Below are 57,226 nucleotides of genomic sequence, written 5' to 3'. Positions count from 1 at the left end.
GCCTCGCCGTCGCCCGCCTCTACCACATGACCGATGACAAGGGCGTTCGGGACCTGCTCTCCTTCCTGCTGGCCCGCGACACCATGCACCAGAACATGTGGACCGCTGCTGCGAAGGAACTGCAGGAAGAGGGCTACGAGCTCCTGCCGGTCCCGAGCAACTTCCCGATCAAGAAGGAAGAGCGCGAAGTGTCCTACCAGTACCTGAACTTCTCCGACGGCAAGCACGCCTCCGAGGGCTCCTGGGCTTCCGGCCCCACCCCGGACGGCAAGGGCGAGTTCAGCTACCACGAGGGCCCGACGACGACGGCCCCCATGCCGGACGTCACCCGCCCGGATGCGCGCTACTACGGCACCACTGACATCCCCAACGTGGTGGAGAAGGTTGCCGGCACGGTCCAGGACAAGCTCCACCGCGAGTAAGCCTGTGAACCGGGAGTAACTGCCCGCAACAGAGAGGCCCGGATGCCGGGCGTGGAATCCACGCCGGTGTCCGGGCCTTTCTGCGTCGGCGCCGGTCAGCCCGGGGCATCGGATCCTTAGCGTCCGCATGGCTCCACCATGTTCTCCGTAGATTCGGTTGCCAGCTCTTACAGTTTCCGTGAGGGCGAGAGAGCGAAGGGTAACTCCGTGCTGACGGCGTCGCCGCTGGGTGACTGGCCACAGATAATTCGTCTGCTTTCTTGTGCGACGATACGGATGCGGACTTTCTGCAAATACAGGCGTGCAGCACGGTTGGTATCGCAGGTGGAGTGGCCACTGCCTAATAGGTACCGGTTTTTGAAAGAGGACATCATATGACAATCGAACACGAAGCGGTCGTACCGGTCTGGACACTCGCTACCCAAGAAACAAGCGTTGCCAATCTGCTGGGCGAAGAGGGAATGACTCCTGAGCGGTTAGTCGAATTGAGAACAGTCTTGGCTGCGCTTGCGGACTCGCCTGTTGCCACGCTTGAAATGCATCCGATGCCTGCCAAATACGATCGAAAGGGCGGAATTCCACTTCACGCGGCCAGTCCTCTTGCTCAGCAGTTGTCGCGTCTCGTCGCCGACACAGCAAAGTCTGCCCCCTCAAAACTAAATGTTGGATCTTCCAGTGAGATGCTCTACAGGATGGTGGTTCCAGCCAAAGTGGCCACGCAGGTTGGAAGCGGCCTCGTTAAGCCGATGGCTTCCAAGGTGGCGTCGGGCGGCGTATACAGCGGGCTGCGTGACTCGGCTGGCATTGTGGCGCAGGCAACCTTCGTGCCCGTTGCGGGTAAAGCCGCTGCTGCCGGAGCGGCGACCGGTTCAGCCGCGACGGCAGGCATGGCCGTGGCCGGGGCCGGCGCAATAACTGTCGCTGCCCCTCTCGTACTGATGGCCGTAGCAATTGGGGTTAGCGCCCACGTGGAAGATCAACGGCAGAAAGCGATTGAGCGGATTACTGATCTCCTGGAGCAGCTGCACGAGGATAACCTCGACGCAGACAGAAACGAGTTAGACGGTTGCGGTGACGCGATCGATAAGGCCACCTCGATTCTGCTGGACCAGGGGCGAATTGGTCCGTCCTTAGGCTTGGACTCAGCATCGCATGCAACGAGTACGGCAATTTCGGCAGCACAAAGGCGCCTGAGAAAATGGCAGGGAGCAGTTGTCGGCTTGCCAGACGGTCCCGTTGAACTAGGGGCGATAACAAAAGCTTTTCCCGGTATCGGTGAAGAAGGCGGAACCTTTCGCGCGCACCTAGAGTTGGCACGTCTGGCTATTGCGCTCAAGCGGCGGATACTTGTTCTGCAAGCAGTCGAACATGCCCAGCAGGACACCAGCAATCCGTTCAAGGGATTCCTTACTGCCCTGCGTGATACAGAGCGTCGCGTCGATGAGTTGGAGTCAGGAATTGATTCGCTCCTGTTGCGCCTCTCTACCCTTGAATTGAAGCGCACAGGCGGTCTTCGAAGTCCCCTATTCACTCCTGGTCAGGTCGACAGCCTTCTCAAAACCGCTTATCGGCTTCGTGCTTTTGGTGATGAGGTGCATGCGGGAACCGGGCAGTCCGATGTCGCAATCGAGATTGAACGGAGCAGGGACGGATCGCTTGTAGTATTTCCCGCGGTTGCTATCAGGTGACCTAGATGCCCGTCCAGATAGGACAACGACTAATACGACGAAACCGCCCACACCCTGTGATGGGCGAGGTCCGTTCAGTTCAGATGGTGGGCGCCGATGCGCTCAGGTCCGGGTGGGAAGAGGGGGGCACCACCGGATGATGCTCCTTGCTGCGAGGCTTCTCTCCTGCCAATTTTTGGCAAAGCGAGAAGGCCGCGGTTCCCTTGATTTACAAGGGAACCGCGGCCTTCTCATGTGGCGGTGACGGTGGGATTTGAACCCACGTTGGCTTTTACACCAAACAACATTTCGAGTGTTGCACCTTCGGCCGCTCGGACACGTCACCAACGCGTCAACCTTACCGGGTTAGAGGCCCAACACCCAAAAGCGGCCCTGCCGCCGCCGCCGAAAGCCGCCGGAACTAGAGGTCGACGACGTCGTTCTTTCCGATGTTGGGCGTCCCGCCGGTCACCGCAGCCTTGCCGATCTTGAACATGCTGGCGATCTTCGGTTCGTCAGAGGCCCAGTACTCGGCCGTGTGGGAATCCACCTTCAGCAGTGCCACCGCCGGATCCTCGCGGCCCTTTTCGAACCAGCCCTCCACCGAGGTCTTCCAGAGTTCGTCGATCTTCTCCACGTCCTTGGTGATGGTGGCGGTTCCGCTGATGGACAGGAAGCCCTTGGAATCCTGGATGGCCACGTTCACATGCGGATTCGCCCGGACTTCGTCAGCCTTGGGGGAGGGGTCCGGGGTGAAGAACCACAGGTTCCCGTCCTTGTCCGCCTCCTGCAGCTGCAGCGGCCGGCTGACCAGGTTTCCCTGCAGGTCCACGGTGGTCACCGTGGCGATCTTGGCCTTCTCGAGGATGCTGACAACAATGTCTCGTCCGTCCTGCTCTGATGCCATTGCGGAAACTCCTTTACTTGTCGCGTTCCGGATTTAGTAAGCCTACGTATAAACGCAGGCAGACGGAACGGCGGCTCAGACGTTTCGCTTGGAGCCGAAGAAGTCCCGCAGCAACCGCGCCGCTTCCTCCTCGCGGACGCCCGGGAAGACCTCCACCCAGTGATTCAGGCGACGTTCGCGCAGGATGTCGAACACGGAACCGGACGCCCCCGCCTTCTCATCCCAGGCCCCGAAGACCACCTTCGGCACCCGGGCCAGGACAATCGCCCCGGCGCACATGGCACACGGCTCAAGGGTCACCACCAGGGTGCAGCCGGCCAGCCGCCACTCGCCCACCTTCGCCGCGGCGTCGCGGATGGCCAGGACCTCCGCGTGCGCCGTCGGGTCCCCGGTCGCCTCGCGTTCGTTGCGCCCGGTGCCCAGCACCTCGCCGTCCGGCCCCAGTACGACGGCGCCGATCGGCACGTCCGAAGTGTCCAGTGCCAGCCGGGCCTGGTCCAGGGCAAGATCCATCCAGGCCTCGTGCCTGCGGGAAAGGGACTCCATGCTCCCATCGTCCCGCATCCGCGCACCTGCGGGCGAACGCGGTAAGGGCAACGCGGTAAGGGCAGGGCCGGAATGGTAGTTTTGAAGTATGCGCGTACTTGTAGTGGATCACCCCCTCGTTGCCCACAAACTCACCGTTCTCCGCGACAAGGACACCCCGTCACCGATCTTCCGTCAGCTGACCGAAGAACTGGTCACCCTGCTGGCCTATGAAGCCACCCGGACCGTCCGCGTGGAGCCGGTCCCCATCGAGACCCCTGTCACCTCCGCCATCGGCACCGGACTGGTTAAGCCCACCCCGCTGGTGGTGCCGATCCTGCGTGCCGGACTGGGCATGCTCGAAGGCATGACCCGCCTGGTGCCCACCGCCGAGGTTGGTTTCCTCGGCATGGCCCGCAACGAAGAGACCCTCGAAGCCATCACGTACGCCGAGCGGCTGCCGGATGACCTCACCGGCCGCCAGGTCTACGTGCTGGATCCGATGCTGGCCACCGGCGGCACCCTGCGCGAGGCGATCAAGTTCATGTTCAACCGCGGTGCCGCAGAAGTGATCTGCATCTGCCTGCTGGCCGCCCCGGAGGGCCTCTCCGTGCTTCAGGAGGAACTCCAGGACGCCAACGTCACCGTGGTGCTGGCCTCCATCGATGAGCGACTCGATGAGAAGGCCTACATTGTTCCCGGCCTGGGCGACGCCGGCGACCGCCTCTACGGCGTCGTCTAACCTGCCGTCCCGGGTTCTCCGGGACGGGACGGCCGCTCCTGGCCGGCCCTGCAATCTCCGTCCATTATGTGGACAAACACTTTCAGTTTGATGGCGCCTGCTCCCTGACCTACGGTTCGGGGGCGGGCGCTTTTTTGCTCCTCCATGTTGAAACTAGTCATCGGTCTTATCGTCTACGTGCGGAATCCGCTTAGGTCTTATGCATATTTATGCATAGCTATTCATTGTGTCTTTATGTGAAGTGCGTCACAAAACTACGCAATCTGTCCACTATGTGAGACAAGAGTGGCATTGTTACTTGCGCGCTACCCTTTGTTACATGCAATAATCCGAAGCGTGAACACCAACACGGCAGCACCAGTCGCAGTCTTCCCCGGTGGCGCCCGCGCCACGCAGGAGACGTGCTGTTGTCGAATGCATACCTCTGGAACCACCCCCATCCTCAGGTAAGACTCAGGCCCAAGCATTGGGCATAATAGCCGCCATCTCGACCGGGCACACCCCCCGCTTTCGAGCCGTGATGACGGCGATTCACGATGAGTAGGTCCCACATGTCAGTAGCATCCGGTTACGTCCACATCTCCCTGCGCGCCGCGCAGAACCGCGCCGGATCAGGTTCCCAGCGCCCCGCCTCCGGCGGTTTCCCCCGCTCCTACGGTGCACAGCCGTTCGGGAACCAGTCCTACGGTGTCCAGCCGTCCAGCAGTGCCGCAGCGCGTCCGCTGCGCGCCGTCACCGGCCAGGACGCCAACCCCGTCACCGCCCCCACCCCGGTGGTCACTCCCAACGGCATTCCCGGACCCCAGGCGGTCAGCAATGACACCACGGCCCGCGGATTCGTTATCTATGTTGGCCTCGATGAGGAAACCGCCGCAGCCAACGGCACCTCGCTGAGCAAGCTGGCCGCCGAAATCCGGTCACACGTCCAGACCCTGGTGCCCGGCGCACAGAGCCACGCCGCCGTCGCCCTCGCACCGGCCGGTGCCACCGGCACGGACATCGAGGTTGTCCGCCAGGCACTGGGAGACCCCACGGTCGCCCGCCGCCAGCCCGTCCAGCAGCCCACCCCGGCGCCGCCGGTTCCGGCAGCGACCCGGCCCTCCGGCGTCCTGATCGACCTGTCCCGCCGTGAGGTGCACCTGGACGGCGACACCCTGAACCTGACGTTCAAGGAATTCGAGCTGCTGAACTACCTGGTGGAAAACGCCAGCCGGACCGTGGGTCGCGAAGAGCTGCTGGCCGGACTGTGGCGCAACGCCGAAGAGGTGCCCAACGAGCGCACCATCGATGTCCATATCCGCCGCCTGCGCTCCAAACTGGGCCGCCTGGCCAACACCGTGCGCACCGTGCGCGGACAGGGGTACCGCTTCTACGAGCACCCCGAGGTTGTTGTCTGGGCCGCACCGGAATACAGCATCTAGCCAGCGGCGGGCCCGCAGCCCCGAAGTGACAACCGCAGCCGCGGACGGAACGCGTTCATTCCGTCCGCGGCTAAGCTGAATTAATGACCGGCCACCACCTCAAGAAACTCCAGCTCCTGCGCCACGCCAAGGCCGACTGGCCCCGCGACGTCGCAGACCACGAGCGTCCGCTCTCCGGCCGGGGGCACCGGGACGCACCGCTGGCCGGCGTGTGGATGCGCGAGCACGGCAGCATCCCGGACTTCATTCTCTGCTCCTCCGCACTGCGGGCACGGCAGACCTGCACCTGGGTGTGCAAGGAACTCGGGGACAAGGCACCCACCGCAAAACTCGAGGACCGGCTCTATGACGCCAGCCCCGGGCGGATCCTCAGCCTGATCAACCACGTGCCGGAAACGGTGACCAGCCTGCTGGTAATCGCCCACCTGCCCGGCGTCCAGGACCTGGCCATGCGCCTTGCCTCGGCCGACTCGGATGAAGAGGCCGTCATGGAGATGGCCACCCGCTATCCGACGTCGGGCCTCACCGTGATGGAAACCGCGCTGCCCTGGGCGGAGCTGGACGGTCGAGACGCGCGGATCACCGACTTTGTGGTGCCGCGCGCCTGAGGCAGCACGCGGCACCGAAGTGCCTGCGAGGCTAGATGTCGATTTCCGGCTGCAGCGTCTTCAGCGTCCACAGCCGGTGCTTGCGCGCCGCCAGCAGGGACAGCAGGAGCCCGACGGCGGTGTAGGCCAGCAGCCCCGCCGCCACCGAGGTGACCTGGGCCAGTTCCCCGCCGTACAGCAGCTGACGCAGGCCGTTCACCATGTAACCCATCGGCAGCAGGTCGTGGGCCACGTGCAGCGGGGCGGGAATGGTCTGCCACGGGAAGGTGCCGCCGGAGGAGACCAGCTGCAGCACCAGCAGGATCAGCACCACGAACTTGCCCACTGAACCCAGCAGCGCCACGATGCCCTGGATCAGGGCCGAGAATGCCATGGCGGCCATCAGCAGCAGTACCCACGCCAGGACCGGGTGCGCCGGGTCCAGTCCGAGGCCGAACCGCACCACCGCGTACAGCAGGGTGGCCTGGACCAGGGAGACCACCAGGAACGGCAGCCAGCCGCCCAAGGCTATCTTCCACGCCGGAGCGTTGGATGCCAGGGCGCGGCGGCTGATGGGCCGCATGGCCTGGGCGAGCATAAAGATGCCCACCCACATGGCCAGGGTCAGGAAGTACGGGGCGAGGCCGGCGCCGTAGGTGCCCGCTTCGGCCTGGTCCACGGTGCTGACCGTTAGCGGATCGGCAATCACCGAGGAAGCGTTGGCGCGCTCCTCGTCACTGGGGTTGGGCACATTTCCGGCGCCCTCATCGAGCTGCTGGGCCAGCTCCGCGGAGCCGTCCTTCAGCTGGGTGAGCCCGTCCTTCAGGGTGCCGGCGCCTGCGGCAGCGGAGTCCGCGCCGTCGGCCAGCTGCCGGGAACCGTCCAGGGCCTGCTGTTCGCCGGCTCCCAGGTCACCGGCACCCGCAGCGAGCTTGTCCGCACCGGCGGCCAGATCCGACGCTCCGGTGGAAAGCTTGGCGGCGCCGGTGTTGGCGGCGCTGATGCCGTCGGTCAGCGGCTGCGCGCTGGCGGCCAGTTGCTCTGCGCCGGCAGCGACGTTCTCAGCGCCCGTGGCCAGCGTCTGCAGCTCTGCCAGCTGGTCTTGGCCGGCGGTTCCGGTCTGCGCGCCGGCCAGCTCCTGCTGGAGTGCGGCGGCCTGCGCGGGAGTGAGCACGCCGCTGGCCACCAGCCGGGTCACGCTGTCCGTGACGTTCTGCTGGGCGGCCTGCGTGGCTGCGGTGATTTTGCTGTTCAAGCCGGCCGTTGCATCTGCAACCTGCCTTGCCCCGTCAGCCAGCTGCCGGGTCTGCTGCGGCAGCGCAGCCGTGGAGGAGGAGAGCTGGCCCAGGCCGCCGGACAGCTGCCCCGCCCCCGTGGACAGCTCCTTGGCTCCGCCGGAAAGCTGGGTGGCGCCTGTGGCCAGGCTGTTGGCGCCGGTCACCAGCTGCTCCTGGCCGGACACCAGCGAATGCGCCCCGGTAGAGAGAGTGTCCAAGCCGGACTTCAGCTCCGCCGCGCCGGAATCCGCCGAGCCCGCGCCGTCGGCCAGCTGCCCCGCGCCGTCGGCGGCCTTCTCCAGCTGCGTGTGCACGGTGCTGAACCCGGTGAGCAGCTGGTTGGCCGTCTCCTCGCCCACTTCGGCCGCCACGCTGTCGTGCACGGAGCCCGTGAGTTTGTCCACGATGCTGCTGAGCAGGTAGTTGTTCGCGTCATTGGTGGTCACATGCAGGCTGGCCTGGCGGGCGTTCCCGAGATCCGACGCAGAGGCAAGGTTCGCGGAAAAATCCTCCGGGATGGTCAGCGCAAATTCGTAGGTGCCGTCCCGGACCCCGGTCTCGGCGGCGTCGGCACTGTCCACGATCTCCCAGTCGAAGGTGCCGTCCTCCAGCAGGTTCTCCTGCACGGTGGCACCGACCTCCAAGCGCCCGTCAGCGGTGTCGGCACCGTCGTCGTCCACCACCAGGGCGGCCTTGATGCCGTCCAGGTTCCCGTACGGGTCCCAGTTCGCATAGAGGTAAATGGCGCCGTACAGCAGGGGCACCAGGGACAGGGCGAGGATGGCCAGCTTCGGCAGGATGCCGCCGGTCATGCGTTTAAGTTCGCTCAGGGCGAGGCGGAAGACGGTCACGCGGACACCTCCTCGGCGGCGGCGCCGGCCGATACGCCGGCGGAAGCTGCCGGTCCGGTCCACTCTGCAGGGACCTGCGCCACGACAGCGACGGCGGAAACCAGCCGTTCAGCGGACGCCACACTGTCCGTGAGGATGGGCAGCCAAACGTCCGGATCCGCCAGGTGGCGGTCAGGGGAATCAAAAACCAGCAGTTCGACGGCGAAGTCCGCCAGCGCCAGCCGGACCAGCAGGTCCAGCCGGGCCGCCGGTTCCAGTTCCTCGATCCACAGCGGGCCCAGCTCCGCGAGGCCTTCGGCCGCAAGCCAGGCCCCGGCGTCGGCGTGCGGCCGGCTGCGGCGCGGAATCAGGGCCAGGTCCTCAGCCACCAGGTCGCGCACGCGGAAATGCCGCTCCGGTTCGTTTACCTCCGGCGAATCCACCAGGGCCGCGTGCCGGCGCAGGTTTTCCAGCCGGTCGCTGCGGCCCCAGGCCACGATGCCGGAGGTGGGACGCATCCTGCCGGAGAGCGCCAGGGCCAGTGCGGTGCGGGTGGACTGGTCATCCCCCTGGATCAGCAGCAAACCCCCGGCTTCCAGGCGCAGGGACGTCGGCGGCAGGAGCGCACTATGGCGCCCCTTAATAAATAGGTCTTCCGCACTGAGCATGGTGTCTTCGCCTCTTTGTCCTGGGATGTAGCGAGATGTCGCGCGCCTGGCACGCAGAGAGGCGCATCTGCCAACCTAGGTGAAACTGACTAGTCAGTGCAAATGACGGCGGCGAGAGGTTTGCCACACCGGCGGGGCCGAAGCCATCCGGGTCAGAGGCCGTACTTTTCCAGCAGCCGGAGCCACACCTCGCTGATGGTCGGGTAGGCGGGGACGGCATGCCACAGCCGGTCCACCGGCACTTCCCCGACAATGGCGATGGTGGCCGAATGCAGCAGTTCCGAAACGCCCGGACCCGCGAAGGTCACTCCCACCAGCACCTTGCGGTCCTCGTCCACCACCATCTGCGCCCAGCCCTTGTAATCGTCGGCAAAGAGGGATGAACCGGCGACGGCGATCTCCAGCGATGTCTCCGAGGCGTTGATGCCGTCGGCCCGGGCCTGCTCCAGGGTCCGGCCCGCCATGGCCACCTCCGGATCGGTGAACACCACCTGCGGGACGGCGTACTTATCCGCCGTGGCCGTAAAGCGGCTCCACGGTGCCGGGTTCACGGCATCCGTTCCCGCCCGGGCCACAATGGCATCACCGGTGGCGCGGGCCTCGTACTTGCCCTGATGGGTCAGCAGCACCTTCCCGGCCGCGTCGCCGACGGCGTACAGCCAGCCGCCGTCGACGCCGGTGGCCCGGCCGGTATCGTCGGTGTCCAGTTTCCGCGGATCCAGGCCCAGTTCTTCCAGTCCCAGCCCCGCCAGGTTGGGGTGGCGTCCGGTGGAAACGAGCAGCCTGTCTCCGCTGACCGTGCCGCCGTCCTCCAGCGTCACCTCCACGCCGCCGTCGTCGGAATTCCGGACCGAGGCAGGGGAGGTGGAGGTGCGGACATCCACGCCGGCCGAGCGCAGGCCCTCTTCCACCAGGGCGCGTGCGGGTTCGGGAAAGGACTTCAGCAGCGGCCCGCGGGCGAGCAGCGTAACGGTGGAGCCCAGCCGGGCGTAGGCCTGCGACAGTTCGACGCCGGCGACCCCGCCGCCGATAACCACCAGCCGGCCGGGAATTTCCTGTGCGGAGGTGGCTTCCCGGGTGCCCCAATAGTCGACCGCGTCGAGGCCGTCGAGCGGGGGAGCGGTGGGCGTGGATCCGGTGGCCAGGACGACGGCGTGCCGGGCGGTGATCTGCAGGGTCCGGCCGTCAGTGGCGGCCACTTCCACTTCGCGCGGCCCGGTTAGGCGGGCGCGGCCCCGCACCAGCTCGATTCCGGCACTGTGCACCCACTCGACCTGGCCCTCGTCGTTCCAGTGCGAGGTGAAGGAATCCCGGCGGGCCAGTACGGCAGCGGCATCAAGGGTGCCGGTGACGGCTTCCCGTGAACCGGCCAGGGAACGGGCCTCGTTCAATGCGGTGCCCGGGCGCAGCAGCGCCTTGGATGGCATGCAGGCCCAATAGGAACACTCCCCGCCCACCAGATCCGCCTCAACGAGGACGGCGGACAGCCCGCCTTGAACAACGCGGCCGGCCGCGTTTTCGCCCACGGCGCCGGCGCCGATGACAACTACGTCTGTATGCATGGTCTCAGTCATGGATTGAGCCTTGCATCACGTGCCGGGAGGGGCAACCCGGCGGCGGTATGGGGAGGCGCCGTGATTCGCACCGGGAAAACAAAAGACCCGGTCTGATCAAGTTTCCTTGATCAGACCGGGTCTGAGTGGTGCGCGCGAAGGGATTCGAACCCCCAACCTTCTGATCCGTAGTCAGATGCTCTATCCGTTGAGCTACGCACGCATAAGAACTACTCTATCAAACCTCTGGAGCCGATTTTCACCGGTGATTCTTCAGTTCTTCAAGACTCTTTCAAGTTCTTTCGTGGCTGTTTGGCCGTAGATAACTATAGCGGGCTTTCCGGGGCAACGCCAATTCGAGGAGGTGTCAGCTGCGTCACTAGACCGGTCTATGTGACGTTAGTCACACTGAAGTAGGGTGTGAACCACATTTCTCTTGGATTTCAGGGTCCGTCTCTTCCGGCGGCGGTAAAGGTGAGATCTTTGCCGCCGGAGCGGTCGGTACGGCGCACTTAGCATCAAAACACACCACTGACCCAACGAAGGGAAGAGTCATGGGCGATGACGCGCGTCAGCTAGTTCTCGATGAGAGCGGCGAAAACGCTGCCAGCCAGCCGCTGGACACAAAGGGTGGGGCAGCCGCCCCAACCACCCACCAGGCCCTCCTAGCGTGGGTGAACGAAGTTGCCGAGCTGACGCAGCCGGACCGCGTGTACTGGGTAACCGGTTCCGAGGAGGAAAACCGGTCCCTGACCGATGAACTGGTGGACGCAGGCACCCTGGTCCGGCTCAACCCTGAGACCTTCCCGAACTCGTTCGCCGCGTTCTCGGACCCGAAGGACGTGGCACGGGTGGAGGAGCAGACCTTTATCTGCTCCGAAAAGCGGAAAGACGCCGGCTTCACCAACAACTGGATGGATCCGGGCGAAATGCGGACCAAGCTGGACGGGCTCTTCGCCGGGTCCATGCGCGGTCGCACCATGTACGTGGTCCCCTTCGTGATGGGCCACCTGGACGCCGAGGACCCCAAGTTCGGCGTCGAAGTCACCGACAGCGCCTACGTGGTGGCCTCCATGCGGATTATGGCGCGCATCGGCACCGACGTGCTGCGCAAGATGGAGGAACTGGACGCTTTCTTTGTCCCGGCCCTGCATTCGGTGGGCTACCCGCTGGCCGAGGGCGAGCAGGACGTGCCGTGGCCGTGCAGCGACGAGAAGTGGATTGTGCACTTCCCCGAAGACCGTTCCATCTGGTCCTACGGATCCGGGTACGGCGGCAACGCGCTGCTGGGCAAGAAATGCTATGCCCTGCGCATCGCCTCGATCATGGCCCGGGACGAGGGCTGGCTGGCCGAGCACATGCTCATCCTCAAGCTCACTAGCCCGGAGCAGAAGGACTACTTCGTTTCCGCGGCGTTCCCCTCGGCCTGCGGCAAGACCAACCTGGCCCTCCTGGATCCCACGATCGAGGGCTGGAAGGTCGAAACCCTGGGCGATGACATCACCTGGATGCGGTTCGGCAAGGAAGGCGAACTGCGGGCCGTGAACCCGGAGTCCGGCCTGTTCGGTGTTGCCCCCGGCACCGGCTGGAGCACCAACCCCAACGCCATGCGCGCCATCGCCAAGGGCAACTCCATTTTCACCAACGTCGCCCTGACCGACGACGGCGGTGTGTGGTGGGAAGGCATGACGGATGAGGCACCGGCGCACCTGACCGACTGGCTGGGCAACGAGTGGACCCCGGATGCCGGGCACCCCGCCGCGCACCCGAATTCGCGTTTCTGCACCCCGATTGACCAGATCGACATGCTTGCGGACGAGTACCACTCGCCCAACGGCGTGCCCGTTTCCGCCATTCTCTTCGGCGGCCGGCGCAAGACCACCGTCCCCCTGGTCACCGAGGCCCGCGACTGGGCCAGCGGCATCTTCATGGGATCCACGCTCTCCTCGGAAACCACGGCGGCCGCGGCCGGCGCGGTGGGTGTGGTCCGGCGCGACCCCATGGCCATGCTGCCTTTCATGGGGTACGACGCCGGGGATTACCTGCGGCACTGGATTGAGCTCAGCGGCAAGGCCAACCAGGAGAAGCTGCCCAAGATCTTCCTGGTGAACTGGTTCCGCCGCACCGCCGACGGAGGGTTCGCCTGGCCCGGCTTCGGCGACAACGCCCGGGTGCTGAAGTGGGTCATTGAACGGCTCGAAGGCACCGCCGGCGCCGTCGAAACCCCCATCGGCTATGTGCCCACCGGGGACTCGATTGACCTCACCGGCCTGGACATGACCCCTGAGGACGTGGAGCAGGCCGTTCGGGTGGACCCGCAGGAATGGGCCACCGAACTGGACGGTATTGACGAGTGGTACGCCCGCTTCGGTGCCACCCTGCCGCAGGAACTGCAGGACCGTCTCGCCGAGCTCAAGGAGCGCTTCGCCGCAGCCTGAGACCGGTCAGCAGTACCAAAAACAAAAGGGTGGCCCCGCCGGAACCGGCGGGGCCACCCTTTTGTTTTGCTGTTTTGCTGCTTTGACCCGGCGTGATCCGGATCCGTTACTAGGCTTCGGGAGCCCAGACAATCCGGTCGCCGGATTCCCAGGTGGGCTCATTGAAGGTCCACTCGTCGCCGTCGTTGGAGTAGGTCTGGATGGCCGAAATGCATACACCTTCGGAGTGCTCGGTCACCACGTGGATGGCGTCCGTGTTTTCCTCCGGCAGGTGGATGTCGGAGAACACGGCCACGGCACGGTTCTCACCCTTCTGCTCGGTGAGCACCGTGTAGAGGTCATCGATCATGGCATCGGCGTCGAGGTCTTCGTCGCTTTCTTCCGGTGCGACGGCGATCATGCGCAGCTCGCCGTCGTTCTGGACCACCAGTGCGGCGGGCAGGAAGGCGCCCTGCGCCTCGAGCTGCTCCTGGGTGACGCCCAGCGCGGTGCCGAGCAGGGAGTTCAGGTCCTCCTGGACCTGTGCGGACGGTTCGCTGCCGTTCAGTTCAACATCAGCCATGTTCTTATTTCCTCACTAGTTCAAGTACGTGGTCGCGGACGCGCTCCATGGTGGGCAGGTCCTCTGCTTCAGCGTTCAGCCGCAGGAAGGGTTCGGTGTTGGAGGCGCGCAGGTTGAACCACCAGGCGCCGTCATCGGAAGTGAAGGTCAGCCCGTCCATGGCATCAACCGTGACGCCTTCGCGCTCGTATTCGGCGCGGACGCGGGCGACGGCGGCCGGAACGTCTTCGACCCGGGAGTTCACCTCGCCGGAGGAGAAGTACGGCTCATATTCGCGGGCCAGGTCCGAAAGGACGCGGGTCTGCTCGCCCAGGGCGGCCAGGACGTGCATGGCAGCCAGCATGCCGGTGTCCGCATTGTAGAAGTCGCGGAAGTAGTAGTGCGCGGAGTGCTCCCCGCCGAAGACCGCCCCTTCGCTGGCCATCACGGCCTTGATGAAGGAATGGCCCACCCGGGTGCGGACGGCGCGGCCGCCGTCGTGCGCCACCAGCTCCGGAACGGCGCGGGAGGTGATCAGGTTGTGGATGATCACCGGGGTTTCTTCGCCGGACGCCTTGGCGCGGGCGATTTCCCGGCGGGCCACCAGGGCGGTGACGGCGGAGGGGCTGACCGGCTCGCCCTTCTCATCAATCACGAAGCAGCGGTCGGCGTCGCCGTCGAAGGCCAGCCCAATGTCTGCGCCGTGTTCGACGACGGCGGCCTGCAGGTCGCGCAGGTTTTCCGGCTCGAGCGGGTTGGCCGGGTGGTTGGGGAAGGACCCGTCCAGTTCAAAGTACAGGGGGATGATGTCCAGGGGGAGGCCCGGGAGGATGGTGCTGCCCAGCACGGCGGGGGTGGTCATGCCGGCCATGCCGTTGCCGGCGTCCACCACTACTTTCAGCGGGCGGATGCCGGAGAGATCCACCAGGTTGCGCAGGTAGCCGGCGTAGTCGGCCAGCACGTCGCGGACCGAGATCTGCCCGGTCTGCGCCCCGGCGGGAATGGCGCCGTCATTCAGGTACTTCTCGGCGAGCGCCTGGATGTCCTTCAGCCCGGTTTCCGAGGAGATGGGTACCGCTCCGGCCTTGGCCATCTTGATGCCGTTGTACTGGGCCGGGTTGTGGCTGGCCGTGAAGGTCACGCCGGCGGCGTTCAGCACACCGCAGGCGTAGTACAGCTCATCGGTGGAGATGAGGTCCAGCAGCAGCACATTGGCGCCGCGCGCGGTGGCCCCGCGGGCAAAGTCGCGGATGAACTCCGGCGACGACGGACGCATGTCACCGCCTACCAGGACCGTCTGCCCGGCCAGGCCCTGAACGTCAACAAACGCGGCCCCTACGGCCTCGACGATCTGTTCAGTGATGGTCTCGCCTACGACGCCGCGGACGTCGTAGGCCTTGAAGGACGCGGAGAGGTCGAATGCATTGTTCACGTGGGCCAGTCTATAGGGGCGCCCAACGCGGCGGTCTTGCCCACAAGCCGATTCCTGTGCAGAAAACAGTCAGACGGGGCTGGGATAGTGGAAGGTATGGAACGCACGGATACGCACGGCACCCCCTTCAAGTCGGAACAGAATACGGCACAGGACTCGATGCAGGACGGGGCGCAGGACCGTGCCCCGGAATCCTCCGCACTGCACGCGGAGGCCGTGGAGTTGCTGCGCGCGCTGGTGGGCAATGATTCCGCGCAGTTCCACCAGGACCAGTTCGAAGCCATCGAAGCGCTGGTGTCCGGCGGCCGTCGGGCCCTGGTGGTCCAGCGCACCGGCTGGGGCAAATCCGCCGTTTACTTTGTGGCCAGCCTGCTGCTGCGCGCCCGCGGGGCCGGACCAACGCTGATTGTGTCCCCGCTGCTGGCCCTGATGCGGGACCAGGTGGCAGCCGCGGCCCGTGCCGGGGTGCGCGCCGAGGCCATCAACTCCGCGAACCAGCTGGAGTGGCAGGACATTTCCGCCAAGCTGGAAGCAGATCAGGTGGATGTGCTGCTGGTCTCCCCGGAGCGGCTGAACAACCCCGGGTTCCGGGAACAGCACCTGCCCGAACTGATCCGCCGCTCGGGGCTGCTGGTGATCGACGAAGCTCACTGCATTTCCGACTGGGGCCACGACTTCCGCCCGGACTACCGCCGGATCCGCAGCCTGATTGAGCAGCTGCCCTCCTCCGTGCCGGTCCTGGCCACCACGGCCACCGCCAACAGCCGCGTGGTGAAGGACATCGAGGAGCAGCTGGCCTCCGGCGGCGAAGACGTGTTCACCATCCGCGGTCCGCTGGCGCGGAAAAGCCTGCGGCTGGGGGTACTGCGGCTGCCCAATGCCCGCTCCCGGCTGGCCTGGCTGCTCACCCACATTGACGACTTGCCTGGCAGCGGCATCATCTACGCCCTGACCGTCTCCGCCGCTGAAGACACCGCCAGGCTGCTGCAGAAGGCCGGGCACCCGGTCCTGGCCTACACCGGGCGGACCGATCCGGCGGACCGGGAGGAAGCCGAAGCGGCCCTGAAGGAGAACCGGGTCAAGGCGCTGGTGGCCACCAGTGCGCTGGGCATGGGCTTTGACAAGCCGGACCTGGGGTTTGTCCTGCACCTGGGCGCCCCGTCCTCCCCGGTGGCCTACTACCAGCAGGTAGGACGTGCCGGCCGCGGCACCCCCAATGCCGACGTGCTGCTGCTGCCCGGTGCTGAGGACCGCGACATCTGGCAGTACTTCGCCACCTCCTCCATGCCCGCGGAAGGACCCGCCAGCGCGGTGCTCGCAGAGCTGGCCGGCGGCACGGTGCTTTCCACCGGTGTGCTGGAGACCCGGGTGAACCTTAAGCGCTCGCCGCTGGAGCTGCTGCTGAAGGTCCTGGCCGTGGACGGCGCCGTGGAGAAGGTGTCCGGCGGCTGGCGGGGCACCGGCCAGCCCTGGCATTACGACCGCGAACGCTACGAACGCATTGCCGCCGCCCGGGTACGCGAGCAGCAGGCCATGCTCGATTATGAAAGCACCACCGGCTGCCGCATGCAGTTCCTCTCCGAACAGCTGGACGATCCGGCCGCGGCGCCGTGCGGGCGCTGCGACAACTGCGCCGGGCGCTGGTTCGCCGACGACGTCGCTGCCGAGGCCACCGAGAACGCCGGCAGTGCGCTGAGCAAAGTGGGCGTGGAAGTGGATCCGCGCGGCATGTACCCCTCCGGCATGGACCGGCTGGGGGTGCCGGTCAAGGGCAAGATCAAACCCGGACAGGCGGTGTCCTCCGGCCGCGCGCTGGCCCGCCTCACGGATCTGGGCTGGGGCGGACGGCTGCGGGAGATCTTCGCTCCCGGCGTCGAGGATGCCCCGGCCGATCCCGCCCTGGTCAACGGCTGCGTGCAGGTGCTGGCGCAGTGGGGCTGGGAGCAGCGGCCCGTGGCCATAGTCAGTGTTCCGTCCCGGTCCCACCCGCAGCTGGTGGACTCCCTGGCCCGCGGCCTGTCCGAGCTGGGCCGGATCCCGTATCTGGGCGCGCTGCTGGCCCCGCACGGCGGGCCCACGGGCGGCCCCGGCGGCAACAGTGCCTTCCGGCTGGCCGCGGTCTGGGACCAGTTTGCTGTTTCGCCCGAGGGCGCAGCCTGGTTCGCGGCCAACCCGGGACCGGTGCTGCTGGTGGACGATTTTGCGGACAGCCGCTGGACCCTGACCGAAGCGGGCCGGGTGCTCCGCGAGGCCGGGGCTGAATCCGTGCTGCCCTTTGTGCTGGCGCTGAAGGCCTAGGCGGGTTGCGGGAATCGGCTAGGGCTGCGCCGCGTAGGACAGATCCAGGTCCCACTGCGTGGCTTCATCCCCGTCCAGCTGCCATACGTACTCGTTCTTGAGCTTGCGCCCGTCGGCGGTGAAGGGGCCGGTCCGGAAGTCGTAGAAGGCCACCGTGGGCAGGGATGAAGCGGGGGAGGTGCGGATGGCGTTGTTGAAGTCCCCGTTCATCCGGCGCAGCTCGGCGAGCACGTGCGGACGGAACCGCTCCGTGTCGAGCGCCCCGGATGCGGTTGCCTGTTCGGTCAGCTGCAGCGCAATGTGCAGCTGGCGGTTGCCGCCGTCGTCCTCATAACTGATGAGCCGGTGGTTTTCCACGGCGTCGAGCAGCGCCGGCTCGTTGTAGATGACGTCCCGCAGGGCATCAGGGGCCACCACGGCCCCGTTGAAGTCCACCGACAGGTCAGAACGGCCGTAGTGGAAAAGCAGTGGCAGGTCCAGCAGCTGCTCGCGCAGCACGTCGTGGAGGCCGTACTCGCGCAGCACCGGCAACAGGTCCCGCACCCGCATCACATGGCCGCGGTCATGGATGTTGTAGCGGATCCGGGGGTTGATGTTCTCCCGCCGGACAATCGTCACCAGCAGTTCCCCGGCGTCGTTGGTCTCGATCAAATAGCCGTACGGGTTGAACTGGAAGATCATCGGCAGGACGCCGTACTCGTGCTGCTTGGTGATGCGCGCGGCCAGTTCCGGATGCCGGGCCACGGCCTGGCGCAGCGCCACGGAAAAGTCCGTTTCAATGGCCAGGTTGATCTCCAGGTCGGACGCCCCGTAGGAACCAAAGGCACCGTGCGTGTAGCGGTTAATGTGGGCGCGCATGTTCTCGCTGATGCCTTCACCGCCAAAGGCGGCAACTATGTCGTAGTCCTGCCAGTCCAGCCGGGGGTCCTCGAAGAGGGCCTTCAGGAAGGGCGGGTAACTGAGGATGATGTAGGTGAAACCCGGGCCGAACTCCCGCATGGTCTGAATGATCTTGTCCTTGTCCGGACCGATCGACTTGATCATAGTGACGTCGGTCAGCGACGAGGTGACGTTCATGCCGGTGGCCCACGCACCCAGGGAGAACGCATTGAGCACAAAGGGCTGCTTGTCCAGCTCGGCGGCGGTCCGGGCAAAGCCCAGCTGCAGCAGCTGCCGGGTGGCCTCGCGCTCGTCGGGACCCCGGACCCAGCTGGTGGGCACCCCTGAGCTGCCCGAGGATTCATCAACCACCACGCCGCGGCGGGGGAGTTTGCCGCCGATGCAGCGCTCGGCGGTGGTCCACGGGCGGATGTAGCTGTCCTTATCCATTTCCGGGATCTGCGCGAACTCGTCGCAGACCTTGCCGTTGCCGGTGAGCCGGCCCGGGAAGTCCTGCTTGGCCAGGAACTCCCGGTAAGCGGGAACCTTGCGGGCCGCCAGTTCAAAGGTGCGCCACGCTCGCCAGCGGCCCATGGTCCAGCGGAACGATTCGATTCCGGGCAGCAGGAGCAGCTTGTGGGTGGCAACCCGAGGCATAAAGAGGCGCACAAAGCGTTCCTGCACGGCAACAAAGGCGAAGATCAACAGCTTTTTCACGGATGCAGCTCCTGGACGGGGTCAACGATCATGGCAGAAGCAGGGCGCCGGTGCGCCGGGGGTGGCGGGGTGCTGTGGCCAAACCGGAAGAGCATCCAGGCCATCCGCCCGTTACCCTCGGTTGCTCCTGCAGCTTGTACGAACTCGGTGTGCGAGCGAGGGTTGGTGATAACGGTGCCGAACGGATGCAGGTATACATTCCGGCGGGTGAAACCCAGCCAGATCTGCATAAACGTGCGCCCCGCCGCCACGTAGTCGGCGGGTCCGTTGAAGGGCCCCTCCAACCAGCCCAGCTGGCGCACGCCCCGCATGGTGTTCAGATAGATCCGGCGGATGAGCGCCCCGATCACCGGTGCTTCCCACAGGCCCCGGTGGTGCATGGCGAAACGCAGCACCGGCCCGGGCATCAGCATGGTTTCCGCACTGAGGCCGTCACCGCTCTCCCGGGCTTCGGCGCGGGAGAAGCGCAGCCACGTGAGGATTTCGCGGTGCACGGCGTCTTTGCGCAGATCGTCGAACAGGGTGGCTTGGTTGATGTGCACCACCTTGCGGATGAGGGCGGCGTCGCTGGTGCTGCGGAATTCCTGCCCGTGCCGGCGTGCCGTGGCCTCGGCCTCCTCGACAGCGGCGGGTGCCACCATGGTGTTGTCATACGGCCGGCGGGAGGTCTGCCGTGCCTGGAAGGCCTCGAAGGAGGCCACATCCTCCGCGTCGGGAGGCCGCGGCACCAGGGTGAGGTCACCGATGAGGTGAAGCCGGTCCGCGGCCCCGAAGTCCATGTCATGGTGGTGGAGGTCTTCACGGACGTCATATCCGCGGACCCGCGCGCACACACGGACAGATTCCAGGAAAACCCCTGCGCATACATGGCCGAACGGTATGCCAAAGGACTCCGCGGGCAGCCCCAGGTCCAGGTCGTAGTAGACCGTGGCCTCGGTCGGGCTGCGCAGCTGGATCTTCATCGGCTGTGAGTTGTGCGGTGACGGATATCGGTGGGCGTCCTCAATGATGGCCCCCCATGCATCGGATGCGAACATGCCCACACCATACTGTGAGCTGCCCCATGCCGTGCTTTATTCGGTGGGCGGTTCGGCCAAAACAGCGGCAGCGGGCCGCACACGCGTCCCGCTGCCGCTGCCGGTCAGAGCCGGATTTGGCGCGGCGCTACTTGCCGGCGAAGCCCAGCAGCGCCTCGTTGACCTCGGCAGCGTGGGTCCACAGCAGGCCGTGCGGCGCGCCGTCGATCTCCACGTAGTCCGCTTCCGGCACCAGCTTGCGGAACCGGCGGGCAGTGGCGTCGATCGGCAGGATGTTGTCCGCCGTGCCGTGCAGGATCAGCACGGGCTTGCCGCTCTCGCGGACGGCGTCGACGTCGGCGCGGAAGTCTTCGATCCAGGTGGGCACTACCGCGTAGGCGGCAACCGGTGCGCTGCGGGTGGCCACGTTCCAGCTGGCGGTGACGGCCTCCTGGCTGATCCGGCTGCCCAGGTTCTCCTCCAGGTTGTAGAAGTCGGAGAAGAAGTTGGTGTACCAAGCGAAGCGGTCTGCCCGGGCGGCTGCTTCAATCCCGTCGAAGACTTCCTGCGGGACACCTTCGGAATTGTCCTCCCGGGCCACCAGGAACGGTTCGAGGGAGGCGAGGAAGGCAAGCTTGGCGATGCGCTCGGAACCGTGCCGGGAGACATAGCGCGCGAGTTCGCCGGTGCCCATGGAGAACCCGACAAGGATCACGTTGTGCAGGTCCAGGGTTTCCAGCACGGTATTCAGATCTGCTGCGAACGTGTCGTAGTCGTAGCCCGAGCCGGCCTTGCTGGACTGGCCGAAGCCACGGCGGTCGTAGGTGATGACACGGTAGCCGGCGGCGAGCAGTTCGCGGGTCTGGCGCTCCCAGCTGGAGCCGTCCAGCGGGTAACCGTGGATCAGCACAACCGGCTGGCCTGTGCCCTGGTCTTCGTAGTAGAGGTGGGTGGTGGTGCTGTTCTCGGTGCCTGCGGCGATGTAACCCATGATGGACTCCTCTTTTCGGTCCCGCGAGAACGATCGTTCTCACGGTGTGAACTAGACAATAGAGAACGTTCGTTCTCGCGTCAAGTAGACTGGAGATATGACGAACGAAGACATTGCGGAGCGCGTCCTTTCGGCAGCCGATGACCTGTACTACCGCAAGGGATTCGCTGCCGTCGGGATGGACGAGCTGCGTACTGCCGCGGGCGTTTCACTACGGCGGCTGTACTCCCTGTATCCGTCGAAGGACGACATTATTTCCGCAGTGCTCCGGCGTAAACACGAGGAATGGGAATCAGCGGTTGAGGCACGCGTAGCCGTGGCAGGGGAGGCCCCGCGAGAGCGGCTGCTGGCCGTCTACGACTACCTGCAGGACTGGTTCTGTACCGGGAATTTCCGCGGCTGCGCGTTCATCAACGCCTTCGGTGAACTGGGCGGGACCAATCCTGCAGTGGCCGCCCTCGCACGGGAACACAAGCAATCCTTCCAGCGGTACATGGCCGGCCTGGCCCGGGACCTCGGCGCCACGGAAACCCTGGGGGCACAGCTGGCGATCCTGGCCGAAGGGGCCCAGAGCACGGCTGCCATAGCGGGGGATTCCGCGGCCGCGGTGCAGGCCCGTGCCGCCGCGGAAGTCCTGATCGACGCCGCCCTGCGGCCTGCCGCCTGACTGTTCCGCTCTACGGCCGGGGTTCCGGCGGGGCACCAGGCCGGGGCATGCTAGATTTCCCGGAACCCCGGTATCCAACCGGGCCGCAGACCGGGGGACGGCATGGCCGCAGCATCTAACACGCGCATCGTCACGGCAGGCACAGCGGATGCTCGTCCGGCGGACCGACGGGCGGGCCGGTACCTGTCCGCAGCGACCGGAATAGGCGCGCTGCTGGGCACGGCCTGGCAGCTTGCCGGGGCCCGCAGGCTGCCCTTCCTCCCGCAGAACTGGGCCGGTACTCAGCTGATGAGTTTCGGCGCCGGTATCCTGGCCGCGGCACTGCTTCTCGCCGCCTGGTTCCTCACCGCCCGGGCGGAAACCCGGCAGGGCATCCGGGTCCAGCGTGGAGCCATGGCCGCACTGGCTGCACTGGCCGTCCTGTGCATTCCCTTTACGCCGGACCTGGTCTTCAGCCCGGTGTTCGGCGGAGCGCTGATTCTCCTGGCCCTGCGTACGCGGGAGGCACTGACCGCCGCGCTCGGCCTGACGGCACTGGCTGCCGCCGTGGTCCTGGCATTTTGCCCGTCCCTGACCGGCGCGGCACTCATCCCGGCCCTCACCGCGGCGGCCGCCGTCGCCGTCGTTGTGCGGCTAGGAATCACCCGTGACGAGCCGCGCCGGGACCGTGCCGGCTACTCCCCGCGGTAGACCGGCGGGCGGCGCTCAGCGAACGCGGCGGTGGCCTCACCGAAGTCGCGGCTGGCCAGGAACGCGGTGTTCCAGACCTGGACATAGTCCAGGCCGTCCTGCACCGGTCCCTGCGTCCGCCGGTTCATCACCTGTTTGACGCCCTGCACTACCAGCGGGGGATTGGCCGCCACTGCGGCGGCCAGTTCACGGCCGCGTGCGACGACGTCGTCCGCCAGTTCCGTGACCAGCCCCAGTGCATAGGCGCGGGCGGCGTCAAAGTCCTCGCCGGTCAGGGCCAGGTGCCGGGTGGCTCCCTCGCCGATGATGGCCGGCAGCCGCTGCAGGGAGCCCAGATCCGCAACAATGGCCACTTTGACCTCCCGTACGCTGAACCGTGCGGCAGGGGAGGAAATGCGGATGTCCGCTGCCGCAATCACGTCAATGGCGCCGCCAATGCACCAGCCGTCCACTGCGGCAATGACGGGCTTGGCGCAGCGGGCCAGCGAGCTCACCGAGTCCTGGAGGGCCTTGATCCGGCGGCGGAAATCCTCGCGCAGTTTCGCGTCCATCCCGCCGGCAGCCAGCATCGGGGCGAAGACCGGGGCCATGGCCGGGAGGTCCAGGCCGTAACTGAACGTGCCGCCGGAACCGTAGAGCAGCACGGACCGGACGCCGTCGTTGGTGCTCAGCGCATCAAACACCTCGGGCAGTTCGGTCCAGAAGTCCGGCCCCATGGCGTTTCCCTTGGACGGGCCGATCAGCTGCACTTCCGCCACCTCGTCCCGGATGTCGACTCGGAGGGACCGTAACTGGGTGGTGGTGCTGGCTGTCATGGCATCTCCGTTGATAGGCCGTGGCTGTGGTGAACGTCAATATACCGGCCGTTTTAAGGCGCGGAGAAAGCGAAGCTAGGATCGAGGTATGGAGCTCGTGGTGATTCTTCTCTTTGTCCTCTCAATAGCAGTTGTCAGCGCGCTGGTGGGCAGGATCCAGAAGCGCCGGGCAGCTGAAGCTCCGGACGGCGACGGGGACAGTACCGGCAAGACCCGGCCTGCAGCGCAGCGTCCCGCCCGGCCCCGTTCCACGGCGGAAACCGGCACCTCCCCCCAGGCGGCCAAGGAAGCGGCGTCGCTGCTGAACGCGGCCCAGCACCAGCAGGTGTACGCCGCGCTGGCGCAGGGCCAGCCCGTGAAGGCACTGAAGCTTTACGCACAGTTCACCGGTGCCGGCATCCGCGCCTCGGGGGCCGCCATCCAGAACATGGCCGCCCACCCGCAGCCGTACGTGCGGCCGATCCCGGAGACCGACGGGAAGCCTGCACCGAGCGCCGAAAACCCGACGCCGGCGGCGAAGCCGGATGAGCTGCAGGAAGAAGAAATCAGCAAGTGGGCGCAGCAGCTGCGCCCCGAGGACTTCCTCAAACCCTGAGGTTCAGCGGTTTTTAGCGGCCGCCCTCGAGTAGCCGGGCGCGCTGGTTCAACCCGTCCGGGCCGTACGGATAGTTGCCCACCTGCGGCATGCTCAGCTCGGTCAGCCGCTGGGTTTCCTCCTGCGTGAGCGTCAGGAAAGCCGCGCCCAGATTGTCGGCCAGCTGGTCCGTGGTGCGGGCGCCCAGAATCACGGACGTCACCCCTGGGCGGTCCGCCAGCCAGGCCAGCGCCACCTGTGCCGGCGTCGCCTGGTGCACCTGGGCGACGGCGCGCAGCTCGTCGATAATCCGCCAGGTCCGCTCGTTGTGGCTGCGCAGGTCCCAGCCCTGGAACTGCCGGGTAGGGTTGTCGCCCACCCGGGTGTTGCCGGCGGGCACCGTTTCGCGGTCATACTTGCCGGTCAGCCAGCCGCCTGCCAGAGGTGACCAGGGCAGGAGGCCCAGGCCGGCGTCGAGCGCTGCCGGAACAATTTCGGACTCGATTTCCCGCTCCAGCAGGTTGTACTGCGGCTGCAGCGTAACCGGCAGCGCCCAGCCGTGCTCCCGGGCCGTGTAAACCGCCTTGGTGAGCTGCCAGCCGGTGAAGTTGGACAACCCGTAGTAACTGATTTTCCCGGCCGTTACCGCGTCCTGGAGGAAACCCAGGGTTTCCTCCAGCGGCGTGTAGGGGTCCCACGCGTGCAGTTGGTAGAGGTCCACATGGTCCACCCCCAGCCGGGTCAGGGAATCCTCCAGCGCGCGGCGCAGGTGCCGGCGGGACGTGCCGAGGTCATTGGCGCCGGCCCCCATCGGGAACCGGCCCTTGGTGGCGAGTACGACGTCGGCGGCGGCGCGGGGATTGGCATGCAGCCAGCGGCCGATGATTTCTTCGGAGGCGCCGGAGGTGTACACATCAGCGGTGTCCACGAAGTTGCCGCCGGCGTTGACGTAGTCGTTGAGGATGGCGTGTGAAGCCCGTTCGTCAGACTCGTTGCCGAAGGTCATGGTGCCCAGCGCATAGTTGCTGACTGCGGTGCCGCTGCGGCCCAGAAGACGCATTTCCATGGAAACTTCCTTCACGGTAGGGGAGATGGCTGCCAGCCTATCCGCGGGGCCGGTCCGAGAGCAGTGCGGCGAACAACAACGAATCACGCCGTGTCCCGTTGACTTTCTTATGCGCCCGCAGCCTGCCCTCGAAGACAAAGCCGTTCTTCTCCAGCACACGCACCGAACCTGTGTTTTCCGGATGGCAGGTGGCTTCCACCCGCTCCAACCCCATGGGTCCGAATGCGTGGGCCAGCAGCAGGCCGGCGGTTTCGGTGCCGATGCCCCGGCCCCACATGTCCTGGTGCAGGGTGTAGCCGAGCTCGCCGGTGCTGTCGGCGGCACTTTTTACCCAAACACCGGCGGTGCCGACCACCCGCTCCGCGACCAGTACGGCGAGGGTAAACAGGGTCCGCCCGGGCCGGCCGGCTTCAGCGGCGGCTGCGGCGATAAAGGCGCGGGTTTCGGCAAGCGTGTTCGGTCCCCAGGTGGACCACTGGGTGACCGTAGGGTCGGACGTGAAGGCGTGCACGGCGTCGAGGTCGCCCGGCTCAATATCCCGCAGGGTGACGCGCGGTCCGGTGAGCTGGATGCTGTTGGTGGTCACAGAGGCGAATCTACCCGACCGCGGCGGTGTCATTTGTCCGGAAGCGGTGGGGGATAAAAACGGAGTTTGGGGGGATAGACGCAAAAAGTCCCCCGGAAAACCGGGGGACTAGTGGCGGAGACGGGGAGATTTGAACTCCCGGTGGGCTTTAGGCCCACACTTCATTAGCAGTGAAGCCCATTCGGCCGCTCTGGCACGTCTCCAACATGCGTCAAACCTGCAGATTTAACCTGCATATCCAGCATGGCCCGCAGCTTCCGCTGCCAGCCTGACAAGACTACCGGCAACTTGCCGGTTAGGGCAAAACGCCTCAGCCAAGGCCGCCGGTGAGCGCTTCCCAGAGGAATTCGTAGGACCTGGCGTGCATCCGGGCGGACTGCCGGTTGTCCGCCGCACCGGCGTGGCCGCCCTCCAGCGACTCGTGGAACCAGACGTTGTCCACGCCCAGCGCCTTCATCCGGGCGGCCATTTTGCGGGCCTGCACCGGCCCCACCCGGTCATCGCTGGTGGCGGTCCAGATCAGGGCGGGAGGGTAGTCAGCATCTTCCTTCAGCAGGTGGTAGGGCGAGAACGTCTTCACAAAGTCCCACTGCTCGGGATCGTCCGGATCGCCGTATTCGGCAATCCAGGAGTATCCGGCGGAAAGCTTGGTGTAGCGGCGCATGTCCAGCAGCGGCACGCCGCAGGAGACGGCCCCGAAGAGGTGCGGATAGGTGGTGAGCATGTTGCCCACCAGCAGGCCGCCATTGCTGCGGCCCGTGCAGCCCAGGTGCTCCCGTGACGTCACGCCGCGGGCCACGAGGTCCTGCGCGACGGCGGCGAAGTCCTCGTACGCCCGGTGCCGGTTTTCCTGCAGGGCGGCACGGTGCCAGGCCGGACCGTATTCCCCGCCCCCGCGGATGTTCGCCAGCACGTACACGCCCCGGCGTTCGGCTCCGCCGGCATCCGTGGTGCGCCGCTCCAGCCACCCGCGGCCCACTACGCCGCTGTAGGCCGGGGTGAGCGAAGCTTCGAACCCGCCGTACCCGTTGAGCAAGGTGGGGTTGCCGCCGTCGAGCACCAGGTCCTCCGGGCCCACCTGGAAGTACGGCACGCGGGTGCCGTCTGCGGACACGGCAAAGTGCTGCTCCACGGTGAGCCCGCTGGTGTCGAAGAACGCCGGCGAGGATTTCACGGCAACCGCCTCAGAGCCGGCCTCCCCTCCGACCGGCAGGGTGCCGCGGGAGACGGTGGACGGGGTCAGGAACCCGGTGCTGACCAGCCAGTAGTCATTGCCGGTTTCCTCGTCTTCATCGTCCACCGCAAAGGCGTCCACGGCGTGCAGCGGCGGGCAGGCATCCAGGATTTCCGCGGTCCACCCGTCAGCCGGGTTCAGCACCAGGATCTCGGAGCTGACGTCGCGCAGCAGGTTCAGCAGCAGCCGGTCCCGGGTCCAGCTCCAGGATTGCAGTGCGGCGGCGGCGTCCGGGGTGAAGATCCGGTGCACCCGCCGGGTTCCGCCGGTGAAGTCCGCCAGCGACGCGGCCAGCAGGGACCCGGCCGGGTGGGTCTCGCCGTCGAGCTCCCAGTCATTGCGCGGGCGCAGCAGCAGCCACTGCCGGTGCACGTCCACAGTGACATCCAGGGGCACGTCCAGCTGCACCCACTCGCCGCCTTCGCGCAGGAAGGTGCGGCTGTTGTAGAAATCGATGATGTCCACGGCAATGTCGCGCTCGAAACCGGGTGTCTGGTCACGCTGCACCACCGCCATCATGTGGTCTTCGGGGACCTCGAAGTACGGTTCGGCGTCCTGCAGCTCCTGCCCCCGGCGCAGGACCCGGCTGGTGCGGGGGTAGGACGAGGTGGTCATGGAACCCGGGCCGAAGTCCGTGCCCACGTACAGACTGTCCTCACCGGCCCAGCTGATGCGGCTTTTGGCTGCGGGAATGTCGAAGCCGCCGGGCACAAAGGCCTTCGCGACGACGTCGAACTCCCGGTACCGGGAGGCGTCACCGCCGTCGGGGGAGAGGACCACCAAGGCACGGCGGTAGGAGGTGCCGTCCGCGGGACGCAGGAACCGGGCGCCGGCCCACACCCATTCGGTGCCCTCGGCGGCGCTGAGCGCGTCCAGGTCCAGCAGCACCTCCCACTCGGTGTCCGCAGCGGTGTAGCTCTCCCACGTGGTGCGGCGCCAGAGGCCCTTGGGGTGCCCGGCGTCACGCCAGAAGTTGTAGTAGTACCCACCCCGCTTGGACACCATGGGAATGCGGTCCGTGGAGTCCAGGACTTCCAGCAGCCGCTCCTGCGTCCGCTCGAAACCGGTGCGGGAGAGGAGGTCCTCGGTGATGCTGTTCTCGGACCGCACCCAGTCCAGCTGCTTGTCTCCGTAGATGTCCTCCAGCCAAAGGAACTCGTCGGTCTCTGCGGAATCCACGTTGCGGTTTGCCGGTGTCATGGGCCCCATCCTAGTTCCCGGCCGGCCCCGGCCAGCCCCGGCTGGCTCAGCCGGGGCATAGAGGGACTCTCCCTGCCGATACCCTAGATGCATGGATCACACGCAGAGTTTCCGGGTAGCTGTTATCGGCGCAGGCCCGCGCGGACTCTCCGTGGTGGACCGCCTGCTCAGCCGCCGCCGTGCCGCTGGGACGCCGGGACCGCTGACTATTGAGCTGATTGATCCGTTTAATCCCGGCCCCGGGCATGTGTGGCGGACCGGGCAGTCCCGGCTGTTCCTGATGAACACGCCGGCGCTGTTCCCCACCGTGGTGCCGGCCGGAGACACTGTTCGGGACCTGCTGCCCTCCCCGGCGGGGCTGTCCTTTAACCAGTGGCGTGAACTGATGTCCGCCGGCACCCGCGCCGCCGCCGGCCTTCCGGCCGGTGACCGTGCCGAGCTGGCGTCCCTGGGCCCGGCGGATTTTCCCAGCAGGGCACTATACGGACGGTACCTGGAGTGGACCTACGGGCAGCTGCAGGAAACGGCCGCTGCGGACGGAGTGGAACTGACCCACCGGCGAACCGAAGCCCTGGGCGTAACCCGGGCGGCGGACGGACGACTGGTGGTGGAAGTGGAGGGCCGGGAGGTTCTGGCCGCTGACGCCGTCGTCCTGGCCGTGGGCCACCTGCCGGCGCTGCTGTCCGCAGAGCAGGCCCGGCTGCAGGACGCCGCCGAGCGGCACGGCCTTACCTACCTGCCGCCTGCGGTTCCCGCCGACGTCGACTTCTCCCGCCTGCCCGCCGGTGAGCCGGTGCTGATCCGCGGACTCGGCCTGAACTTCTTCGACGTGATGGCGGCGGTGACACTGGGCCGCGGCGGCCGGTTCGTGCCCACCGGCCTGCCCGCCAGGCGCGCGCTGAGGTATGAGCCCTCAGGCCGGGAACCGAAGCTGGTAGCCGCCTCCCGACGCGGCACGCCCTACCGCGCCAAGGCCCGGCTGGAGTCCTACATTCCCCACAGCATCCGGCTGCGTTGGTTCACCCGCGAAACCGCGCTCGCGTTCCGTGCGGACGGACTGTTGCCGGGCTTCGACCACGACCTGTGGCCGCTGCTGCACCGCGATGCCGTGTGGGCGTACTACTCCACGCTGGCCCGGGTGGCCGGCACGGAGCTCCGGGGGGAGCCCTCAGCCTTCCTGGGCGACCTGGAAGCAGCGCTGTACCTGCCGGGTCCGGAGTGGGACGCGGCGAAGGAAGCCGTGTTGGACCGCTACGTGCCCGCGGACCGGCGGACCAACCTCGAAGCACTGGCCCAGCCGCTGGGACGGCGTCCGTTCGCGGGCGCCCAGGACCTCGACGACGCCGTCCTCGCATACCTTGAAGAGGACGCCGCCGGTTCCGCCGCCGGTGAGGACGATCCGCTGAAGATGGCCATCGGTGCCCTGAACGCCGGGCGGACCCTGCTCAAGTCGGTAGTGGCCGACGGCGGGCTTGCCGAAGCATCATGGCTTGCGGAACTGCGCGGCTGGTTCGAGCCGCTGGTGGAAGGCCTCGCAAGCGGCCCGCCGCCGGAACGGATTGAGCAGCTGGCCGCCCTGACCCGCGCAGGAGTGGTGCATTTTGTGGGCCCGGATCCGCGGTTCGACGTGGACGAGGCAAGGGGTGTGTTCACCGCATCCTCGCCCTGGGTCGGTACCGAGTACGCCGGACGCACGCTCATGGAGGCCATGATGCCGCCCAACCGGGTAGACCGCAGCGTTTCGCCATTGCTGGCCGGGCTCATCCGGGACGGCCTGGCCCGGCCAAAGGTCATGATGTCCGCGGACGGCACCCCCGTGCTAACCCCCGGCCTGGACGTCACTATGCCGCCCTACCGGACAGTGGGCGTCAGCGGCGAACCGGTGGAGAACCTCTTTGTGCTGGGCCTGCAGTTGTCCTCGGTGCAGTGGGGCACGGCCATCGCGGCCGAAGCGGGGTCATCCGCCGCGGAAGGCTCGCGCACGCTGCAGGATGCAGACGACATTGCTGCCGCAGTGCTGGCAGCCGCATCCGGTGTGCGGCGGGAGGGGGCTGGACGGGACGACGCCGGGCGTGCCGCCGTGCCGGTAGTCAGTCCCCAGCAGGTCCTGGGGAAACCATTCTGAAAGCTTCCCATGCATGGGGAAGCGCCAGCCGATCCAGCGTTAACGACGGCGGCCCGCACCAAATGGTGCGGGCCGCCGTCGTTCTGTTCCTAGCCGTTGTAGGTCAGCGAGAGCATCATTTCCTTGAGCTGCCGGTACATGTCGGTCTGCATCCAGGCCCGCGCTGCGGCGTCGTCGGCGAAGGCGCCCGGCTCGATGAGGGCGTTGAATGTCGCTGCGCCATCGCCCATGTAGACGGTGCCGTACTGTGGGCCTGCGTCGTTCCCCTCTGCATCCGGCAGTCCGGTTTCGAGCTGGACGTGGTAGGTGCGCCCGCCACCGTGGACCGGGCGGGATTCAAACTGGAAGTAGACCGGCCGCCGATGCATGTCCTTGTAGACAGGAATTTCCGTGGCGTCGTAGAGGACATGGCCGGGGCTGGGGGTGGCCGCCCCGTCCGTGCAGATGCCGCTGTAAAACTCAGACACCGGGTTTCCGGTCGAGTCCAAGATCGTGAAAGCTGCCGGCGAGACGTATGGAGCGCAGCTTGGATGCACCCATAGCGGTTCGGTCGGAACGGCCGACCAGCCGGCGGGCAGGGTGAAGCTGTGCAGGCCGTTGGGTGTGGTGACGACGGTGGGTGCTGCCGGAGCGGGCGCCTCCGTGGGCACCGGGGCCGCTGTCGGCGTCGCCGAAGGCGCCGGCGCAGACGGCGAAGCCGATGATGTCGCTGAAGCGGACGGCGTGGCCGTTACGCTCTTCGACGGCGAGGCTTCGGAAGCCTTGTCGGTACCGCAGGCGGTCAGCAAAACAACGGATGCAAGAACCACGGAAAACACCCGGGTACGGCGCACAAATGAAGCGGTCAATCCAATCAATTCCCCCAGTAGTTCGGCACGGAGTGTCCGGGCCGGTGAGAGGGACACTAACAGGACAACGGACACGCCGGGCGTGTCGCGGTGAAGCGTAGCCAAGACGTAATACGACGGCGGCCCGCGCCCAATAAGGTGCGGACCGCCGTCGTCGCTCTACCGGTGGCGAAGGGCTACCGGAGGGCGTGCATTGACCGGATTAGAACGGGTACTCGCGCGGAGCGTGCTGGACGCTGATGGAGTGGTCGGTGGTGAACTCGTCAATGGCCCACTCGCCGTTGAACCGGCCGAGGCCGGAGTTCTTCTCGCCGCCGAAGGCAATGTGCGCCTCGTCCTGGACCGGGAAATCGTTGACGTGGGTCATGCCGGCCTTGATGCGGCGGGCGAAGCTAACACCCGTCTCCAGGTTGGAGGTGAACACGGCGCTGGACAGGCCCAGATCCGTGTCGTTGGCCAGAGCCAGCGCATCCTCGGCGTCCGTGGCGCGCATGATGCCCGCAATGGGACCGAAGATTTCCTCGCGTGCCAGTTCCATGTCCTTGGTGACGTCGGCGAAGACGGTCGGGGACAGCACCTGGCCGCGAACCTGGCCTTCGAGCACCAGGCGGGCGCCTTCGGACTTGGCGGTCTCAATCTTGGTCTTCAGGCCGTCAAGCTGCTTGGCGTTGATGATCGGGCCCACCACGTTCTTCGGGTCGGTCGGATCGCCGGCGTTCAGCGTCTTCACGTGTGCGGTGAACTTCTCCACGAACTCGTCGTAGACGGCGTCTTCAACGATGATCCGGTTCACTGCCATGCAGATCTGTCCCTGGTGCAGGAACTTGCCCATGGCGGCGGCACGGACTGCCTGGTCCACGTCGGCGTCGGCGAGGACAACAAACGGGCTGTTGCCGCCGAGCTCCAGCGCCGTGTACTTCAGGGTGGCGCCGGTGGCGGCCAGAGCGCCGATGTTCTTGCCCACCGGGGTGGAACCGGTGAAGGAGATCATGCGCGGGGTGGGGTGCTCCACAAACGCGTCGCCGATTTCGGAGCCGGCGCCGACGACGGCGCTCAGCACGCCGGCGGGCAGGCCCGCCTCTTCGAAGATCTTGGCAATGATCAGTGCACCGGTGACAGGGGTGTCACTGGCCGGCTTCAGCACCACGGCGTTGCCCAGGGCCAGCGCCGGGGCCACGGAGCGCTGGGAAAGGTGCAGCGGGAAGTTCCAGGGGCTGATCACGCCGACGACGCCGAGGGGGCCGCGGTAGACCCGCAGCTCCTTGTTGGGGGTGTTGGAGTCCATGATCTTGCCCGAGACACGGTGCGGGAAGGTGGACGCCTCACGGGTGATTGCAGCCGCGGAAGCAACTTCAATGTTGGCCTTAATCATGGTGCTGCCGGACTCGGCGTTGAGCCAGGCAACGATTTCATCGCGGCGCTCGTCGAAGATTTCGGCAGCGCGGGCAATCACGGCGCGGCGCTCATTGGGGGTCCGGGCCGCCCAGTCCTTCTGCGCTTCCTCGGCGGCGGCGTACGCGTCGTCGAGGTCCTCGCGGGAGGCCTGCTGCATGGTCAGCAGCTGGGATCCGTCGAAGGGGTTGGTGTCGGTGAGTACCTTTTCAGAGCGTCCGTCCCGCCACTGGCCGCCAATGAACTGCTTGGCGGGAATCCAATCGGTGAGGGCCGGGGAGGTTGCTTCGAGCTGCGTTGTCATGATTTCTCCTTGATTAATCTTGACGTGTGTTGGTGATGGTAACGCCGGTATATGCCCGTTCCATTCCCGAACCCGGGGGCTCCGCCAGGTCAAGACAAAAATTTAGTAAGCAGTCTGTCTTTTCTGGCTGCAGACGCTTACCGTAGCCATACCGGGGGTACTTCTGTAGATATTTCTGTCACTGAGGAAGTTCCAGCGGGAAGGACACAGCTCATGAGCACAGGTGCCAGCGCGGCGGGAGACCGCGCACGGGGATCCGGGACCGGACCGGACCGGCCTCAAGCAGGGCAGCGGCCGCGGGCAGGGGCGAACCCAGCGCCGGACGGACTCCGGACCGGCGCGGACGGCGAAGCGGACACCAGCAGACAGGGTGTGGTTGAGCGGGAAAAGGCCAGTTTCGGCGGTGTGAAGATCGGCTCGGCCTTTTTCGGCTGGCTTACCGCCATCGGCACCACGGTGTTGCTCAGCGCGCTGGCAACAGCATTCGGCGCGGTGCTTGTGGCCAACAACAACGACGCCGCATCCGCTGACTCCACCACGGTGAGCGTGGCCGGGACCATTACCTTGCTGGTGATTCTCTTCATCGCCTACTACTGCGGCGGCTATGTGGCAGGCCGGATGGCCCGGTTCAACGGCATCAAACAGGGAATTGCGGTGTGGGTGTGGGCCGTCGTCATCGCCATCGTCGCGGCGATTATTGCCGCCATTGCCGGCAACGAGTTCAACATCCTCGTCCAGCTCAACGGCTTCCCACAGATCCCGGAGATCGGCGGCAACGCCACGGCATCGGTGATTATCGCCGCGATCATTGCCGCGGCAGTGGCACTGCTCGGGGCCATCCTGGGCGGCCTGGGCGGCATGCGCTTCCACCGCCGCGTGGATAAGGCGGGGCTCGGCGACTAACGCAACAGACTAAGTCTCGAGGGGGCCGGGGAATACACAACAGCACCAGCGCTTTCCGCGCAGAAACCGGAGACAACTGTGATCACCACCGAACAGATCGACATCATCCTGAACAAGGGCACCGTTGAAGGGCCCAACGGAGAAAAGATCGGCTCCGCCAGTGAGGTCTACCTGGATGACGAAACCGGGCAGCCGGCCTGGGTCACCACCAAGACCGGGCTTTTCGGTTCGTCCGAAACCTTTGTCCCGCTGGCTGAAGCCACCCTCGAGGGATCCGTGGTTCACGTGCCCTATTCCAAGAGCATGATCAAAGATGCTCCCCGGGTGGATGAGGACGGACACATCAGCGAGCAGGAACAGGACGAGCTTTACAGCTACTACTCCATCGGTACGTCTTCCGGAGGAACCGGCAGATCGGGAACGGACACTTCGAGGACCGCCGGAACGTCGGGGACCACGTCAGGTACAACGTCAGGGACCACCACGACGTCGGGCACCAGCGGCAACTTTGCGGATTCCAACCACGGTCAGCATGCCCCCAAGGTGGGCCACGATACCTCCGGGCCCACAACCGATGACGCGATGACCCGGTCCGAGGAGCAGCTGCACGTGGGCAAGCAGAGCCGGGAATCCGGCCGGGCCCGCCTGCGCAAGTACGTCACCACCGAAAACGTCACCAAGACGGTCCCGGTGAGCCACGAGGAAGCCAGGATCCAGCGCGAGCCCATCACCGATGCCAACCGTGATGCTGCGATGGACGGACCGGCTATCAGCGAAGAGGAGCACGAGGTGACGCTGCACGCCGAAGAGCCGGTTGTGGATAAGAAGACCGTCCCGGTGGAGCGTGTCCGGCTGGATACCGAAACCGTCACCGATGAGGCAACGGTGAGCGAAGACGTGAGCAAGGAAGAAATAGAGATGGAGGGCGAAGGCGGTTCCTCCGGCAAGGACCGGCGCCGCCGTTCCTGACACCGGCGGGTGCCAACCCGAAAGCGGCAGCCGCGCAGACAGCCGCGCCGGCTGCCGCTTTCGGTGTTTCGGGGCTCCGGTCAGCCCGGGGCTCCGATCAGCCGCCGGTTCCGGGATGGCGGGCGAGCCACCGGTCCAGCAGATCGGCAAATTCGCTGCTGTTCTGCTCGGGCCACCAATGGCCGGCGTCTACCTCCACCGTCTCCACCCCGGGGAAGCGTTCCTGCAGCCCGGAAACCAGCTTCGGCGAGAGGAACGGGTCCTTCAACGGGACCACCACCTGAACCGGGCCGGCATAGCGTCCCTCCGGCGGACGGGCGGCGGTAAACATGTTGGCCCGGTATAACTGCAGTCCGCGGGCGGCGTTGTCACCGATGCGCCGGCCCGCGGATTTTTCATACCGCGGCGTCAGGACGTACTTCCACGCGGCCTCGGGCAGGACCGGCAGTTGGAAAGCCGCCACATAGCTGCTGCGCAGCGCCTGGTTCAGCGCCTCGGGCCATAGCCGGGAACGCAGCCGCACTTTCAGCCAGTGCCGGAAATGGGCCAGATCAGGCCCGGAGATGCTGGTGTAACTGAGGATCCGGTCCGCGGCACGGGGATCGGAGATGGCAGCCCAGCCCTGGATGGACCCCCAGTCATGCCCGACCAGGTGAACCGGCCCGGTTCCGGTTGCGTCCAGGACGGCATACAAATCGTCCACCAATGCCGGCAGGCGGTAGGGGGAGAGCCCGGCAGCGGCGCCGTCGTCCACCCGGGAGGCACCGGCGTTGCGGGTGTCATAGGTGATGACGTGCCGTCCGGCGGCCAGCCGCCGCACTGCGGCGTCAAAAACCAGGTGGTCGTCGGGATATCCGTGCACCAGCAGCACGCTCGGGGACCCGGGCGACGGCGGCGGACCGTACTCGTACACCGCGAGCTCCGCATCGCCGCTGCGCACTGTGCGGTGCCGTTCCGGCGGAAAGTCCTGGCGGTGGTCCATGTGCCTTCTCCTGTTCCAGCCGTTGTCACGGCCTGCACGGAACCCCACCATAACGGCAGAAGCGCCGCCCCGGGTAAGGGGACGGCGCTTCTGGTTTACGGCCGCCGGGTCATGCCCGGGCGGTTACCGCCGCCCGGTCAGGCACAGGATGTACTGCGCCAGCTCGTAGGCGTACCGTGCCCAGCCGCGCACGTCCCACCAGTGCTTGGGCGCCACCGGTGCCTTGCAGACCGGGGCGGGAGCAGCGGCTTTCTCCACGGTGACCGGGAGGGTCACCGTGGTGCCGGACTCAGCTGCCGTGAGGACGAGCCGGCCGGCCCCGGACGCCGACGCCGGAATGGTCACCGTTACGGCAGCGGATCCTGCGGAGACCGGAACGGTGCCCAGAGCGGTGGCCGTGCCGGCCGCGTTGACAAAGCTGACCGCCAGTGAGGTGTTGGCGGGGCTGCCCAGTGAGGTCAGGTTCAGCTGCGACACCGTAAAGCTCACGGCCGAACCGGCCTTGGCCGTAGCCGGTGCGCCCTTGACCGCTACGCCCTGCCGGGCGAAGTCGGGAGAGAGCGGGCTGTTGGCCGAGATATAGCTGATCCAGGCGTCACGGTCCACCAGGCCGGTATCCCGGGTGTTTGTGCCTTCCCGGAAGACCGTGAAGTTGTCACCGCCCTGCGCCAGGAAACTGAAGGTCCCCACCCGGTAGTCGCGGGCCGGATCCATGGCGGCGCCGTTAATGGTGACGCTCTGGATCCGGGAACCGCGCGGCTGGTCCGGATCGAAGGTGTACGTGATGTTGTCGGAGAGTCCCAGGGCCAGGAAAGCCCGCGAGCTGCCCTCGGGCTGCCACTGCTGTTCAAGCATCGTTTTCAGCTGGGCACCGGTGAGAGTGGTGGTCCAGAGGTTGTTGACGAACGGCAGGACGGCATTGGCCTCGGCATAGGTGATTACTCCGTCGGGCCCGTAGTAGAGCTCGGCGCGCAGTCCGCCCGGGTTGGTGACGCCGATTTCGGCGCCGCCTCGTTCGGGTGCGGAGAGCGTGGACAGCAGCGAGTCTGCCACCAGCCCGCCGAGGGTCGACTCGGAACTGCGGTCGTCGCGGGCAGTGCCCACGAAGGCGGTGGTGATGTCCGCGGTGACGGATCCAACGGGCTGGTTGCCCACCTCGGCCGAGTACGCCAGGGCTGCGTCGACAATCCGCTTCACCTCGGCGACAGCCGGATAGGCGGCGACCAGGTCCGCCGGGGCCGTTTTGGTGCGGGCCACGTTGGCTGCCGAGTAGGACATGACCTCATCAGTGCCGGCGTTGTATTCGAGCTTGATCTGGCCGATGAACTCGCCGTAGGAGCCGGTCTGCACCACCGGACGGGTCTTGCCGTCCGCACCGGGGACGGGGGCGTCCCAGGCGTACTGCTTATGGGTGTGGCCGGTGTAAATGGCATCCACCAGCGGCGTGGTTTCGTTGACAATTTCAGCGAATGCGCCGCCTTCCCCGAGTTCCTGCTCCAGGGTGGCGCCGTCGGGGGTGCCGCTGCCGGCGCCCTCGTGGTACTCGGCCACGATCACATCGGCCAGGTCCTGCTCCACCAGCTGCGCGGCCACACGGTTCACGGCCTCAACCGGATCACCGAAGTCCAGGTTGCTGATGCCGCCGGGGCTGACCAAGCTGGCGGTTTCCTGGGTGATGGCGCCGATGACGGCCACCTTCACGCCGTTGACGTCAAGGATCTCGTACTCCTGCAACGCGGGAGTGGTAGTGCCCTTGGTGTAGACGTTGGCGCCCAGATAAGGGAACTGGGCGGCCGGGGCCACGCGCCCGGTCAGGTCCGCGAAGCCGCCGTCGAACTCGTGGTTGCCCACTGCCGAGGCCCGCAGCCCGAGGGCGTTGAGGACGTCAATGGTCGGCTGGTCCTGCTGCACCGAGGAGGCGAACAGGGACGCACCGATGTTGTCTCCCGCGGAGAGGAACAGTGAACTGCCGGCAGGCGCACCAGCCTTCAGTTCCTCCACGGTTCCGGCAAACGGCACCGTGTTGGCGTCGATCCGGCCGTGGAAATCGTTGATGTTCAACAGGTTCAGCGTGGCGGTGCCGGTACCTTCGGGAGTGAGGTCCATGCCCACGAGAATCGGGTCATGATCCGAGGACCGGTAAGGATCCGGTGCGTAGAAGTTGGTGGCGTTGTAGTTGTAGCGGCTGTATTCCAGCGCCACGGATTCCACCGAGTTGATGTTCCAGATGTCGGTGCCGGTGACGGCGTCGCTGGCCGCCGGGGAAGCCAGGACGTGGTCCAGGCTGCCGACCGTGCCGCCGAACGCGTAGGAATGCTTGCCGGTGGCGGCACCAAGATCAACGTAGCCGGCGTCGGCCAGCACCTTGATGGGGTCTTCCGCGTGGTAGGCGTTGAAGTCGCCCAGCAGGAAGACCTTGTCAGTTCCGGCGGCCTCGGATGCAGTTGCGGCAAAGGCCACCAGGGCCTGCGCCTGGCGGACGCGGTCCGCGTTCCAGCCGCCCTGCCCGGTGTCGGCATTCTCGCCCGAGGACGGTGCGGAGCCCTTGGACTTGAAGTGGTTGGAAACAGCCAGGATTTCGGTGCCCTCTTCGCCGCCGGCGGGCCGGAAGGCCTGGGCCAGCGGTTCACGGGCGTTGGAGAAGACGGTTTCGTCATCGAGGATGGTGGATTCGCCCACGGGCTCGGCCGTTGCGGTGCGGAAGATAAACGCGGTGCGGATGACATCTTCGTCGGCCGGCAGATCGGCAGGGGAACGGACGTAGTCCCACGTTCCCGGCGCCTGCGCATTGAGGGCAGCGACGAGGCGGGAAAGTGCCTCGTCGCGGTCCTTGCCGAAGGTGGCGGAGTTCTCCACCTCCATCAGCGAAACCACATCGGCGCCCAGGGCGTTGATGGCGGCAACGATCTTGGCCTGCTGGCGTTCCAGGTTGGCCGCATCGGCGGCACCGCGGACGTCGCAGCCTCCTTGGACGGTAACGGGTGCGCCGGCGCGGTCCTTGTAGAAGGAGCAGCCGGGCACCGTGTCACCGGTGGTGGTGAAGTAGTTCAGCACGTTGAAGGAGGCGAGCTTCAGGTTGCCGCCCACGCTCTGGGGTGCCGGTGTGCGGGTATTCTCGAACGACGCCGGCTGGACCGTGGCCGCATTGGCGGGGGTCAGCTCCGTAAGCGGCTGGAACTTCCAGCCGCTGTTGCGGTAGTCCAGGATCACGCCGGTGCTGAAGGTGGCTGCAGCGCCCACCCGGACCGGGTTCTCCGGGGTCAGGTACGGGAGCGGCTTGCCCTGGTTGGCGGCGTTGAGGAAGTTGGTGCTGGCGCCGTCGTCGAGCTTGACGGCACGGGCAGTGTTATCCGCGACGACGGCGGCGTGCTCGGGAGTGCCGACGGCGGCCACTGCGGTGGGCTGGACCAGCGCGGTGTCGCCGGCGGCCAGGCCGATCTCCGCGTACTGGTTCAGGGAGAAATTGTCCGTGACGGTGAAGTTGCCCTGGGGTGCCAGCAGCATGCCTTCGAGGGTTTCGCGCTGTGCTTCGGCGGCGGGCCAGGCCACTGCCGCAGGCTTGACCTCGGGTGCCGCTTCGCTGAGCTTGGTCAGGGCGCCTGCAGCGACGGTGAGCTGGGTCAGCCCGTTGTACTCGCCAACGGTGCCGGTGACCTCCACGTACTCTCCGGCGGCAACCTGTCCGGCCGTGGCCGCCGAGAAGACGAAAATGCCGTCTGAGGCGGTGTGTGCAGCGGGATCAAGGTCTCCGCCGGTCCCGGGAGTCTGGATGTAGTACCCGTTGAAGCCGCCGGTGGGATAAACGCCGGTGACCTTGCCGCGGGTCGTCACGGTTTGGCCGATCAGCGGACTGGCCTCCCCGGTGCCTTGAATCGCGGCGATCGGCACGGTCCCGGCTCCGGGAGTGCCCGGCGTCGTGGGCGTGGGCGTGGGCGTGGGCGTGGGGGTCGGCTCGGTGGGGACGGAACCGGCGGTGGAGGTGGGGGTGACCGAGGCGTTCAGCGTGAAGTCAGCGGCATTGTTGTTTGAATCCGCAAAACCGGTGCGGTTCAGCGACTTCGGGTCTGAGTTGCCTGCCGGTGCCGCGGCGGCGGCCGTTTCGAACGTGTTGGAGGTGCCGTATCCGAGCAGGTCCACCACCCCGGGCGCCCCAGTGACCGAGCCGGTGGGGAGCGGATCCACGCGGGTGCCCTGGTTCGAGAGGATCAGGGTGCCGCCTCCGCCGCCGAAACTGGCGCCGATGGTGGCGTCGGCAGTGGGCAGGGGTGCTCCGGTGGTGCCGTTGCTCGCGCCGGAGACCAGATAGTAGCCGCCCGGTGCGATGGTGCCCGAGAGGGTGCCGATGCCGGTGGGGGCGGTTGTGGTGCCGGCTGCGCGGTACTGCAGGGACCAGCCGTCCAGGCTGACGGGTTCGCTGCCGGGGTTGTAGAGCTCCACGAACTTGGTGTTGAAGGGGGCGTTGGCGCTGCCGCCGGACAGGTACGCCTCGTTAATAATGATGCCGGGAGCGGCGGGGTCGCCGCCCTCCTCGGCGTAGGCCGGGAACGCGGTCAGCGGCGCGGCGAGCAGGCCGGCTGAGAGGGTTGTTCCCAGCACAGCCTTCCGGATTGAAGGTCTCATGCCTCATACTCCTTGGTCGGCCGTGGCGGCCGACGGGTTATGGCCGCGCCCAGGGGCGGCGGCAGGGGGTGCGCAAGTGATGGCGAACAGTGGTGATCAGGTAACGGGTGCGGTTGTACGGAGATGACGCTAAACGGTGCAGGTTACGTACAGATGACCGGAGGGTGACGTGCTGCGCTGCACGTCACCCAAGTTCTGCCAAACCCCCCGGAAAAGCAGAAAAGTGATCGCCAGCACAGTGTACGGGGTGGCACCCCCACTACTTGCCAACCGGTCCCGGACGTAACAAAAGGGCACTGCCGGCCCCAGAGGCCGGCAGTGCCCTTTCAGTTAACGCGAAAGGTGGTTGCCCTAGCGGCTCGAACCCTTGTAGGACTCGGAGACCTCGGGGCCGTTGGCGGCACCGAGGGTGCAGGTGATGTCCCGGTCATCGTTCTTCCAGGAATCCTCGGTGGGAACAATGTAGGAGGCTTCCAGCTCCGACAGGTCGAAAGACGTGCCTACGTAGCCCTGGAACTCTTCGGCGCAAAGTTCCTGCGCCTTCGCCTCCAGCTCGGATACGCCTGGGTAGTCACCCTCAGCCTGTTCCTCGACAGCGAAAACTTCCTGCTTGTGTGCCTCTTCGCACTCGACCACGTCAACGTCGAAGATTTCCCGGGTTTCGGAGTCCGGTTCCGGAGCGGAGAAGCAGTCTCCAACTTCCAGGCTGCCCGGGGCCGTGCCGCCGGAGCAGCCGGCCAACAGTCCGGCAAAAATAATCGGAAGTGCCAGACGGCGAAGCCGCGCTGTGGTGCTCATATGTATCTCCTGTGGAACTAATGGTGTGGCGGCGCACCCCCATGGCGGCCAGGAACCACGGGCCTATCCTACGGGGCCTGCCGGCATGCTGTGTCCACCACCACACCGCCGGCGGGAGGGTCAGTCGGTGCGCTCTTCGTACGCGGCCGGGCGCTGCTGGATGCGGCGCAGGCGTTCGACGTCGAACTTTTCGCCGCGCTTGAAGTCGTACACGCCGTTCTTTTCCTGGAAGACGTCGGTCAGCTGGGTGTAGCAGTAGCCGAACATGTTCGGGTCATCCAGCAGCACGTTGGTGAGGCCTTCGAAGCGGACGTAGAACTCCTCTTCGGAACGGACCCGGTCTCCGTAGCCCCACGAATCGGCCTGGTCGCTGCCCACGGCCGCCCGCTCGGCGCGCTCGGCTTCGGAGGCCTCCTGCTCGTTCCACCAGATGCCGCCGTACTCGGAGATGAAGAACGGCTGGCCGGCGTAGGGCAGCGAATACTCGGTCTTGCCGTGCGGCAGTCCGATCTCGCCCAGCGTGTCCGGGCGGTTAAGGTAGGGCTTCCCAACGGACAAGCCGGCCTGCTCTGCGCGGAAAGCTTCCGGGCTCTGCTCATAGGAGTGCGAATCGTAGACATCGGTCTCCAGCACCCGGTGGGAGTACCCGGAGGCATCAATCACCGGACGGGAGGGGTCCGCCAGCTTGGTGGCCAGGAACATGGCCCGGGTGACGTCGTCGAGCACGGTCACCCGGTCATGCATCACCTGATGGGTCTCGTTCAACGGGCACCAGCCCACAATCGAGGGGTGGTTGACGTCGCGCCGGACCGCTTCCAGCCACTGGGAGACAAACGACGCGTCCGGCTTCTGGTTTTCACCCATCGGGCCCTGTCCGGAGACGCCCCAGTCCCCGAATTCGGCCCAGACCAGGTAGCCGCGGGTGTCGGCGTGGTAGAGGAACCGCTCTTCGAAAACCTTCTGGTGCAGGCGGGCGCCGTTGAAACCGGCCGCAAGGGAGAGCTCGATGTCATCGATCAGGGCCTGGTCGGACGGCGCGGTCATGAGGGATTCGGGCCAGTAGCCCTGGTCCAGGACCAGGCGCTGGAAGACGCGGCGGCCGTTGAGCCGGAACGAATTGCCGTCAATGCTGACCGAGCGCAGCGCCGTGTAGCTGCGGATCCTGTCTACTTCGGTGTCTCCGGAACGCAGGGAAATCTCCACCCCGTAGAGCTGCGGGTCGCCCACGTCCCACAGGCGTACGTCCGCTTCTGCCAGGCTGAGGACCAGGGCCGGAGCAAGGTCGTAGGCGGTGCTGACCGAAGACTCGGCCACTGTGGTGCCGGCGTTGTCGGTCAGACGCACGGTCAGGACGCCGTTGGGCAGGTTCGCGGTAAGGGGTGCGGTGACGGCGAAGCTGCGGGCGGCCAGGTTTGGGGTGATCTGGACCCGTGTTACTGCCACCGGCGGTACGCCTTCGAGCCATACGGTCTGCCAGATGCCGGTGGTCCGGGTGTATTGGCAGTGGGTGTTGGCGAACCAGGTCGCCTGTTTACCGCGGGCCTGGACCTGATGGTGCAGGTCCCGGGCCCGGACAGTGATTTCGACGTCGTCGCCCGGCCCGGCGACCGCTGAGAGGTCGGCTTCGAAAGGGGTGAAACCGCCGCGGTGCCGGACCACTTCGATGCCGTTCGCCCACACGGTGGCGTCATAGTCCACCGCACCGAAATGCAGGACCGGGCGCAGGCCCGTCCAATCCGCGGGAATCTTCACGGTCCGCCGATACCAGACGGCATCCAGGAAATCAGTGTCACCAATGCCCGAAAGCCCGGACTCCGGGGCAAACGGAACCGTGATGGTCCCGGACAGGGCACGTTCCAGCAGGCCGCGGTCCAACCCCGAATCGCTGCGGTCGATTTCGAAATCCCAAGTCCCGTTGAGGTTGAGCCAGTGGTCACGGACAAACTGGGGCCGGGGATGCTCGGGGCGGGGGATGTCCGTTGCGGTCACAGGAGGGTCAAACGCGGGGAGGGTCATCATTGGTCCTTCGGGCGGAGAGGTGAAAATTGTGATCCCAGTCAACCGCAGCCGTCCCAGAATTGCAACGTTAGAATCCATCGGCAAAAATACCCGGCACACCGACGCTGCTCCGCCCTGCCTATACTGCAGGCGCCGAGGACTCCCGTTCGACGATGCGGTGCGGGATCACCACTTCGCCGTCCAGTTCGCCCAGCACGGAGGAGACCGCCGCTTCGGCCAGGGCCTCCAGGTCCGGTGCCACGGAAGTAATGCCCGGGGCGGTATAGGCAACTTCGTCAATGTTGTCCCAGCCCACCAGCGCAAGGTCCTGCGGGACACGGCGTCCCAGCCCGCGTGCCGCCGTCAGGGCGCCGACGGCGAGGAGGTCATTGGCGCAGACCAATGCGTCCACGCCGGGTGCGGCGAGGATCTGCTGCGCCATATCGAAGCCCTCCTTGCGGAACCAGGAGCCCGTGGTGCCCACGAGCGCCGGGTCATAGGGCAGGCCGGCAAAGCGCAGGGCTGCCCGGTAGCCCTCAAACCGCTGGCTGCCGGTGGAAATCCCGCCGGTGCCGTCTGCGCCAAGGAACCCGATCCGGCGTCGTCCGCCCTCCACCAGGTGCCGGACCAGATCCATGCTGGAGGCCACATTGTCGATGGCCACATGCGGTACGTCCGCACTGATAATCCGTTCACCCAGCAGCACCATGGGTGTGGGGTCGGTGCGTTTGGTGATGGCTTCGGCGGTGACGGCGGAAGGAGAGAAGATCAGCCCGTCAAACAACCGTCCGTGCCAGCCGTGCAGGTAGTGCTGCTCCAGATCCACGGTTCCGCCGGAAATCTCGATGGACACGGTGTATCCCCGGCTCTTGGCGGCGGATTCCAAGGTTTCCGCGAGCACCCCGAAGTACGGGTTGCGCAGGTCCGGGACCACCAGGGCGATGGCGCGGGTGGAACCCTGGCGCAGCTGGCGGCCGATCAGATTAGGGGTATATCCCAGTTCCTTCACGGCCTGCAGGACCCGGGCGCGCGTTTCCGGATGCACCACCGGGCGGTTGTTCATCACGTTGGAGACGGTCTTCCATGACACGCCGGCTCGCTCTGCGACCTCCTTGACGCCCACTCGCTTCACGTTCCCGACCCTTTCCACTACCTGTCAGCGGCCGAGGCCGTGTACTTGCAATTACCAAGAATAGGCGGTGACCGATTGCTAACGTTAGAATCCTGCCCATGTGGTTCAGCTCACCAGTCACACTGACCTCAATGATGAGTTCACGTCCAGAGCCCGGAAATGGAGCAGAATGAACACCAAGTACAGAACTCCGAACCGCAGGCAGTTCCTGCGGGGGGCGCTGGCGGCGGCCGTCACGGCAGGCGCCGCCGGCACGCTGGCAGGTTGCGGCGGCACGGCCGCTTCCGGCCGGGCGCCCGTCACGGTCTGGGACCCGTTCCAGGGTGCCGACGGTGCCAATATGCGCGGCATCATCAGCGATGTGGAAGCCCGAACCGGGCTGAGCATCGAACCCACCACGTTCTCCTGGGGGCCGCCGTATTACACCAAGCTGGCGATGAGCTCGGCTTCGCAGCAGCCGCCGGACACCGCCATCATGCACATTTCCCGGATGCCGGGCTATGCGCCAGGTGGCCTGCTGGAGCCATGGGACAAGACGCTGCTGGCCGAAGTTGGCATCCATGAAAAGGATTTCGCCCCCGCGGTGTGGGAGTCCTGCCACTACGACGGCGAGCTGTACTCCCTGCCATTGGACACCCACCCCTTCATCACCTTCTTCAACCAGGACCTGGCCGAAAAGGCCGGCGTGCTCGCCTCCGACGGCACCCTTCCGATCTCTTCGCCCGAAGAGCTGCATGAGGTGGGCAGCAAGCTGGCGGAAGTCACCGGAGGCTACGGCATCAGCTTCGGCTACCTGATGGACACCGCCCAGGCCTGGAGGCTGTTCTGGGGCCTGTACCGGCAGACCGGCGGCGAGTACCAACTCGAACCCGGCTCGCCGGCAGCCATTGATGAGGATCGGGCGGCAGGAGTGATCGGGGCCGTCGCATCCTGGATGGACGGCAAGTGCCTGACCGAAAACATGGACTACGAGAGCGGGCTGGCCGCCTACAACGGCGGGCGCGTGGGCATGATCCTGTCCGGCGTGTGGGAGGTGGCAGGCCTGCAGAAGGCGGTGCCGCAGACCGGTGGCATGCCGATGCCCACCATGTTCGGCACTCCGGCCGCCTACGCGGACTCGCACAGCTATGTCCTGCCGCAGCAGCGCTCCATGACGGACGAACGCCGCCGCGCCATCTACGAATTTGTCGGCTCGGTTATCCGTGAGGGCGGCCCGCAGTGGGGCACGGCGGGCCACATTCCCGCCTACCTGCCCGCACAGCAGACCGCCGAATACCAGGAACTGCGCCCGCAGGCCGACTACGCCGCAGCCGGTGAACGCGTGGTCTTTGACCCGGCGGTCTGGTTCGCCGGTGCCGGCACCGATTTCCAGAACCAGATGTCGCAGGCGCTCTCAAGTGCCTTCCGGGGCCAGACCAAGCCGATGGACGCCGTCGGCGGAATGCTCACCGCCATGGACCGCTTCCTCGCCGCCCCGAACCCGACCGCCTGAGGAGCCAGCCATGACCACCACCAACACTCCTGCCAACTCTCCGGGCCTTCCGGCCGTCGCCGGTACCAGGCTGAATTCCCGCGCTCCGCGCCGGCGTCCGACGTCGCGCACCGGCTACTGGTTCCTGGCCCCCTACCTGTTCTTCTTCGGGCTTTTCCTGATCTGGCCGATCATTTACGGGCTGTGGATGAGCCTTACCAACCGGTCCCTGGTCACCGAGGGCGCCAAGACCGTGGGGCTTTCGAACTACTCCGAGGCCCTCACCGACCCGCAGATGTGGTCCTCGCTGGGGAACACCCTGTTCTTCACCGTGATCTCCTCCGTGCCGCTGGTAGTGGTCTCCTTCGTGATGGCGTACCTCGTCTACACGGGACTGAAGGGCCAGTGGCTGTGGCGGCTGACCTTTTTCGCCCCGTTCCTGCTCCCGGTTTCCGTGGTGACCGCCATCTGGGCGTTCCTCTTCACCAACGACTTCGGCCTGGTCAACGGAATGCTGGACCGGCTCGGTTTCAGCCAGGTGGGCTGGCTGAGCGACGAGCACGTGGCCATGTGGTCCATTGCCCTGGTGACGCTGTGGTGGACCGTCGGATTCAACTTCCTGCTCTACCTCTCGGCCCTGCAGAACATCCCGGACCACCTTTATGAAGCCGCCCAGCTGGACGGCGCCGGGTCCTGGCGGCGGCTGTTCTCCATCACCCTGCCCATGATGAAAAGCACCACGGGCCTGATCATCCTGCTGCAGGCCCTCGCCTCACTGAAGGTCTTCGACCAGATCTTCCTGCTGACCCAGGGCGGACCGAACGGCGCCACCCGCTCGATCCTGCAGTACATCTACGACTCCGGATTCATCGGGTACCGGCTCGGTTACGCCTCCGCTACCTCCTACATTTTCTTCGCGCTCATCGTCCTGGTCTCCCTGGCCCAGATGTGGTTCGCAAAGCGGAAGGACTCCTGACATGGCTACTGCAACTGCTCCTGCACCCGCATCCGAAACCCGGCCGGAGGACGAAGCCGCCCTGAGCCGCCGGGTCCGTGCCCGCGCACAGAAAAAGCGCGAAGCCGAACACCTGCGCAGCCTGACCCTGGGCCCCGGCCGCAAGGGACGGGTGGCGGCGTACGCCGTGGTGGCGGTGCTCGCCGTCGTGTGGGCCGTGCCCCTGCTGTGGGCTGTGCTGTCCTCCTTCAAGGCGGAGGCGGATGTTTCCGCCGCACCGCTGAAGTTCTGGCCGGACAGCGGCTGGACGGCGGAGGCCTACCGCAACGTGCTGGCGGCCGGCGACATCCCGCTCTGGATCTGGAACTCCGTGCTGGTCTCCACCATCGTCACCGTGATCACCGTGGCCATTTCCGCCATGGCCGCGTACGCGTTTTCCCGGCAGAAGTTCCGCGGCCGCAAGTGGCTCTTCGGCCTTACCGTTGCCGCGATCATGGTGCCGCCGCAGATCCTGATTGTGCCGCTGTTCGACCAGATGATCGCGCTGCGTCTCTCTGACACGATCCTGGGCGTTGCCCTGCCCCAGGTGGTGATGCCGCTGATGGTCATTGTCATGAAGAACTTCTTCGACCAGATTCCCGTTGAGCTGGAGGAGGCGGCCCGCCTGGACGGGGCCGGCGACTTCCGGGTGTTCTTCGCCGTAGTGCTGCCGCTGTCCCGGTCCATCATTACCGCCGTATCGATCTTTGTGTTCATCAGTGCCTGGAACAACTTCCTTTGGCCGTTCATCGTGACCAATTCCCCGGAAATCATGACCATCCCCGTGGGACTGGGTACGGTGAAGAATGCCTACGGAGTCCAGTACGCCTCCGAAATGGCCAGCGCAATGATCGGTGCGCTGCCGCTGCTGATTGTTTTTATGCTGTTCCAGCGTCACATCATCAGGGGTTTCGCCACGTCCGGTATGGGAGGCCAGTAAGTGTTCAGCACGTCCGGCGCAGCACGGGAAACCGTGCCGCTGCCCATCGTCCACCGGCGGCACAGGCTCGCCGACGGCCGCGAATCGCTGTTCTTCACGGACCGCGGCGGCCGGCCGGTGGACTCCGTCCATGACGCCCGCCCGCTGGATCCCCGTTCCGGCAACGGAGAAGTGCGCTTTGACCGGCTGACCGGGGAATGGGTGGCCGTTGCCGCACACCGGCAGGCCCGCACCTACCTGCCTCCCGCGGACCAGTGCCCGCTGTGCCCCACCACCGCGGACCGGTTCTCTGAAATCCCCGCCGGAGACTTCGACGTCGTCGTGTTTGAAAACCGGTTCCCCTCCCTGGGCCCGGCCCTGGGCACCCTGCCGGAGCCGGGGGAAGCGGGCGGCCGGGAACTGTGGGGCCGTCCCGATCCCGCGTTCGGCCGCTGCGAGGTAGTGGTCTTCACCCCCGAGCACACCGGGTCCTTCGCCTCGCTGTCCTATAACCGGGCACGGACGGTGGTGGAAGCCTGGGCGCAGCGCACGGAGGAACTGTCCGCGCTGGAGGGCATCGCACACGTATTTCCGTTCGAAAACCGCGGCCAGGACATCGGCGTCACGCTGCACCACCCGCACGGGCAGATCTACGCCTACCCCTACGCCGCGCCGCATGCCGCCCGTCTGGCCGAACGCTCCCGCCTGCACCTCGCTGAGCATGGCCGGCCCCTGATGGGAGAACTGCTCCGCGCCGAGACGGAGGCCGGGGACCGGATGGTCCTGGCCGGCGAGCATTTCTCCGCCTACGTCCCCTACGCGGCCCGCTGGCCCCTGGAAGTACACCTGGTGCCGCACCGGCAGGTTCCGGACCTGGCCGCGCTGACCGGGGCGGAACGTGACGAGCTCGCCGCCGTCTACCTGGACCTGCTCCGGCGGGTGGACGGGTTGTACGAAACTCCCACCCCGTACATTTCCGCCTGGCACCAGACTCCGGTTACCGCCGCGGACCGCGAGGCGGGCTGGCTGCACCTGCAGCTGACCAGTCCCCGCCGGGCGGAGGACAAGCTGAAGTTCCTCGCGGGCTCGGAGGCTGCCATGGGTGCTTTCGTCAACGACACCACGGCGGAGCAAACCGCCGCCAAGCTCCGGGAGGTCCGGGTATGAGCACCGCAACCAGCGCCACTAATTTGGAGGAACGGGCCGGTGCGTTGGCCCGCCGCTTCGCCGGGGTCTTCGGCGCGGAGCCCGACGGCGTGTGGTGCGCCCCGGGGCGGGTGAACCTGATCGGTGAGCACACGGATTACAACAACGGCTTCGTCCTGCCGTTCGCCATTGACCGCAGCGCCTTGGTGGCGGTGCGCCTGCGCCGTCCGGGACAGGACCCGGAAGCGGACACCGACGTCGTCCGCCTCGCCTCCACCTATGCGCAGAAGGGTCTCGGACTGTCGCGGGCGGAGTTCTCCACCGGTGGGCTGGAACCGGGCCTGGCAGCTGGTTGGGCCGCTTATCCTGCCGGTGTGGTGTACGCCTTGGCGCAGCATGCCGGTGCGTCCGTACCGGGATTCGACCTGCTCCTGGATTCCACCGTTCCGGTGGGTGCCGGCCTGTCCTCATCGCATGCCGTGGAAGTGGCGGTGATCGTGGCGCTGAATGACCTGCTCGGCCTGGGGCTGGACCGTCCCGGGATGGCCCGCCTGACTCAGTACGCGGAGAACGAGTTTGTGGGTGCACCCACAGGCATCATGGATCAGTCTGCGTCCCTGATGGGCGCCGAAGGCGGCGCCCTGTTCCTGGACTGCCGGAGCCTGGACTCTGAAATTGTGCCGCTGCCGCTAGCGGAGCACGGCCTCTCAGTGCTTGTGATGGACACCCGGGTGGAGCACAGCCACTCCGACGGCGGCTACAGTGCGCGCCGGCAGTCCTGCGAGCGGGGCGCGGCAGCGCTGGGCGCGGAGTCGCTGCGCGAAGTGCCTGCCGACGCGGACCTGTCCGGCTTGGACCGGCAGACGCAGCGGCGGGTGCGGCACATCCTGAGTGAGAACCAGCGGGTGCTGCAGGTGGCGCAGAAGCTGCGCGACGGCGCGGTGGACTCCATCGGTGAACTGCTGACCGCCTCGCACATCTCCCTGCGGGATGACTTCGAGGTCTCCTGCCCGGAACTGGACCTGGCCGTGGACGCCGCCCTCGCTGCCGGCGCGATGGGTGCCCGGATGACCGGAGGCGGGTTCGGCGGTTCGGCCATTGCCCTGGTCCGGCACGACGACGAGGACGCAGTCCGTGCCGGGGTGCTGTCAGCCTTCGCCGACAAGGGGTTCCGTGAACCTGCCCTGTTTACCGTCCTGCCGGCCGACGGCGCCGGACACGTTCAGCTCACGGCGCCCGGACGGCAATGACGGCCCTGCCGCTGCGGCCCCGGCGCTGCAGCGGCACGGTAGTCATCCCGTGGCGTGCGCCCTGCGGGTTACCTCGGCGGAGATCGCCCGCAAGCCCTGCTCAAGCGCCTGCAGGTCAGCAAGCGGCAGCCGGTCCAGGATGTCGGAATTCAGTTCCGGACGTCCTGCGACCAGGCGGCGCACCACGGTCCGGCCCAACGGGGTGGCCTTCACCCTGCGCACCCGGGCGTCCACGGGATCTTCCGAGCGGACAGCTACGCCCTGAGCCACAAGCCGGTCCACCAGTCCGGACATGGAGGCCATGGAAACGCCGAAGGATTGAGCCAAACCGCTGCCCGTCGCACCCTCCTCGATGGTGACCAGCACCGTGAGGACCTTGAGCTGCCGAACAGTCAGGTCCGTGGCGAGCAGCGGATCGAGGAACGAGGACAGGGCCGAGGACTGGAGTGAATCGGTGATGTCTTCCAGGGCGCGCAGGATCCGCGTCCGTTCCTGCTGCTCCACCCCGGTCATGGGATCACCGTAGTTCCCCGGGAGGTGCCGGCAAAAGGAAAAGCGGCCCCGTTACCGGGGCCGCTTTTCCGTGTCGACGCGGAAGGTAAGGGATTCGAACCCTTGGTACGGGGTTACCGCACACTGGTTTTCAAGACCAGCTCCATCGGCCGCTCGGACAACCTTCCTCACTAGTAGTCTGGCAGAAGGGATGAATTCACCAAAATTCCCTGAACCAGGAAGGACAGCATGAAAGCGATCGTTATTGGAACGCCCGGGGGACCGGAAGCGCTTGAACTCCAGGACGTACCCACGCCCGCAGCCGGACCGGGAGAAGTGCTGATAGATGTCATTGCCGCCGGCATCAACCGCGCCGACGCAATGCAGCGCCAGGGACACTATCCGGTGCCGGCCGGAGCCTCCGAATATCCGGGGCTGGAAGTTTCGGGCCGCATTGCCGCCCTCGGCGAAGGCGTGGAGGGCCCGGCAGTGGGAACCGAAGTGGTTGCACTGCTGTCCGGCGGCGGCTACGCCGAGCAGGTGGCCGTGCCCGCCGGCCAGGTCCTGCCCCTGCCGGACGGCTTCGACGCCGTCACCTCCGCCTCCTTGCCGGAAACGGCAGCCACCGTTTTTTCCAACCTCTTTATGGCTGCCGCAGTCCAGGAGGGGGACTATGTCCTGATCCACGGGGCCACCGGCGGCATCGGCACCATGGCCATCCAGATGGTCGCGGCCTTCGGCGCCGTTCCCATGGTGACCGCCGGGTCCGCGGAAAAGCTGGAACTGGCTCAGTCGCTGGGCACCAAGGTGCTGATCAACTACAAGGAACAGGACTTCGTCGAAGCGGTGCGCGAAGCCACCGGAGGCCACGGGGCCGACGTCATCCTTGACGTGGTGGGCGCCAAGTACCTGCAGAAGAACCTGGATGCGCTCGCCGTCGCCGGCCGGCTGGTGATCATCGGGCTGCAGGGCGGTATCAAGGCCGAACTGGACCTGAACCAGCTGATGATCAAACGCGCCGCCGTCATCGGCACCACCCTCCGCGGACGGCCGGTGGAGGAAAAGAGTGCCATCATGGCCGCGGTGGGTGAGCATGTCTGGCCGCTGCTGGTCTCCGGGCAGATCCGGCCCCTGGTGGACCGCACCTTCCCGCTGGCCGAGGCGGCCGCCGCCCACGAGTACTTCGACTCCGGGCAGCACGCGGGCAAGATCCTGCTCACCCTCTAGTTCCGGAGTCCCCAGGGGCACAACGACGGCGGCTGTACTTGTGCGGCCGCCGTCACGTGTATCTGTGACGTGCAACTCACCCGCTGATAATCTCTAGGAGCAGGGTCACTCCCTGCCCATCGGTTGAAATGTCAACGCAGACAAGCCACCGCAGATAGAGGGATCATCATGAGCGAGAACCATCGGCACCGGGCCGAAACTGAAGGAATACCGGACGGCGACGTCCTGGAACAGGACCCGGCACTGCCGCCGGTAGCCGTGGACCCGGAAGTGCTGGCGGCGGAAGACCGCCGGTGGACGCCGGGAAAGATTGCCCTGTGGGCGGGCATCGCCCTGCTGGGCGGCTTGAGCTGGACCATGCTGGCCGTGGTCCGCGGCGAAACGGTCAACGCCATCTGGTTCGTGTTCGCCGCGGTGTGTACCTATTTCATTGGGTACCGCTTCTACTCCAAGCTCATTGAAGCCAAACTGCTGAAGCCCAATGACCGCCGTGCCACTCCCGCGGAGTACCTGGCGGACGGCAAGGACTTCGCCGCCACCGACCGGCGGGTGCTTTACGGCCACCACTTCGCCGCCATTGCCGGCGCCGGCCCGCTCGTCGGCCCGGTCCTGGCCGCGCAGATGGGCTACCTGCCCGGAACCATCTGGATCATTGTGGGCGTGGTGCTGGCCGGCGCTGTCCAGGATTACCTTGTCCTGTTCTTCTCCATGCGCCGCGGCGGCCGCTCGCTGGGCCAGATGGCCCGCGACGAACTCGGGCTGATCGGCGGCACCGCAGCACTGATCGCCACCCTGGTCATCATGATCATCATCGTGGCCATCCTCGCCCTGGTGGTGGTGAACGCCCTGGCCGAAAGCCCGTGGGGCGTCTTCTCCGTCAGCATGACCATCCCCATCGCCTTGTTCATGGGCGTCTACCTGCGCTTCCTGCGGCCGGGCAAGGTCACTGAGGTGTCCATCATCGGCTTCGTCCTGCTGCTGGCCGCGATCATCGGCGGCGGCTGGGTTGCCGGCACCCCGCTGGGCGACGCCCTGACCCTGGAACCGACAACCATCGCCTGGGGCATCATCATCTACGGCTTCATTGCCGCCGTCCTGCCGGTCTGGCTGCTGCTGGCCCCGCGCGACTACCTCTCCACCTTCATGAAGGTGGGCACCATCGTGATGCTAGCCGTCGCGATCATCATTGTCCGCCCGGAAATCTCCGTTCCCGCGGTCAGCGAATTCGCCGGCCGGGACAACGGCCCGGTGGTCGCCGGCCCGCTCTTCCCGTTCCTGTTCGTCACCATCGCCTGCGGTGCATTGTCCGGCTTCCACGCCCTGATCTCCTCCGGCACCACCCCCAAGATGCTGGAGAAGGAACGCCAGACCCGGTTCATCGGCTACGGCGGCATGCTGATGGAATCCTTCGTGGCCATCATGGCGCTCGTCGCCGCCGTCTCGATTGACCGCGGCATCTACTTCGCCATGAACGCCTCCGCCGGCGCCACCGGCGGAACCGTGGAGGGCGCCGTCGCCTTCGTCAACAGCCTGGGCCTGACGGGCGTGAACCTCACCCCGGACATGCTTTCCGGCCTTGCCTCCAACGTGGGGGAAGAGTCCATTGTGTCGCGCACCGGCGGCGCGCCCACGCTCGCCGTCGGCCTGGCCACCATCATGCATTCCCTGATCGGCGGGCCGTCCATGATGGCGTTCTGGTACCACTTTGCGATTATGTTCGAGGCCCTGTTCATCCTCACCGCCGTAGACGCCGGCACCCGAGTGGCACGGTTCATGCTGCAGGACACCATCGGCAACGTCGCCCCGAAGTTCAAGGACATGTCCTGGCGGCCCGGCGCATGGATCAGCACCGCCATTATGGTGGCCGGCTGGGGGTCGATCCTGATCATGGGGGTCACGGACCCGCTGGGCGGGATCAACACCCTGTTCCCGCTCTTCGGCATCGCCAACCAGCTGCTCGCCGCCATTGCGCTGGCCGTCTGCATGGCCATCATCGCCAAAAAGAACGCGTTTCGGTGGCTGTGGATCGTGGCGCTGCCGCTGGCCTTCGCCGCGGTGGTGACCATTACGGCGTCGTTCTACAAGATCTTCTCGCCGGTTCCCGCCGTCGGCTACTGGGCCAACCATGAGGCCTTCTCCGCGGCCCTGGCCGAAGGGAAGACCAGCTTCGGCACGGCCAAGACCGTGGAAGCCATGGAAGCGGTGGTGCGCAACACCTTGATCCAGACCACGCTGTCCGTGGTGTTCGTGACGCTGGCAATCATCGTGATCATCACGGCCATCATCGCCACCATCCGCTCCTACCGTTCCGGGGGCGCCCCCAGTGCTGAAGACCCGGCGGTCCCGTCCCGGAAGTTCGCGCCTGCGGGGTTCCTGACCACTCCGGCGGAAAAGGAGATCCTGGCCCAGTGGGATGCGCTGGACGCCAAGCGGCCGGCGAAGAAAGCCGCGCACTCATGAGTGCCGCCGTCGCCGTCGGGCAGGGGGTGCGCAACTTCGTGCGGTTCTTCCGCGACGTGATGGGGGAAGACGCGTACCGCAAGTACGCGGACTTCCACGCGGCGTCGGGCTGTGCGTCCCCGCTGATGAGCGAGAAGGAGTTCTGGCGGGACAAGATGGACCGCCAGGATGCCAACCCGCAGGGCCGCTGCTGCTGAGCCTGCACCCGCCAGGACGGAACCACTAACGACGGCGGCGCCGCACCTGCCCGCGGCGCCGCCGTCGTGCGTATATGCGTCGCATTATTGCTGCCAATACGGCCGGGACGGCCGGAAAGCCGGCCGGACAGGAGGCAACCGTCACTAAGCGTGAGAGCATTAATGCCATGACTGATCAGAACGGATCCTCCGACGGCCCCGGCGCGGCCCCGGACGCTCCTGCCCAGAAGTCAGAGACCCCGGCGGAGGACGGTACTGCCCGTTCGGGCGCTGCGGGAACAGAAAGCGGCGCCGCCGCGGTGGCCCGGGCAGCGGATGCCCCGCAGGACGGGCACGCCAAGGCCAAAAGCGGACCGGCCAAACTGAACGAGCTGGTGGACGAGCCGGCGAAGGTCATGCGCATCGGCACCATGATCAAGCAGCTGCTTGAAGAGGTGCGCAACGCGCCGCTGGACGACGCCGCACGCAACCGATTGGCGGAGATCCACGCCCGCTCCATCGGCGAGCTTGAGGACGGGCTTGCACCCGAACTCGTGGACGAGCTGCACCGGATCAACCTGCCGTTCCTGGATGATTCAACCCCCACCGACGCGGAACTGCGGATTGCGCAGGCCCAGATGGTGGGCTGGCTGGAAGGTCTCTTCCGTGGTATCCAGACCGCCATTGCCGCGCAGCAGACGGCCAGCCAGGCGGCCGGGCGGCTTCAGTTGCGCCAGCTGCCGCCCGGGACCATGCTGGCCCCTGGAATTGTTGTTGGAGACGACGGGGAGCCGCGCCGTGCTTCCCAAGGGACGGGCAGCCCGCGGCAGGAACCGCACGCGGGCCCCGGCCAGTACTTGTAATAGGACGTAGATGGCACTTTTTGCAGCCGCCCGGCAGGGGCGGAAGGATGACGCGGAACTGGGCAAGGGCGTGTGGCGCCGTGCCCATGACCGGTTTACCCGGGGCCTGGACCGGTATTACCAGATGCTCGAAGGCGTGGAAGACGACGCCGTCTACAACGAACTGGTCACCGTCGCCAACGAACTCGCTGCGCTGCTGCCGCGGATCCGCGAGGTCTGCGTCCGCGCCCAGCAGCAGCTGCCCAGCAGTGGGCAGAACATCCCCGGCGCCCTGACGACCGTGCACCGGGCACTGTCGCGCAGCGGGAACTCGCTCGCCGCAGCGGCCGAAGCGGCCGCCATGTCCCGGCTGGAGTCAGAGCGCTGGGGGATCGCCTCGGCGGGCCTGGACAATGTGCGACGCCGCGCGGAGCTGGTGGCCGAAGACGTTACGGAAGCCGAGCGTGCGCTGGCAGCAGCCCCGCAATTGTAGTTAGCCGCCCAAAATACTTCGCGGAATCGGGAATAGGCTGCCGCCCGTTTTCGCGCAGAGCATATCGACTTTGTGCTCGGCGCATTCCGGACAAGGATGAGACCATGACTACATCACCGGTTGTGACTTTTAATGACGGCAATACCATTCCCCAGCTCGGCTACGGCGTGTGGCAGGTTGAGGACGAGGTTGCCGAAAAGGTAGTGGGACAGGCCTTCGAGGTTGGCTACCGCCACATCGATACGGCCAAGATCTACGGCAATGAGGCCGGTGTCGGCCGCGCCATTGCCGCCACGTCCGTCCCCCGCGAAGACATGTTCATCACCACGAAGGTGTGGAACGCGGACCAGGGCTACGAAGAAACCCTGAAGGCCTTTGACGCTTCCATGGAGCGCCTGGGCCTGGAAACCCTGGACCTGTACCTGATCCACTGGCTCCAGCCCAAGCAGAACAAGTACGTGGACACCTGGAAGGCGCTGGTTGAACTGCAGAAGCAGGGCCGCGTGAAGTCCATCGGCGTCTGCAACTTCACCAAGGAAGCCCTGCAGGAAATCATCGACGCCACCGGCGTTGTCCCGGTCCTGAACCAGGTGGAAACCCACCCGTACCTGAACCAGGCCGATCTGCGCGCCTTCGAGGCCGAGCACAACATCCTGCACGAGTCCTGGTCCCCGCTGGGCTCCGGCAAGGGCCTGCTCGAGGACCCCAAGCTCGTGGAGATCGCTGCGAAGTACGACGGCGCCACCCCGGCCCAGGTGGTCATCGCCTGGCACCTGGCCCTGGGCAGCATTGTGATCCCCAAGTCCGTGACCGAGTCCCGGATTCGGGAAAACTGGGAGGCCCTGGACCTTCGGCTCAGCGCTGAGGACATCGAGGCCATCAACGCCCTGGACAACGGCACCCGTTACGGCGCCGATCCGGCAACGGCCGACTTCGCCTAAGCCTTAGCTTTTCGCGAAACATAAAAGGCGCACACCCCGCGGGGTGTGCGCCTTTTGGTTTATCAGTGCGTGCGTTCAGGCGGCTACCGGGTCCAAGGGAGCACGGACCGGCCAGTCCTGGCCTTCGAGGATCACCTGCGCACAGCTGCCGGTGTTCACATTGACCACAATCGGTGCCAGCAGGTTGACGGTGGTTCCGTCCAGGGCGGGGTTGGCAACCACCAGGACGGCGGCGTCGGCCGCGGTTTCCAGCTGCAGCTGGTGGCGCTGGTCATCGGTGATTTCCGGGTGGTAGTCCGGCAGGTACACGGAGGCGTCCAGCACGTAGAGCCGGGCGGTGCCCCCGTTGCCGGAGGTGCTCAGGGCGAACAGGCCGGCCGCGCCGTCGATCTCCTCGAGGTCGAAGTGGACCTCGGGAGCCAACCCGGGAGGGGGCGTCAGGAAGGTGAGGCCGGTGCTCATCGCAGGAAGTCCATCAGTGTGGGCTGCAGTGCTTTCGCCGTGACCGCCAGAGCCGCCTGGTAGGCGACTTCCTGGAGCTTCATGTCCATGATGACTTTGGCAGTGTCCAGGTCCTCGATGCCGGAGCGCCGGGATTCGAGGCTGATCGACTGCTCCGCCAGGGTGTCCTTGGCCTTGATCGTGGCGGCATGCCGGACGCCAAGGGCGGAGTGCTCCATCCGAACCGTTTCCGCGGCGGAATCGATCTTGGTCAGGTATCCGCTGGCATCGTTATTCTCGTTCAGATCCTTTACCAGGTCATCCACCAGGCGAAAGACTGATCCCTCTCCGCTGCCGAACACTGCTTCACCATCGGTATCAACGCGCATCAGGGTACTGCCGTCCAATCGACGCGTAGTGGGGGTGCCGCTTCCGCTGTAGTCGTAGGAGCCCGCGTCTTCGGTGAAGGCCTTACCGGTGTCCGAGGTCCCGGCAAACACTGTCCGGCCCAGGTAGGTGGTATTGGCTTCGCGCAGCAGGTCAGTCTTCAGGCCGGCAAG

At 66.3% G+C, this 57,226-nt stretch carries 48 protein-coding genes and 4 tRNA genes (2 of these 52 only partly in view); 24 read left to right on the top strand and 28 right to left on the bottom strand.

Annotated features, from left to right (window positions below):
* Positions 1–422 carry the 3' end of a manganese catalase family protein gene (locus LJ754_RS14435; protein WP_227927102.1) on the top strand. It extends 460 nt beyond the left edge of the window, so 422 of the gene's 882 nt are visible here — the last part of the coding sequence; the start codon falls outside the window, past its left edge; it ends in the stop codon at positions 420–422.
* Between the two features lie 374 nt (positions 423–796).
* Entirely contained in the window at positions 797–2,110 is a 1,314-nt protein-coding gene (locus tag LJ754_RS14430) for a hypothetical protein (RefSeq protein ID WP_227927101.1), read from the top strand.
* Between the two features lie 235 nt (positions 2,111–2,345).
* Here LJ754_RS14430 and LJ754_RS14425 read toward each other — a convergent pair.
* The 3 genes from LJ754_RS14425 to tadA all read right to left on the bottom strand — a co-directional run bounded on the left by LJ754_RS14425 (position 2,346) and on the right by tadA (position 3,542).
* A tRNA-Ser gene (locus tag LJ754_RS14425) sits at positions 2,346–2,435 on the bottom strand.
* Between the two features lie 75 nt (positions 2,436–2,510).
* Complete coding sequence (locus LJ754_RS14420; protein ID WP_227927100.1) at positions 2,511–2,996, bottom strand: pyridoxamine 5'-phosphate oxidase family protein; 486 nt, start codon at positions 2,994–2,996, stop codon at positions 2,511–2,513.
* 75 nt (positions 2,997–3,071) lie between these two features.
* On the bottom strand, positions 3,072–3,542 hold the full coding sequence (tadA, locus tag LJ754_RS14415) for a tRNA adenosine(34) deaminase TadA (RefSeq protein ID WP_227913129.1): 471 nt from the start codon (positions 3,540–3,542) through the stop codon (positions 3,072–3,074).
* A gap of 88 nt (positions 3,543–3,630) precedes the next feature.
* Between tadA and upp the strand changes: the two genes are divergently transcribed.
* The 3 genes from upp (at position 3,631) to LJ754_RS14400 (ending at position 6,292) form a co-directional block, all read left to right on the top strand.
* Entirely contained in the window at positions 3,631–4,263 is a 633-nt protein-coding gene (gene upp, locus LJ754_RS14410; protein WP_227913130.1) for a uracil phosphoribosyltransferase, read from the top strand.
* Positions 4,264–4,814: 551 nt separating this feature from the next.
* Positions 4,815–5,684: a winged helix-turn-helix domain-containing protein gene (locus LJ754_RS14405; protein WP_227913131.1), complete on the top strand. Its 870-nt coding sequence runs from the start codon at positions 4,815–4,817 to the stop codon at positions 5,682–5,684.
* 83 nt (positions 5,685–5,767) lie between these two features.
* Positions 5,768–6,292, top strand: coding sequence for a SixA phosphatase family protein (locus LJ754_RS14400; protein WP_227927099.1), 525 nt, complete (start codon positions 5,768–5,770; stop codon positions 6,290–6,292).
* Positions 6,293–6,323: 31 nt separating this feature from the next.
* Here LJ754_RS14400 and LJ754_RS14395 read toward each other — a convergent pair whose 3' ends face one another.
* The 4 genes from LJ754_RS14395 to LJ754_RS14380 all read right to left on the bottom strand — a co-directional run bounded on the left by LJ754_RS14395 (position 6,324) and on the right by LJ754_RS14380 (position 10,822).
* Positions 6,324–8,399, bottom strand: a complete 2,076-nt coding sequence (locus tag LJ754_RS14395) for a YhgE/Pip family protein (RefSeq protein WP_227927098.1) — start codon at positions 8,397–8,399, stop codon at positions 6,324–6,326.
* Entirely contained in the window at positions 8,396–9,046 is a 651-nt protein-coding gene (locus tag LJ754_RS14390; protein ID WP_227927097.1) for an ABC transporter ATP-binding protein, read from the bottom strand. Before LJ754_RS14390 ends, LJ754_RS14395 begins: the two co-directional genes overlap by 4 nt.
* Positions 9,047–9,198: 152 nt before the next feature.
* Positions 9,199–10,620 carry a dihydrolipoyl dehydrogenase family protein gene (locus LJ754_RS14385; protein ID WP_227927096.1) on the bottom strand — a complete coding sequence of 474 codons (1,422 nt, stop codon included), beginning with the start codon at positions 10,618–10,620 and terminating at the stop codon, positions 9,199–9,201.
* A gap of 126 nt (positions 10,621–10,746) precedes the next feature.
* Positions 10,747–10,822 (bottom strand) — tRNA-Arg (locus LJ754_RS14380).
* Positions 10,823–11,153: 331 nt separating this feature from the next.
* Between LJ754_RS14380 and LJ754_RS14375 the strand changes: the two genes are divergently transcribed.
* On the top strand, positions 11,154–13,037 hold the full coding sequence (locus LJ754_RS14375; RefSeq protein ID WP_227927095.1) for a phosphoenolpyruvate carboxykinase (GTP): 1,884 nt from the start codon (positions 11,154–11,156) through the stop codon (positions 13,035–13,037).
* Between the two features lie 109 nt (positions 13,038–13,146).
* On the opposite strand, the gene LJ754_RS14370 is transcribed toward LJ754_RS14375, so the two are convergent.
* Both LJ754_RS14370 and LJ754_RS14365 read right to left on the bottom strand, forming a co-directional pair.
* Complete coding sequence (locus LJ754_RS14370; RefSeq protein ID WP_227927094.1) at positions 13,147–13,599, bottom strand: hypothetical protein; 453 nt, start codon at positions 13,597–13,599, stop codon at positions 13,147–13,149.
* 4 nt (positions 13,600–13,603) lie between these two features.
* Positions 13,604–15,010, bottom strand: coding sequence for a phosphomannomutase/phosphoglucomutase (locus LJ754_RS14365; protein WP_227927093.1), 1,407 nt, complete (start codon positions 15,008–15,010; stop codon positions 13,604–13,606).
* Between the two features lie 159 nt (positions 15,011–15,169).
* Between LJ754_RS14365 and LJ754_RS14360 the strand changes: the two genes are divergently transcribed.
* Positions 15,170–17,308 carry a RecQ family ATP-dependent DNA helicase gene (locus tag LJ754_RS14360; protein ID WP_227927242.1) on the top strand — a complete coding sequence of 713 codons (2,139 nt, stop codon included), beginning with the start codon at positions 15,170–15,172 and terminating at the stop codon, positions 17,306–17,308.
* An 18-nt stretch (positions 17,309–17,326) separates the two neighbouring features.
* Here LJ754_RS14360 and LJ754_RS14355 read toward each other — a convergent pair whose 3' ends face one another.
* The 3 genes from LJ754_RS14355 to LJ754_RS14345 form a co-directional block, all read right to left on the bottom strand.
* Entirely contained in the window at positions 17,327–18,904 is a 1,578-nt protein-coding gene (locus tag LJ754_RS14355; RefSeq protein ID WP_227927092.1) for a phenylacetate--CoA ligase family protein, read from the bottom strand.
* Entirely contained in the window at positions 18,901–19,941 is a 1,041-nt protein-coding gene (locus tag LJ754_RS14350) for a hypothetical protein (RefSeq protein WP_227927091.1), read from the bottom strand. Before LJ754_RS14350 ends, LJ754_RS14355 begins: the two co-directional genes overlap by 4 nt.
* Before the next feature lie 127 nt (positions 19,942–20,068).
* Positions 20,069–20,911 carry an alpha/beta fold hydrolase gene (locus LJ754_RS14345; protein WP_227927090.1) on the bottom strand — a complete coding sequence of 281 codons (843 nt, stop codon included), beginning with the start codon at positions 20,909–20,911 and terminating at the stop codon, positions 20,069–20,071.
* A gap of 97 nt (positions 20,912–21,008) precedes the next feature.
* Here LJ754_RS14345 and LJ754_RS14340 point away from each other — a divergent pair, with 97 nt between their 5' ends.
* Positions 21,009–21,578: a TetR/AcrR family transcriptional regulator gene (locus LJ754_RS14340; protein ID WP_227913217.1), complete on the top strand. Its 570-nt coding sequence runs from the start codon at positions 21,009–21,011 to the stop codon at positions 21,576–21,578.
* A 102-nt stretch (positions 21,579–21,680) separates the two neighbouring features.
* Positions 21,681–22,268: a hypothetical protein gene (locus LJ754_RS14335; RefSeq protein ID WP_227927089.1), complete on the top strand. Its 588-nt coding sequence runs from the start codon at positions 21,681–21,683 to the stop codon at positions 22,266–22,268.
* Here LJ754_RS14335 and LJ754_RS14330 read toward each other — a convergent pair.
* Positions 22,253–23,083, bottom strand: coding sequence for a crotonase/enoyl-CoA hydratase family protein (locus tag LJ754_RS14330; protein WP_227927088.1), 831 nt, complete (start codon positions 23,081–23,083; stop codon positions 22,253–22,255). The genes LJ754_RS14335 and LJ754_RS14330 overlap by 16 nt on opposite strands.
* Positions 23,084–23,171: 88 nt before the next feature.
* On the opposite strand from LJ754_RS14330, the gene LJ754_RS14325 reads away from it, so the two are divergent.
* On the top strand, positions 23,172–23,678 hold the full coding sequence (locus LJ754_RS14325; protein ID WP_227927087.1) for a hypothetical protein: 507 nt from the start codon (positions 23,172–23,174) through the stop codon (positions 23,676–23,678).
* A 13-nt stretch (positions 23,679–23,691) separates the two neighbouring features.
* Here LJ754_RS14325 and LJ754_RS14320 read toward each other — a convergent pair whose 3' ends face one another.
* From LJ754_RS14320 to LJ754_RS14305, 4 genes are all read right to left on the bottom strand, one after another.
* Positions 23,692–24,723: an aldo/keto reductase gene (locus LJ754_RS14320; RefSeq protein ID WP_227913225.1), complete on the bottom strand. Its 1,032-nt coding sequence runs from the start codon at positions 24,721–24,723 to the stop codon at positions 23,692–23,694.
* Between the two features lie 37 nt (positions 24,724–24,760).
* Positions 24,761–25,309 (bottom strand): GNAT family N-acetyltransferase, encoded by a 549-nt coding sequence (locus tag LJ754_RS14315; protein ID WP_227927086.1) that lies wholly within the window; start codon positions 25,307–25,309, stop codon positions 24,761–24,763.
* 112 nt (positions 25,310–25,421) lie between these two features.
* Positions 25,422–25,512: transfer RNA gene (locus tag LJ754_RS14310), tRNA-Ser, on the bottom strand.
* Positions 25,513–25,619: 107 nt separating this feature from the next.
* Positions 25,620–27,743 (bottom strand): prolyl oligopeptidase family serine peptidase, encoded by a 2,124-nt coding sequence (locus LJ754_RS14305; protein WP_227927085.1) that lies wholly within the window; start codon positions 27,741–27,743, stop codon positions 25,620–25,622.
* 91 nt (positions 27,744–27,834) lie between these two features.
* Here LJ754_RS14305 and LJ754_RS14300 point away from each other — a divergent pair, with 91 nt between their 5' ends.
* On the top strand, positions 27,835–29,868 hold the full coding sequence (locus LJ754_RS14300; protein WP_227927084.1) for an FAD/NAD(P)-binding protein: 2,034 nt from the start codon (positions 27,835–27,837) through the stop codon (positions 29,866–29,868).
* An 89-nt stretch (positions 29,869–29,957) separates the two neighbouring features.
* On the opposite strand, the gene LJ754_RS14295 is transcribed toward LJ754_RS14300, so the two are convergent.
* Together LJ754_RS14295 and LJ754_RS14290 are read right to left on the bottom strand one after the other, a co-directional pair.
* Entirely contained in the window at positions 29,958–30,716 is a 759-nt protein-coding gene (locus tag LJ754_RS14295; protein ID WP_227927083.1) for a hypothetical protein, read from the bottom strand.
* Between the two features lie 202 nt (positions 30,717–30,918).
* Positions 30,919–32,412, bottom strand: a complete 1,494-nt coding sequence (locus tag LJ754_RS14290) for an aldehyde dehydrogenase family protein (RefSeq protein ID WP_227927082.1) — start codon at positions 32,410–32,412, stop codon at positions 30,919–30,921.
* A 213-nt stretch (positions 32,413–32,625) separates the two neighbouring features.
* On the opposite strand from LJ754_RS14290, the gene LJ754_RS14285 reads away from it, so the two are divergent.
* Positions 32,626–33,315 (top strand): hypothetical protein, encoded by a 690-nt coding sequence (locus LJ754_RS14285; RefSeq protein WP_227913234.1) that lies wholly within the window; start codon positions 32,626–32,628, stop codon positions 33,313–33,315.
* A gap of 78 nt (positions 33,316–33,393) precedes the next feature.
* Positions 33,394–34,284, top strand: a complete 891-nt coding sequence (locus LJ754_RS14280) for a DUF2382 domain-containing protein (RefSeq protein ID WP_227927081.1) — start codon at positions 33,394–33,396, stop codon at positions 34,282–34,284.
* Positions 34,285–34,381: 97 nt separating this feature from the next.
* On the opposite strand, the gene LJ754_RS14275 is transcribed toward LJ754_RS14280, so the two are convergent.
* The 5 genes from LJ754_RS14275 to LJ754_RS14255 all read right to left on the bottom strand — a co-directional run bounded on the left by LJ754_RS14275 (position 34,382) and on the right by LJ754_RS14255 (position 43,805).
* Entirely contained in the window at positions 34,382–35,266 is an 885-nt protein-coding gene (locus tag LJ754_RS14275; protein WP_227927080.1) for an alpha/beta fold hydrolase, read from the bottom strand.
* 123 nt (positions 35,267–35,389) lie between these two features.
* On the bottom strand, positions 35,390–39,886 hold the full coding sequence (locus LJ754_RS14270) for an ExeM/NucH family extracellular endonuclease (RefSeq protein ID WP_227927079.1): 4,497 nt from the start codon (positions 39,884–39,886) through the stop codon (positions 35,390–35,392).
* Between the two features lie 351 nt (positions 39,887–40,237).
* Complete coding sequence (locus LJ754_RS14265; protein ID WP_227913241.1) at positions 40,238–40,684, bottom strand: septum formation family protein; 447 nt, start codon at positions 40,682–40,684, stop codon at positions 40,238–40,240.
* Positions 40,685–40,804: 120 nt separating this feature from the next.
* Entirely contained in the window at positions 40,805–42,703 is a 1,899-nt protein-coding gene (locus tag LJ754_RS14260; protein ID WP_227927078.1) for a glycoside hydrolase family 2 protein, read from the bottom strand.
* 118 nt (positions 42,704–42,821) lie between these two features.
* Complete coding sequence (locus LJ754_RS14255; protein WP_227927241.1) at positions 42,822–43,805, bottom strand: LacI family DNA-binding transcriptional regulator; 984 nt, start codon at positions 43,803–43,805, stop codon at positions 42,822–42,824.
* Positions 43,806–43,983: 178 nt separating this feature from the next.
* Here LJ754_RS14255 and LJ754_RS14250 point away from each other — a divergent pair, with 178 nt between their 5' ends.
* The 5 genes from LJ754_RS14250 to galK are packed head-to-tail and all read left to right on the top strand — an operon-like array spanning position 43,984 to position 49,594.
* Positions 43,984–45,306 (top strand): extracellular solute-binding protein, encoded by a 1,323-nt coding sequence (locus tag LJ754_RS14250; protein ID WP_227927077.1) that lies wholly within the window; start codon positions 43,984–43,986, stop codon positions 45,304–45,306.
* A gap of 10 nt (positions 45,307–45,316) precedes the next feature.
* Positions 45,317–46,261, top strand: coding sequence for a carbohydrate ABC transporter permease (locus tag LJ754_RS14245; protein WP_227927076.1), 945 nt, complete (start codon positions 45,317–45,319; stop codon positions 46,259–46,261).
* A gap of 1 nt (position 46,262) precedes the next feature.
* A complete protein-coding gene (locus tag LJ754_RS14240; RefSeq protein WP_227927075.1) occupies positions 46,263–47,219 on the top strand; it encodes a carbohydrate ABC transporter permease in 957 nt (318 codons plus the stop codon).
* Between the two features lie 45 nt (positions 47,220–47,264).
* Positions 47,265–48,365 (top strand): galactose-1-phosphate uridylyltransferase, encoded by a 1,101-nt coding sequence (galT, locus tag LJ754_RS14235; protein WP_442860341.1) that lies wholly within the window; start codon positions 47,265–47,267, stop codon positions 48,363–48,365.
* Positions 48,362–49,594: a galactokinase gene (galK, locus tag LJ754_RS14230; protein ID WP_227927073.1), complete on the top strand. Its 1,233-nt coding sequence runs from the start codon at positions 48,362–48,364 to the stop codon at positions 49,592–49,594. The genes galT and galK overlap by 4 nt, the downstream gene beginning before the upstream one ends.
* 42 nt (positions 49,595–49,636) lie before the next feature.
* On the opposite strand, the gene LJ754_RS14225 is transcribed toward galK, so the two are convergent.
* On the bottom strand, positions 49,637–50,107 hold the full coding sequence (locus LJ754_RS14225) for a MarR family winged helix-turn-helix transcriptional regulator (protein WP_227927072.1): 471 nt from the start codon (positions 50,105–50,107) through the stop codon (positions 49,637–49,639).
* Between the two features lie 79 nt (positions 50,108–50,186).
* Positions 50,187–50,274: transfer RNA gene (locus LJ754_RS14220), tRNA-Ser, on the bottom strand.
* A 61-nt stretch (positions 50,275–50,335) separates the two neighbouring features.
* Here LJ754_RS14220 and LJ754_RS14215 point away from each other — a divergent pair.
* The 6 genes from LJ754_RS14215 to LJ754_RS14190 all read left to right on the top strand — a co-directional run bounded on the left by LJ754_RS14215 (position 50,336) and on the right by LJ754_RS14190 (position 56,225).
* Positions 50,336–51,313 (top strand): NAD(P)H-quinone oxidoreductase, encoded by a 978-nt coding sequence (locus LJ754_RS14215; RefSeq protein WP_227927071.1) that lies wholly within the window; start codon positions 50,336–50,338, stop codon positions 51,311–51,313.
* A 168-nt stretch (positions 51,314–51,481) separates the two neighbouring features.
* The gene (locus LJ754_RS14210) at positions 51,482–53,773 is read left to right on the top strand and encodes a carbon starvation CstA family protein (protein WP_227927070.1); all 2,292 of its coding nucleotides are present in this window, start codon (positions 51,482–51,484) and stop codon (positions 53,771–53,773) included.
* On the top strand, positions 53,770–53,970 hold the full coding sequence (locus LJ754_RS14205; protein ID WP_227927069.1) for a YbdD/YjiX family protein: 201 nt from the start codon (positions 53,770–53,772) through the stop codon (positions 53,968–53,970). Before LJ754_RS14210 ends, LJ754_RS14205 begins: the two co-directional genes overlap by 4 nt.
* A 167-nt stretch (positions 53,971–54,137) precedes the next feature.
* Positions 54,138–54,812, top strand: coding sequence for a bacterial proteasome activator family protein (locus LJ754_RS14200; protein WP_231706368.1), 675 nt, complete (start codon positions 54,138–54,140; stop codon positions 54,810–54,812).
* Between the two features lie 10 nt (positions 54,813–54,822).
* A complete protein-coding gene (locus LJ754_RS14195; RefSeq protein ID WP_227913249.1) occupies positions 54,823–55,284 on the top strand; it encodes a hypothetical protein in 462 nt (153 codons plus the stop codon).
* A gap of 104 nt (positions 55,285–55,388) precedes the next feature.
* Positions 55,389–56,225 (top strand): aldo/keto reductase, encoded by an 837-nt coding sequence (locus LJ754_RS14190; protein ID WP_227913253.1) that lies wholly within the window; start codon positions 55,389–55,391, stop codon positions 56,223–56,225.
* A gap of 75 nt (positions 56,226–56,300) precedes the next feature.
* Here LJ754_RS14190 and LJ754_RS14185 read toward each other — a convergent pair whose 3' ends face one another.
* Together LJ754_RS14185 and flgL are read right to left on the bottom strand one after the other, a co-directional pair.
* The gene (locus LJ754_RS14185) at positions 56,301–56,687 is read right to left on the bottom strand and encodes a flagellar assembly protein FliW (RefSeq protein WP_227927068.1); all 387 of its coding nucleotides are present in this window, start codon (positions 56,685–56,687) and stop codon (positions 56,301–56,303) included.
* A protein-coding gene (gene flgL, locus LJ754_RS14180; protein WP_227927067.1) for a flagellar hook-associated protein FlgL crosses the window boundary here: on the bottom strand, positions 56,684–57,226 show its 3' portion. It continues 345 nt past the right edge of the window; the window shows 543 of its 888 coding nt (coding positions 346–888); its start codon lies off the right edge, out of view; it ends in the stop codon at positions 56,684–56,686. Before flgL ends, LJ754_RS14185 begins: the two co-directional genes overlap by 4 nt.

The sequence above is a fragment of the Arthrobacter sp. zg-Y40 genome (assembly GCF_020731535.1).
Lineage (GTDB): Bacteria > Actinomycetota > Actinomycetes > Actinomycetales > Micrococcaceae > Arthrobacter_B.
The sequence above is the reverse complement of the archived record's forward strand: the minus strand, read 5'-3'. Positions and strand labels throughout refer to the sequence as shown.

Coding starts and splice junctions, on each gene's coding strand:
- LJ754_RS14430 (WP_227927101.1), top strand. CDS start 797: ATGACAATCGAACACGAAGCGGTCGTACCGGTCTGGACACTCGCTACC.
- LJ754_RS14420 (WP_227927100.1), bottom strand. CDS start 2,996: ATGGCATCAGAGCAGGACGGACGAGACATTGTTGTCAGCATCCTCGAG.
- tadA (WP_227913129.1), bottom strand. CDS start 3,542: ATGGAGTCCCTTTCCCGCAGGCACGAGGCCTGGATGGATCTTGCCCTG.
- upp (WP_227913130.1), top strand. CDS start 3,631: ATGCGCGTACTTGTAGTGGATCACCCCCTCGTTGCCCACAAACTCACC.
- LJ754_RS14405 (WP_227913131.1), top strand. CDS start 4,815: ATGTCAGTAGCATCCGGTTACGTCCACATCTCCCTGCGCGCCGCGCAG.
- LJ754_RS14400 (WP_227927099.1), top strand. CDS start 5,768: ATGACCGGCCACCACCTCAAGAAACTCCAGCTCCTGCGCCACGCCAAG.
- LJ754_RS14390 (WP_227927097.1), bottom strand. CDS start 9,046: ATGCTCAGTGCGGAAGACCTATTTATTAAGGGGCGCCATAGTGCGCTC.
- LJ754_RS14385 (WP_227927096.1), bottom strand. CDS start 10,620: ATGACTGAGACCATGCATACAGACGTAGTTGTCATCGGCGCCGGCGCC.
- LJ754_RS14375 (WP_227927095.1), top strand. CDS start 11,154: ATGGGCGATGACGCGCGTCAGCTAGTTCTCGATGAGAGCGGCGAAAAC.
- LJ754_RS14370 (WP_227927094.1), bottom strand. CDS start 13,599: ATGGCTGATGTTGAACTGAACGGCAGCGAACCGTCCGCACAGGTCCAG.
- LJ754_RS14360 (WP_227927242.1), top strand. CDS start 15,170: ATGCAGGACGGGGCGCAGGACCGTGCCCCGGAATCCTCCGCACTGCAC.
- LJ754_RS14350 (WP_227927091.1), bottom strand. CDS start 19,941: ATGTTCGCATCCGATGCATGGGGGGCCATCATTGAGGACGCCCACCGA.
- LJ754_RS14345 (WP_227927090.1), bottom strand. CDS start 20,911: ATGGGTTACATCGCCGCAGGCACCGAGAACAGCACCACCACCCACCTC.
- LJ754_RS14340 (WP_227913217.1), top strand. CDS start 21,009: ATGACGAACGAAGACATTGCGGAGCGCGTCCTTTCGGCAGCCGATGAC.
- LJ754_RS14335 (WP_227927089.1), top strand. CDS start 21,681: ATGGCCGCAGCATCTAACACGCGCATCGTCACGGCAGGCACAGCGGAT.
- LJ754_RS14330 (WP_227927088.1), bottom strand. CDS start 23,083: ATGACAGCCAGCACCACCACCCAGTTACGGTCCCTCCGAGTCGACATC.
- LJ754_RS14325 (WP_227927087.1), top strand. CDS start 23,172: ATGGAGCTCGTGGTGATTCTTCTCTTTGTCCTCTCAATAGCAGTTGTC.
- LJ754_RS14320 (WP_227913225.1), bottom strand. CDS start 24,723: ATGGAAATGCGTCTTCTGGGCCGCAGCGGCACCGCAGTCAGCAACTAT.
- LJ754_RS14305 (WP_227927085.1), bottom strand. CDS start 27,743: ATGACACCGGCAAACCGCAACGTGGATTCCGCAGAGACCGACGAGTTC.
- LJ754_RS14300 (WP_227927084.1), top strand. CDS start 27,835: ATGGATCACACGCAGAGTTTCCGGGTAGCTGTTATCGGCGCAGGCCCG.
- LJ754_RS14290 (WP_227927082.1), bottom strand. CDS start 32,412: ATGACAACGCAGCTCGAAGCAACCTCCCCGGCCCTCACCGATTGGATT.
- LJ754_RS14285 (WP_227913234.1), top strand. CDS start 32,626: ATGAGCACAGGTGCCAGCGCGGCGGGAGACCGCGCACGGGGATCCGGG.
- LJ754_RS14275 (WP_227927080.1), bottom strand. CDS start 35,266: ATGGACCACCGCCAGGACTTTCCGCCGGAACGGCACCGCACAGTGCGC.
- LJ754_RS14270 (WP_227927079.1), bottom strand. CDS start 39,886: ATGAGACCTTCAATCCGGAAGGCTGTGCTGGGAACAACCCTCTCAGCC.
- LJ754_RS14265 (WP_227913241.1), bottom strand. CDS start 40,684: ATGAGCACCACAGCGCGGCTTCGCCGTCTGGCACTTCCGATTATTTTT.
- LJ754_RS14260 (WP_227927078.1), bottom strand. CDS start 42,703: ATGATGACCCTCCCCGCGTTTGACCCTCCTGTGACCGCAACGGACATC.
- LJ754_RS14250 (WP_227927077.1), top strand. CDS start 43,984: ATGAACACCAAGTACAGAACTCCGAACCGCAGGCAGTTCCTGCGGGGG.
- LJ754_RS14245 (WP_227927076.1), top strand. CDS start 45,317: ATGACCACCACCAACACTCCTGCCAACTCTCCGGGCCTTCCGGCCGTC.
- LJ754_RS14240 (WP_227927075.1), top strand. CDS start 46,263: ATGGCTACTGCAACTGCTCCTGCACCCGCATCCGAAACCCGGCCGGAG.
- galK (WP_227927073.1), top strand. CDS start 48,362: ATGAGCACCGCAACCAGCGCCACTAATTTGGAGGAACGGGCCGGTGCG.
- LJ754_RS14225 (WP_227927072.1), bottom strand. CDS start 50,107: ATGACCGGGGTGGAGCAGCAGGAACGGACGCGGATCCTGCGCGCCCTG.
- LJ754_RS14215 (WP_227927071.1), top strand. CDS start 50,336: ATGAAAGCGATCGTTATTGGAACGCCCGGGGGACCGGAAGCGCTTGAA.
- LJ754_RS14210 (WP_227927070.1), top strand. CDS start 51,482: ATGAGCGAGAACCATCGGCACCGGGCCGAAACTGAAGGAATACCGGAC.
- LJ754_RS14205 (WP_227927069.1), top strand. CDS start 53,770: ATGAGTGCCGCCGTCGCCGTCGGGCAGGGGGTGCGCAACTTCGTGCGG.
- LJ754_RS14200 (WP_231706368.1), top strand. CDS start 54,138: ATGACTGATCAGAACGGATCCTCCGACGGCCCCGGCGCGGCCCCGGAC.
- LJ754_RS14195 (WP_227913249.1), top strand. CDS start 54,823: ATGGCACTTTTTGCAGCCGCCCGGCAGGGGCGGAAGGATGACGCGGAA.
- LJ754_RS14190 (WP_227913253.1), top strand. CDS start 55,389: ATGACTACATCACCGGTTGTGACTTTTAATGACGGCAATACCATTCCC.
- LJ754_RS14185 (WP_227927068.1), bottom strand. CDS start 56,687: ATGAGCACCGGCCTCACCTTCCTGACGCCCCCTCCCGGGTTGGCTCCC.